Origin of the sequence: Collinsella sp. UBA1693 (genome assembly GCF_002320115.1) — a bacterium.
Taxonomy (GTDB): domain Bacteria; phylum Actinomycetota; class Coriobacteriia; order Coriobacteriales; family Coriobacteriaceae; genus Collinsella; species Collinsella tanakaei.
Window position 1 is genome coordinate 119513 of sequence record NZ_DCJT01000010.1, and the last position, 57671, is coordinate 177183.

Consider the following 57671-nt stretch of genomic DNA (forward strand, 5'->3'; position numbering starts at 1 on the left):
GGAGCTGCGTCCGCCGCCCTTGCGGGCTTCCTGATCGGTATCCCGGTCCTTCGCCTGTCCGGCGACTACCTTGCCATCGTGACCCTCGCGTTTGGCGAGATTATCAAGGAGGTTGTCACCTGCCTTATCGTTGGCGTGGACGAGAACGGCATCCACGTGCTGTTCAACCTAACCGGCAAGCTTACCGTTGACGACCTGGGCCTTACCGAGGCGGGCACCGCTATCATCAAGGGCGCGCAGGGAGCTTCGGGTACCGATGCCATCTCGACCTTCTTCGCTGGCTTCCTGCTGGTCATGGTCGCCCTCGTCATCGTCCTCAACCTGGTCCGCAGCCGCACCGGCCGCGCGATCCTGGCTGTCCGCGATAACCGCATCGCGGCAGAGAGCGTGGGCATCTCCACCGTGCGCTACCGCATGATCGCCTTTGTGGTCTCTGCCGCCCTTGCCGGCGCAGCGGGCGCTCTGTTCGGCAACGCCTTCTCGCAACTGTCCGCTACCAAGTTCGACTTCAACACGTCCATCCTCGTCCTGGTGTTCGTGGTTCTTGGCGGCCTTGGCAACATGCGCGGCTCCATCATCGCCGCAACGCTGCTCACCATTCTGCCCGAGGCGCTGCGCCAGTTCTCCGACTACCGCATGCTGGTCTACGCCATCGTCCTTATCTTGGTGATGATCGTTGGCAACAACCCCACTATCAAGAACTTCTTCGCGCGCTTCAATCCCAAGCGCAAGTCCGATGACGCAGCCGAAAAGGAGGTGGGCGCCGATGCCTAAGTTTGAATTCGAACGCGGCAAGATGGTGCCGGTTCCCAGCCACTCCATTGTTCCCGAGCGCGACGTCGAGCAGGCTCCCGTTTTGGAGGCGCTGCACCTGGGCATCGATTTCGGCGGCCTCAAGGCGGTCGACGATTTCAACCTCACCATCGGCAAGACCGAGATCGCGGGTCTTATCGGCCCTAACGGCGCCGGCAAGACCACGGTCTTCAATCTACTCACCAAGGTGTACGCGCCCACGCGCGGCACCATTCTGCTCAATGGCAACGACACCAGCGGCAAGACCGTCTACCAAGTCAACCGCATGGGCATCGCCCGCACGTTCCAGAACATCCGCCTGTTCAACACCATGACGGTCGAGGACAACGTCAAGGTGGGTCTTCATAACACCAAGGCATACTCCACGCTTTCCGGCATTCTGCGCACGCCGTCTTACTGGCGTCGCGAGGCGGAGGCGCACGACCGCGCCATGGAGCTGCTGCACATCTTTGGTATGGAGGACCTGGCCAACCATCAGGCCGGTAGCCTGCCCTATGGAGCCCAGCGCCGCCTGGAGATTGTCCGCGCCTTGGCGACCAATCCCAGCTTGCTATTGCTGGACGAGCCCGCTGCGGGCATGAACCCCTCCGAGACCGCCGAGCTGATGGAGAACATCGTCAAGATCCGCGACACGTTCAACATCGCCATCATGCTTATCGAGCACGATATGAGCCTGGTCATGAATATCTGCGAGGGCATCTGCGTGCTTAACTTTGGCAAGGTCATCGCCAAGGGCACGCCTGAAGAGATTCAGAGCAACGAAACCGTTATCGAGGCCTACCTCGGCAAGCAGAAGGAGGCGTAGCGGCTATGAGCGAACGCATGCTGACCGTATCCGACATTAACGTCTACTACGGTGCCATCCACGCCATCAAGAACGTTTCCTTCGAGGTGAACGAGGGCGAGGTGGTCGCGTTGATCGGCGCCAACGGCGCCGGCAAGTCCACCACGCTCAAGACCATGTCGGGCCTTCTGCGTTCTCAGACTGGCACGATCGAGTTCCTCGGCCAAAACATCATGCATATGCCGGCCGATAAGCTGGTTGCCGCCGGCCTGGCGCACGTGCCCGAGGGCCGTCGAGTATTTGCGCAGATGAGCGTTGAGGAGAATCTTGAGATGGGTGCCTTTACTCGTCCAAACTCAGAGATAGCGCCCGGCTTGGAGCGCGTCTACGCGCATTTTCCCCGCTTGAAGGAGCGCCGTCGTCAGGTTGCCGGCACGCTTTCCGGCGGCGAGCAGCAGATGCTCGCCATGGGTCGCGCGCTTATGAGCAGCCCCAAGCTGTTGATGCTCGATGAGCCCTCTATGGGTTTGGCACCCATTCTGATCGAGCAGATCTTCGATATCGTCCGCGAGCTGCATGCCGCCGGCACCACCATTTTGCTGGTCGAGCAGAACGCGCAGATGGCGCTTTCCATCGCGAGCCGCGCCTACGTTATGGAGACCGGCAAGATCACGCTTTCCGGCACGGGTGACGAGCTGCTTCATAACGATGAGGTTCGCAAGGCATATCTGGGCGGCTAGCAACCACGGGTACAGCGCTCCGGTCGTCGGGACACGGGGCGATGTATAGAAAGAACGCCTCCGATGGGGATTCCCCACGGAGGCGTTTCTTATGAGCCGAGTATGTCCGAGCGCGCCATTGGGACGCAAAGCGGTCTTGCGCTAGAGTCCTTGGTCAAAGGCGACGAGATCGCGGTAGCGCGCGCTGGTGCGCTTTAGGTCTGCCGGCGCGCCATCGAGGGCGATGCTTCCGTTTTCCAGGAAGACGACGCGGTCCATGTGCTCGATCCCCTTGAGGTGGTGGGTGATCATGATGAGGGTCTTATCCGCGAATACATCAAGAAGGGTTGCGAGCAACTTGGATTCCGTCACCGGGTCCAGGCCCGCGAAGGGCTCGTCGAGCATAACGATGGGGGCGTCCGCTAGCAGGATGCGCGCGAGTGCGATGCGGTGGCGCTCGCCGCCGGAGAATCGCAGGCCGCCCTCGTCCACCATGGTGTCGATGCCCTGGGGGAGCGAGGCGACCAGGCCCGATAGGCCAACCTTATCCAGAGCATCCAGGGCCTCTTCTCGCGTAGCGGACGCGCGGCCAACGCAGAGGTTGTCGTAGAGCGTTGTTCCAAACAGGTAGGGGTCTTGATGCGCAACGCTCATGATTCGCGGCATCTGCTCTCTAAGGGAGCAAGACGGTGCGCTGTCGATCTCAATCGACCCGCGCGTGGGCGAGAGGTCGCCGTGGATAAGGGCTTTAAGCGTGCTTTTGCCGGCGCCGCTTCTGCCTAGAATCGCGACGTGTTGGCCAAAGGGAATGGAGAGGGCGATGGCGTCGAGTGCGTCTGCAGGGGCGTCCGGGTAGCGAAAAGCCGCGTCTTGCAGGGTGATCGCGGGCTCGCTGCCAACTGGGGCGCACGGGGCTGATCCTTGCATGGGGGCCCTGTCTGCCGGAGCTTCGCTTGCGGAGGCGACGCTCGCGAGATGCTCGAGGGCGCCCAGGTGCCCCGTGCCCTCGACGGCGGCGCCGGGTAGCTGCGAGAACTCGTCCGTCAACGGGAAGAAGCCAAGGCAGAACGCGGCGATCCAGTTGGCCGCGTCGCTTACGGCGGCGGGCTGCCCTCCAAAGCGGCCGGCCGCCCATAGGAGGATGGCAAAGGCGACGCAGCCAAAGGACGCCTGCACCAGCAGGTCTCGCCGGCGGTCGAAGCGCCTGGCGGCTTTTTCGCAGGCGGATGAGCGTTGTTGAAGATCCAGGTGGCGGGCAAGGTAATCTTGGCGCCTGCCGGAACAGGTCCAGTCCGCGATGCCCAGCACGTTGTCTGCGAGTTCGGTATACAGATCTCGCTTCGCTTGCTTGCGCTCACGCTCGCGCTCGGCTCCCGCCCACAGCGATACCGCGGGCGCAATGATGGCGGCGACGCCGCAGCCCGCAGCGAAGAACAGGCCCATGTGCAGGTCTATCGCGCCCAGGCAGACGGCGGCCATGAGATAGAGCGCCCCTCCCACGATGAGGGGGAAGACGGACCGCAGATAGAGGTTTTGCAGATGGCCGATGTCTTCTGACAGCGCGCCCATGACGTCGCCCACCCGGCGGCCCGCGCCTGCGGTGCGCTCGAGCGAGAGGTACAGGCGGCGGCGCAAATCAGAGGTCATGCGTAAGACCCAGTCATGGCTGGCGAGCCTCTCGATGTAGGCGATGACGGGTTTGCCAACGCCAAAGACGCGGACCAAGATAAGGGGTACGAAGAGCAGCAGTATGGAGTCGGGATGGGCGGCGGATGCGCTGACGAGGTAGCCGGACGTGACCATGAGCGCGCAAGCGAAGGCGCCGGCGGTGATGCCCAGGATGATTGCTACGCCAAGTTGCAGCCGATGGCGAGCAAGATAGGGGGCGACCCAGGTTTTGAACGCGCGGCGCTCGCCGGCATGGCGTCGATTGGCTTTGCTAGGCATGGTGCGCCTCCGTTTTGCTTCCGTTGATGGCGCCAGCAAGGGCCAGATAGCCTTGAGTGCCTTTGAGTTGGGCGGGGCTGCCGGCTTGTACCAGGCGCCCGGATTCCATCACCAGTACCAAATCCATCTGGTCGACCCAGTGCAGGCGGTGGGTGGCGAAAACAACCAGCCGGTCGCTAAACAGCGGCAGCAGGGTCTCTTTGAGTTCCACCTCGGTTTCGATATCCAGATGCGCGGTGGGTTCGTCCAAAATGAGAACGCGCCGCGAGGGGTCTAGGAACGCGCGGGCAAGCGCCACGCGGTGGGATTCGCCTCCCGAAAGCGGCCTGCCCGCCTCGCCGATGACGGTATGCAGGCCTTGGGGCAGATCGCGCACCAAACCCATGAGGCCCATGGCGCGCGCGGCATCCTCTATCTGCTCTAGCGTGGCGTCCGGTCGATAGAAGGCGATATTTTGCGCCAGCGTGGCGTGGAAGATGTAGGGGGTCTGCGGAATGTAGGCCACCTGGTGGCGCCAGCCCTGGGAGCACAGGTTGGACACCGCTGCGCCGTCTAGGCGGATGCCGCCCGCGCTGGGGGCGATGAATCCCGCGAGAAGCGAGGCCAGGGTCGATTTGCCGGCGCCCGAGAGGCCGACCAGCCCCACGCGCATGCCGCCGCGTAGCACGATGCTGATGTCGCTGAGTGCCCGCTGATTGCCGTCGTATGAGTAGCAGACTCCACTAAGCTCCAGGGTCGAGCGGGGTCCCCAAGAGAAGTCATCGTCCACAGACGCCTGCAAAGGGTCCGCGTTCGCCGCGGTGCCCGTGGAGCGATCGGTTGAATGGACGCGCGCGCCGGAGATGACGCCCGTGATGGCGGCAAGCGCGTTTTTGCCATCCAGCGATGCGTGGAAGTCCGACGCGAAGGCGCGTAGCGGGGCGAAGTAGTCCGGCACCATGATGAGGACAAAAAGGGCAGGCAACAGGGCGACCTCGCCGTCTGACAGGCGAAAGCCCAACAGGATGGCGATGCCCGCCAGGCCAAAGGTGGCGATGAGGTCGAGCACGGCGGAGGAGAGGGTCGCCACGGCGATGGTTTTCATGGTGGCCTCGCGGAAGCGCTCGCTTACCGAATAGATGCGGCCGGCGTGCGCGCGGCTGCGGCCGAAGAGGCGCAGGGTCTCGATGCCTCGCAGCGAGTCGATGAAGTGGTTGGAAAGGCGCATGAACTCCGCGTGGCGCCGCGCCGCGCGCTCCTGCGCGGTTTTGCCCAGCATGACCATATACAGGACCGTGACGGGGTAGCAGGCGAGGGCGATGATGCCCGAGGCCCAGTCGGTGGCGAAGATGGCGATGAGGATGACGACGGGTACGGCCACAACGCCGACCATCTTGGGCAGTATGAGCTCTAGGTACGTTTCCACCTGAGAGATGCCCTCGAGCGCGAGCGCGGAGATGCCTCCGGAGCCCGTCTTCTGCACCAGGGCGGGGCCTTCATCGTAGACGCGTTCGAGCAGGTTGCGGCGCAGCTCGCCCGCCCTCTCGCCCGCGTAGCGCTCCATGCGGGAATCCTGCAGCGTCCGCATGGCCTGGCGAAGCACGTAGCAGGCGAGAAAGGCGGTCGCCGGTACGAGGGAGCGCGCAAGGGCGCCGCCTGCCCAGAGGCGGGAGATGGCGAGCGCCAGCGCCCATGCCTGCGCGACGGCCAGCGCGCCGAGCACCGCGTTGATGGCGGCGAGCTGGGCGAGGGCCGCGCGTATGCCGGGTAGGCTGAAAAGGGAACGGTCGATCATAAACATCCCATCGTGGTGCTCTTGCACCTTTCATCTAAATAAGAGCTGTTCAACTATCGTATAGTTAACTGGTAATTGTCGCATGGGCATCCGTTGCGCGCCACCGGCGCTTGGGGTGCGTTTGCCCACGGGGACCGGCATGAGAAGCTTGAAGGGGGAGTAATGCTCAAGTTCACCAAGATCGAGCGGCCGTCTACGCCGCGCGAGGCGTACGAGCTGCTGCGGTCGAGCAAAACCGCGCGCGTTATGGGGGGCGGGCTGTGGATGCGTCTTCAGCATCGCGCCATCCCGTGCGTCATCGATCTGTCCGCTTGCGGCTTGGATCAGATAGAGGAAAGCGACGATGCTTTTGTGATCGGCGCCATGACGCCGCTCTCCGCGCTTGAGTCGCATGCTGATTTTGTCCGTGCCACCAACGGCGTCTTCACGGCGGCGGTGTGCGATATCGTAGGGCCCCAGTTTCGCAACCTCGCGACCGTGGGCGGTAGCCTGTACGGACGTTTTGGCTTTTCCGACGTGCTCTGCGCTCTGCTCGCCCTGGAATGCGAGGTCAAGTTCACCGGCGCGGGCCGCATGAGCCTTGCTGATTTGTGCGAAGAGGGGTATCCCCGCGACGTGCTGGAGCGCGTCGTGGTCCATCGGCGACCCTATCAGGCCTCGTACAAATGCCTGCGCCGCCAGGCAACCGATTTTCCCGTGGTCAACGTTGCCGCTGCGTATTGGGGCGACGAGTGGCATGTGGCCGTGGGCGCCAGGCCCTGCCGCGCGCGCTTGCTGACCGGCTCCCAGCTGGGCCTTGAGTCAAAGCGCCCCTCGCGCGAGGAGCTTGCCCGCGCCCTGGAGGCGGTTCGCACCCTGCCCTTTGGGTCCAATTACCTTGCGAGCGCCGCGTATCGCCGCCATGTCGCCGGCGTGCTGGCGGTTCGCGCCGTGTGCGAGGCCGCCGGTATGGAGGTCCCCGCTCCTCTTGAGGGGCGTTTTGAGGACGAGGCGAAAGCTCTTGGTGCGGAAGGGGCTGAAGAGTAGATGAAATTCACGTTGAACGGGCGATCCGTGGTGTGCGACGCCGCGCCCGATACCACGCTGTTCGATTTCTTGAGGAGCCACGGCTGCAAGTCCGTGAAGTGCGGCTGCGAGACCACCAACTGCGGCCTGTGCACCGTCTGGGTGGACGAGAAGCCCGTGCTTTCCTGCGCGGTGCCGGTCGCTCGCGTCGAGGGTCGCTGCGTCACCACGTTGGAGGGGCTGCAGGCGGAGTCCGCCGCCCTGGCCCGCTGCATGGCGGAAGAGGGCGCCGAGCAGTGCGGTTTCTGCTCGCCCGGCCTTATCATGAACGCGCTGTCGCTGGCCCGCGCCGCCCATGAGGATCCTTCGCTGGTGGCGACGCGCGAGGACTTGTCGCGAAACCTTTCCGGCAACCTGTGCCGATGCACCGGGTACGAGAGCCAGCTGCGCGCCATCGTCCGCTATCTGCGCGAGGACGGCGTTGCCGTTGGTTTCAAGATGCCCGCCATCGAGGAGGGCGCGCTCTCCGAGACCGAAGGGTTCACGCATATCTCCACCCGCGCCCCCAAGAAGGACTCGGCGGCGCTGCTGTCCGGCAAGCCCGTGTTCACGGCAGACCTGGCTCCGGCCGAGGCGCTGGTGGTCAAGCTGCTGCGCAGCCCTCACGCCTTCGCGAAGATTCGCTCCATCGACGCCGCTCGCGCCCTCAAGGTTCCCGGCGTGGTGGGAGTCTACACGCATGAGGACGTGCCGCAGACGCGCTTCACCCTAGCCGGCCAATCTTATCCGGAGCCCAGCCCGTACGATCGCCGTATTTTGGACGATGTGGTTCGTTACGTGGGCGATGAGGTGGCGATCGTCGCCGCCGAGTCCGAAGACGCGGCCGAGCGTGCCCTCAAGCTCATCAAGGTCGACTACGAGGTCATGGAGCCGGTTTTGGATCCTCGCGAGGCGGTCGCCGCGGCGGATCGCGGCTGCGTTATCCATGCGGAGGACAACTATGAGCTCAACTACGACCTTGGCGGCGACCGCAAGCGCAACGTGGTCGCTCACGGCGTGTCCGAGGTGGGCGACCTGGACGCCGCGTTCGCAGAGGCTGACGAGATCGTCGAGCAGACCTATGTGACCCAGGCGGCGGCGCAGGCGATGATGGAGACGTTCCGCGCGTTTGCCACCATCGATGCATACGGCCGCATCTCCGTCACCAGCTCGACGCAGGTGCCTTTCCATATTCGCCGCCAGGTCGCCCGCGCCCTGGGCATTCCTCAGTCGCAGGTGCAGGTAATCAAACCCCGCACGGGTGGGGGCTTTGGTGCCAAGCAATCGGGTTGCTGCGAGGTGTTCGCCGCATTTGTCGCCCTCAAGACGGGACGGCCCGCCAAGTGCCTGTACACAAGGGAGGAGACCTTCGCCTCGTCCAACTCTCGTCATCAAATGGTGATGCATGTGCGCGTGGGCGCGCGCAAGGACGGCTCCATTACCGCGATCGACCTCTACGCGCTTTCCAACGCGGGCGCGTATGGCGAGCACGCCTCGACTACCATTGGCCTTGTTGGCCATAAGACGCTGCCTATTTACGGGCGTGCGGCGGCTTCGCGCTTTACCTATGACGTGGTCTACACCAATACCATGCGCGGCGGCGCCTATCGTGGCTACGGTGCGACCCAGGGCTGCTTTGCCGTGGAATCCGCTGTAAACGAGCTGGCAGACCGCTTGGGCATCGATCCCATTGACCTGCGCCGACGCAATCTGGTTCAAGCCGGCGAGGTCATGCCGCAGTACTACAACGAGCCCCTTCGTAGCTGCAAGCTGGACGAATGCCTTGTCCGCGCCCGGCAGATGATCGGTTGGGATGAGAAGGGCATGGTGCGCGACTTGGGCGATCGCGTTCGCGGCCTCGGCGTCGCCGTCACCATGCAGGGTTCCGGCATCAGCAACATAGATATTGGATCTGTTGACCTTCGCTTGGAGGAATCCGGGTTTGTGACCATGCATATCGGCGCTACCGACGTAGGCACCGGTTGCGACACCGTTCTCGCCCAGATCGCGGGCGAGGAGCTGGGCATCGATCCCGATCTCATCGTGGTCCGCGGCGTCGACACGGACGTCTCACCCTTCGATACCGGCGCCTATGCGTCGTCGGGCACCTATATCTCCGGCTCGGCTGCGCAGCGCTGCGCGGCCAACTTGAGGGCGGCGATCGAGGCCAAGGCGGCTTCATGGTGGGGATGCGAGCCCTCCGAGGTCGCGTTCGACGGCGAATGGGTCACCGGTCCCGCTTCTCCCGAGGGCGAGGAGCGTCGAATGAGCCGCGCGGTGTTTGCCAACGAGTGCGTTCGCGGTGGAGACGGCGATTGCCTCACGGCCCATGCCGCGGCGAGTTCGCCCGTTTCGCCCCCGCCCTTCATGGCGGGCATCGCCGAGGTCGACGTCGAGAAGGCGACCGGTAAGGTAACCCTTGTCGATTACGTGGGCGTGGTCGACTGCGGCACCGTCGTCAACGCGAACCTGGCGCGCGTTCAGGCTGAAGGCGGCATCGCCCAGGGTATCGGCATGGCTCTGACCGAGGAGGTTTCCTATAGCGTGCGCGGACGCTCGCGCGGCCGCTCGTTCATGACGTACAAGCTGCCCACGCGTCTGGATATCCCGCAGATCCGCATCGCATTCGAGCCCAGCTTCGAGCCCACGGGTCCGTTTGGCGCCAAATCAATTGGCGAGGTTGTCATAAACACGCCGTCGCCTGCCATCGCGAGCGCCGTCGCCCATGCCACGGGGGCCTACGTACGCGAGCTTCCCATCACGCCCGAGCGCATTCTTCGCGCGCAGGGAGATGGCTGCGGCTGCTAGCAAGATTCTGCTGGGGGTTTCTGTCGGCAGCTTTCGGGCAACACTCATTTGCTGGCGGGCTTCTTCTAGCGACCCTTTCAAGCGAGTGGCGGTTCACCCCTTGGGTGGACCGCTTTTTTGGGACGTGAGCGTGTACGGGACGGGCGGGCAGCTCATCGCTCTACGTCATGGTTCGCGCTCCGAGCCGCTCGGGGGTCGTGGTGTCAAAAAGGGACTTAGTGCGGAAGGGAAGGAGTGTCAAAAAACGAGTTAGTGCGGAGGTTTGGTCAAATAGTGCGTTAGTGCGGACTGGAGGCGGCCCGGCGCGACTTCTGTATGCATCAATCATCATCGCCCGAGCCTTCTAGCTTGGGTGATGCGAACGCCATATTCATAAGGTACCCTTGCTATATCTCGTCCTTTCCGCACTAACGCATTATTTGGTCCCGCGCGTTTTCGGCGCCAGTCGACCCCGTGCGGCAAGAGGGGCGCGGTGGAAAAACCGGAACGCGAGGGCTCACGGCGCCTCGATAAGACCTCGAGCATGAAAGCGCGGGCGGTCGCAGCGACTCCAGGCGACTCCGGGCGACGCCTGCGCTATGCTGTTGCGCAGCGATACGCGCGCCGCCGTGCAAACGGGCGTGCGCTCAAGGTGCCGTCAGCAAAATGGAGGATAGATCCGTGTTACGAGAATTCTGCGCTGAAAATCTTACCGATATCGAGGCCGCGCTCAATGCGGGCGCTCGCCGCATAGAGCTGTGCGACAACCTTTCCTGCGGCGGTACAACTCCCTCCGCCGGCGTGATAGAGCAGGCGATCGCCCTTGTCCACGCATGCGAAGGGGCGAGCGTGCGCGTCATCATCCGTCCGCGCGGCGGCGATTTTGCTTACAACAAAAGTGAGTTCAAGGCTATGGAGACCGATATTCGCTACGCAGCCGCCAACGGGGTGGACGGTGTGGTGCTGGGATGCCTCAAGCGCGCCGGCGATGGTTTCGAGCTTGATATCGAGGGTGCCCAGCGCCTGATCTCGGTTGCGCGCAGTGTGGGCGAGATGCGCGGGCGAGAGCTTGGTATTACCTTCCACATGGCTTTTGACGAGCTTGATCCCAAAGCGCAGCTCAAGGCGATCGATACACTCGCGGACATGGGCGTGGACCATATCCTCACCCATGGAGGACGGTCGGGAACGCCCATCGAGGAGAATCTTTCCCACTTGGCAGATCTGGTACAGCATGCTAAAGGGAAGCTGGTCATTTTGCCGGGTGGCGGGGTGACCTACGAGAACGTCAAGCGCATCGCGAAGGAGCTGGGCGTTAAAGAGGCGCACGGCACCAAGATCGTCGACTTAAATCTAGGCTTGAAGAGTTAGATCCTCAAAACCAATAACCCGTTAGACCCGGTGCCCGTCCCTCTCGCGTTGGGTCTACTTCGCAATATGATCGGCAGCTTGCTCGACTCGCCGCGATTCAGGCTGTCGTTCTTTCGCGGTGAGCTTCTCTACCACGTTTCCAAAAGCGGAGGCGAGCACTTGCTGAAAAATGGTGCCGCACATTACCGGAAAGACCGCTTCGCCTGGGAAGAACTGCACGGCGATGACCGTGCCGGAAGAGATGTTGCGCAGCCCGCAGCAGAAGCTCATGGTGATGAGGTTGCGATAGGGCTCTCCGCAGATGCGCGCTGCGATAAGGCCCCAGAAGAACCCGGACGTTGTGAATAGCAGGATGAAGAGCATCGCGGCAACGCGCTCCCATGTCATATGCAGCACATACGGGCTCATGGACGTTGAATTGGTGGTGATGATAAGCAGCAACAGCAGGCGGCACGCGGGGTTGATTGCGGGCGATAGCCTCTTGTGGCCCCAGCCGCGCGTGACGTCGTTGAGCGCGGTTCCCGCAAGCGCCGGCAGGGCGATCATAAAGATCATCTGCGTCATCATTCCCGCAATGTCAATCTGCACGGACGCTCCCAGCAGCAGCTGAAGGGTTAAAGGTATGGTGAAGGGCGAGATAACCGTCGACACCAGTACCGCCGCGAGCCCCAGCGCGCCGTTTCCGGCGAACATTCCCACCCACATGATGCTCACTACGGCAACCGGCATGCAGTATTCAATAATGATGCCGCAGACGATCTGCGTGTTGTGAGCAAAGAACAGGTGGGCCAGGGCGGATGCGGCGACGGGCATGGCGACGCTGGTTATGCCGAGGATGGCGAGCAGCTGGACGGGGCGGCGAAATACCTCGATTATTTGGTGGAAGGTGTTGCTTAGCGCGCCCTGAAACGTCATGAACGCAAAGAGCACGGGGACGATTCCCTTAAAAGGGGAGAAGACATCCGGTAGAAGGACGCCCGTTGCCAGGCACACGAGGACAAGGTAGGGCATTCTCTTCGCTATGCCGTTTCCAAGGGCGGTCCAGCGTTCTATCATTGCGTTCATCCTTTCTATTCAACGTTCCAGTATAGGTGCATACCCCAAGGACAAGCCGCCCTTGGGGGTGAGCTTCAAGTTGAAACATTATGCTTCTGAAATGGCGTCGGCGCTTGGGGCGCGATTTTGCACCGGCGTCTCTGCAGCCCCTAGCTGCCCTTTGGTGCCTCATCGGGCGGCTAAGATATCTCGGGGCGCCCTGGGTCCGCGCTATCGCAGGTCCGCGGTCGGCACCGTTAGCCGAGCGCGTGGCGCTTCGATGTCCAAACGATGCATATAATGGATGGCGAACAACAGCTCGGCTCGCCGCAGCGGGCCTTCCGTAAGGATTTGATCGCCATGTTTGGTGTCCATATTGCGTGCCGCCGCCTAGCCGACGGCCATCTTCCTCTTGCAAGCTCCCGCGCCGACGCGCCCGTCCTTGGATACGGGGTGCGCCATGAGCTCTCTTAAGACCACGCCTCGCTGGGAGGTTGCAAAAAGCGACCCCGCTATGGAGAAGCAGCTTGCAGACGGCCTGCAGGTCGCCCCGCTCGTCGCCCGCATCATGGCCGCTCGCGGTATTTCGTCCGTGGACGAGGGCAGGCTGTTCCTTACCCCCTCGCTTGAGCGGGATTGGTGCGACCCGTTGATCATTCCGGGTATGCGCGAGGTCGCGGATCGCGTCCAGCGCGCGATCGAGGAGCGCGAGTCCATAGCGGTTTTTGGTGACTTCGACGTCGACGGCATCACCTCGACCTGCCTTCTCACCGAGGCTCTGCGCGAGCTTGGCGCAAACGTCCACCCGTTCATCCCCCATAGGTTCGAAGAGGGTTACGGCATCAGCCAAAACGCGCTCGATCGCGTGGTGGCGGAGTGCACGCCTTCGCTGGTGGTGACGGTCGACAACGGCATCGCCGCTCGGGACGAGGTCGCCTACCTGGTGCAACGCGGTATCGATTTGGTGGTGACCGACCATCACGAGCCGGCGGACATGGTCCCGCAGGATGTTCCCCTCACCGATCCCAAACTTGCCGCGGAAGGTCCTTCGCGTGAGCTCGCCGGCGCCGGCGTGGCGCTCAAGCTTGTGCAGATTCTAGGCGAGCGCCTGGGCAAGCCAGGGCTTTGGCGCGCCTACACCGAGGTCGCGGCGCTCGGCACCGTATCGGATATGATGCCCCTCACACCGGAAAACCGCGCCCTGGTCGCTGACGGCATCGCGCATATGCGCGCGACCACGCGACCGGGCTATGTGGCCCTGGCGGCCCTTACTAAGACGGACCTCTCGAGCATTACGGCAGATTCGCTCTCGTTCTCGCTGATCCCGCGCCTTAACGCCGCGGGCCGCATGTCAGATCCCAGCCTGGCGCTCAATCTACTGCTCGCGCAAGACCCCGTGGAGGCGGGCAGGCTCGCCGCCCAGCTTGAAGAGACCAACCAGCAGCGTCGCGATATCGAGGCCGCTCTTACCGAGGAAGCGCTCGCCATGGTCGAGTCGACCTATGAGGGCGGCCGCGTCATCGTGGTGGGCGGCGAGGGTTGGCACGAGGGCGTTAAGGGCATTGTCGCCAGCCGGCTGGTGAATCGCTATCACGTTCCTTCGCTTTTGTTCTCCATCGAGGACGGCGTCGCGCGAGGCTCGGGCCGCTCCGTGGGCTCCGTCAATTTGTTCGAGGCGGTCGAGAAATGCAGCGACCTCCTCATGCGGTTCGGCGGGCACGCCGGAGCGGTGGGCGTGACGTGCGCGGCGGAGAACCTGCCGGCTCTGCGCGAGCGCCTGGACGCCGTGCTCTCGGACCTTCCGGACGATGCTTTCGTCGACACCGGCGAGGTCGCCGCCATGGTGAGCCTGGCGGAGCTGAATATAGAGACGGTCGAGCAGCTTTCCCTTCTCGAGCCGTTTGGCCAGGGAAATAAGGTTCCGCTGCTGGGCATCTCCGGCGTCACCATGTGCGACCGCGCCGCCGTGGGCAAGACGGGCGACCATATGCGCTTCACGGCGACGGACGGGTCCTCCAGCGTGCCCGCTATCATGTTCCGCGTCTCTCACATCGATGAGCTGGTCAACTGCGATTCGGTGGTCGATTTGGTGGTAGAGGCTGTCGCCGAGCACTGGCAGGGCCGCGTCAAGCCCAAGCTCATGGTCAAAGACATCCTTTGCCGCACTTGTCAGCGGCCGCCCCGGGGTCCTTCCAATAAAACGCCTGCTGCGGGCGGTGCGGGTTCTTTGGACGAGGAGCCCCTGCCGTCATCGGTCTCCTCGGGTGCGGACTCCATGGCTCGAACGGCGCTCGAGCCCCAGCGCGACCGCCGGGCGCGCCTTGCCGGGCTTTCCTATGAGGAGCTCACCCGCTCCCTCATCCACGCGTGCATCGGGTCCGCTCGCCCGCACCGCGCCCAGATACAGGCGCTCGATGCCCTTGCCGCCGGCGAAAACACCCTTATCGTCATGGGAACCGGTCGCGGCAAATCCATGGTCTTTCACGTTCACGCCGCGCGCGAGGCCGTGCTGCGCGGCCGCGCCAGCGTGTTTGTATATCCTCTGCGCGCGCTCGTGGCGGACCAATCGTTCCACCTGCGTTCGTTTTTCGCCAAACTGGGAATAGGGGTCGCCGTCCTCACCGGAGCCACGGACCAGGCGGAGCGCGACCGCGTGTTTAGCGGCATCGACCGCGGATCCATCGATATCGTCCTCACCACGCCCGAATTCCTCGCCATCCACGCGGAGCGCTTTGCGGCGACGGGGCGCGTGGGGTTTGCGGTGGTTGACGAGGCCCATCACGTGGAGGAGGGCCTGGGCGGTACCAGAAGCGCTTATCTGGAGTTTCCTCGCGTGCTGCGAGAGCTCGGGTCCCCTTGCGTGCTCGCCGCTACCGCGACCGCGACCGAGCGCACCGCCCGTCAGGTCGGCGAGCTGCTGGGCATAGAAAACGTGGTCGTGGACGATGCCGTGCGAGATAACTTGCGCCTTGATGATGAGCGCGACCTTTCATCGCGCGAAAACCGCCTGGTCTCCATTGTCGCCGAGGGGGAGAAATGCCTGGTCTACGTTAATTCGCGCGACCAGTCCATCTCGCTTGCGCGCACGCTGCGTCGCCGTATTCCAGAGCTGGGGCAGTCGATCGCTTTTTACAACGCGGGGCTTACCCCTGCCCAACGCGCGCGGGTGGAGGAGGCGTTTCGCGCCGGCGAGGTGACCTGCGTGGTTTCCACCTCGGCATTTGGCGAGGGAGTGAACCTGCCCGACGTGCGCCACGTGGTCTTGTACCATATGCCGTTCTGCGCAACAGAATTCAACCAGATGAGCGGACGCGCCGGTCGCGACGGGTCCCTGGCGCAGATACACCTGCTGTACTCGTCCAGGGACGCGCGCATCAACGAGCGATTGCTCGATGCTGCGGCGCCCCAGCGCGACGAGCTGGTGACGCTGTATCGCGCCCTGCAGACCATGGCTCGCCGCCAGCAGGGGCAGACGGGCGACAGGCGCATCAGCGCAAGCGATATCGATATCTCGCAGATGTGCCTGGCAATCGATGCTCGAACCCCCGTAGAGGAACGCATGGTGCCCTGCGCGCTGGCGATTTTTGAAGAGCTTGGTTTCCTAACGATTTCGGGCTTCGACAGCGCCCGATCAATCGAGATGGTGCAAAGCCCGGGTAAGGTGGACCTTTCCCAGTCCATACGCTATCTGGAGGGCATTCGGGCGCGCGTGGAGTTCTCGGCTTTTCGCGGGTGGGCGCTCTCGGCGTCCGCACATGATATGCTTGCCAACGTTAACCGACCGATCACACCCCGGGTTCGATAGGGGGACGAACAATGGATACTTCGTCGCAGCGACACGCCCAGCATAAGGAGAGCGCCCCGATAGCCAAGGTGCGCAGCAGCATCCAGGGCGTCCCGTTGGTTCCCACTGAAAAGATGGTGCATTACGCCACGGCGGATGACCTGCCCTCGGAGATCTCCGCGGACAATTGGAGCAAGCTCTCGTCGCTCTGCAGGAGGTATATGGGCGACGAGGACGCCGCCAAGGCGGAGCGCGCCTACTGCTTTGCGGCGGAGAAACATTCCGATCAAAAGCGCCGCAGCGGCGAGCTGTATATCAACCATCCCGTAGAGGTCGCCATCATCCTGGCGGAGCTCAAGATGGATTGCGATGTGGTGTGCGCTGCGCTGCTGCATGACACGGTTGAGGACACGCAGACGTCGCTTGCCGACGTGACCGATTTGTTCGGTGCCACCGTGGCCGAGTTGGTCGACGGCGTGACCAAGCTCACCAACATCGAAGTCGACAGCATGGACGAGAAGCAGGCACTCAACCTGCGAAAGATGTTCCTTGCCATGAGCCGCGACATCCGCGTAGTCATCGTCAAACTGGCAGACCGCCTGCACAACATGCGCACGCTGGCAGCGCTACGCGAAGACCGCCGCCTGTTCAAGGCGCGCGAGACCATGGACGTCTACGCTCCGCTGGCAGACCGCTTGGGCATCTCGTCCATAAAGTGGGAGCTCGAAGACCTTTCGTTCTTCTATTTGGAGCCCGAGGCGTATCAGCGCATCGCCCGCATGGTGTCCGAGAGCCGCGAGGTTCGCGAGCGTTATCTGGCCGAGACCATCAAGACGCTGACTGACGAACTCAAGCGCGTGGGCCTGAAAGACTTCCAGATCAAGGGACGCTCCAAGCATTATTGGTCCATCTATCAGAAGATGAAGCGCAAGGGCAAGGAGTTCTCCGAGATCTACGATCTGGTGGCGCTTCGCGTCATCACCCAGACCGTGGGCGATTGCTATTCCGCTCTGGGCGCGGTCCACTCCCTGTGGCACCCCATGCCGGGCCGCTTCAAGGACTATATCGCCATGCCCAAGCTCAACAACTACCAGTCGCTGCACACTACGGTCATCGGTCCCACGGCGCGCCCGCTCGAGATCCAGATCCGCACCTTTGAGATGCATGAGCAGGCAGAGTACGGCATCGCGGCGCACTGGCTCTACAAGCGCAGCGGCGGCTCGAGCGCTACCAAGACGTCCGATGCCCAGCGCCTGGATGACCAGATCAACTGGCTCAAGCGCTCGCTTGATTGGGCGGTGTCCGACGAGATCGACGATCCCAAGGAGTTTCTGCATTCGCTCAAGGTCGACCTCTTCGACCAGGAGATCTTTGTCTTCACCCCCAAGGGCGAGGTGATGAGCCTGCGCGCCGGTGCTACGCCGCTGGACTTTGCCTACGCCGTGCACACGGAGGTGGGCAACCATTGCGTGGGCGCAAAGGTCAACGGCGCGGTTGCCCCGCTTACCCATGAGCTCAACATGGGCGATCGCATCGAGATCCTTACCAACAAGGCGTCCAAGCCCTCTCGCGACTGGCTCAACATCGTTAAGACCCCGTCTGCTAAGTCCAAGATCCGTCGGTATTTTGCGGCGGCGACCAAGGACGAGGACGCGACGGCTGGCCGCGACATCCTTGCCAAGGACCTTCGCAAACGCGGCTACGGCATCTCCACGCAGCGATCTACCAAGGCGCTGGGCGCCGTGGCTGAGCAGATGAACTACAAGCATCTGGAGGACCTGTTTGCCGCCATCGGCGCCGGTAAGGTCGCCCCGCGCATGGTAGGCAATCGCGTGCAGGCCATTCTCGATCCCAAGCCCGTGGAAGAGAGTGCCAAGAAAAAGCGTGAGGAGGCGGTGGTAGAGGCCGCCAAACGCACCCATGGCTCCCGCGGCCCCGCGACGCGTCCGCAGCGCCGCGCCAGCTCCGGCGTGAGCGTGGTGGGTTCAAGCGGGGACGACCTGTTGGTGCGTCTGGCTCACTGTTGCAACCCGGTGTCGGGCGATGACATCGTGGGCTTCATCACGCGCGGCCGTGGCGTCTCCGTGCATCGCGCCACCTGCCCCAACGTCAAGGGCTTGATGGAGCATCCGGAGCGTATGATCGAGGTCGAGTGGGACGGGGCTGCGGATGCCCTATTCCAGGTGGAGATCGTGGTCGAGTGCCTCGACCGCATGGGCCTGCTCAAAGATGTCACCATCGCTATTGGCGATGCGGGTGGAAACATCCTCTCCGCCGCCACGGCGACCAGCCGCGAGGGTATAGCCACGTTGCGCTTCTTGGTTGAGATTTCCGATGCGAGCGGCCTGGATCCCCTGCTTGCCGCTATCAGTCGCGTGGATAGCGTGTATGATGCCCGCCGCATCATGCCTGGCGAGGGCGGCAAGAAGATGAAGCGCCGCGGCTAGGGGCCTGTCTTCTCGTGCGTCTATCGTGACGGGTTGCGCAACATAGGCAAAGGCGCTAGCAGAAGGCGGCGCCGTGGATGCGATTTGCTCCACGGCGCCGCCTTTCTCATGTATGTTTCTTTTGCCCGCGGGGAACGCGAGGTGCAGCTTATTTGCCTTCGACCATGGTGAGCGAGATCTTGCCGCGGTCCTTATCGATGCCGCAGATCCAAACGGTGACGGTATCGCCCACGCTGACGATGTCGCTGGGGTGCTTCACAAAGCGGTTGGCCATCTTGGAGATGTGGACCAGGCCGTCCTGCTTGACGCCAATGTCCACAAAGGCGCCGAAGTCGACCACGTTGCGCACCGTGCCGGTGAGCTCCATGCCCACTTTAAGGTCATCGAAGTTGGTGACCGAGCGACTGAAAACAACTTCGGGCGCGTCGTCTCGGGGGTCGCGGCCGGGCTTCTCCAGCTCGGAGACAATGTCGCGCAGGGTGGGAACTCCACAGTCCAGCTCGCGGGCTACCTCGCCTATGTTGCCCACGCGGCGAGCCATGTCCGCAACCCCGCCGCGGGCGAGGGCAGAGGGCTCAACACCGGTTCGTTCGAGCAGGGCGGTCGCCACCGCATAGCTCTCGGGGTGAACGCTGGTGGCGTCCAACGGGTTGGTGCCGCCGGAGATGCGCAGGAAGCCGGCGCAGTTGAGAAACGCCTTGGGCCCAAGCTTGGGAACCTTCTTGAGCTGGCGGCGATCTGTGAAGGCGCCCATCTCCTCGCGGTAGGCGACAATGTTCTTCGCGATGGTGGGGGTGATGCCCGAAACATAGCCCAGCAAGCTGGCGCTGGCGGTGTTGAGGTCGACGCCGACCTGGTTGACGACGCGTTCTACCACGCCTCCCAGCGCGCGGCCGAGCTCGACTTGGTTGAGGTCGTGCTGGTATTGGCCCACGCCGATGGATTGGGGCGGGATCTTGACCAGCTCGGCGAGCGGGTCTTGCAGGCGGCGTCCCAGGCTCATCGCGCCGCGGGTGGTGACGTCTAGATCGGGATATTCCTCGCTGGCAAGTTTGGAGGCGGAGTAGACCGACGCTCCGGCCTCGTTGACTATGGTGTAGCGCAGGTCGAGGTCGGACTCGTTAATGAAGGCGGAGACCACCTCCTCGGTCTCGCGGCTCGCCGTGCCGTTACCGATCACGATGGTGTTGATGTTGTAGCGGCGCGCGAGCTCGCCCAGTTTGCGCTTGGTTCCCGCCACATCGCTGCGCGGCGGGGTGGGGTAGACGGTGGCGTAGTCCAGCAGCTTGCCAAACTCGTCCAAAACCGCCACCTTGCAGCCCGTGCGGTAACCGGGGTCCAGGGCGATGATGCGGGCGCCGCGAACCGGGCGTTGCGACAGCAGCGCCTCCGTGTTCTTGGCGAAGACCGCGATGGCGTCCGTCTCGGCGCGCTCCGTGAGGGCGGCGCGGACCTCACGCTCAAGCGAGGGTGCCATCAAGCGCTTGTAGCCGTCGGTGATGGCGGCGTCCAAGGCCTGGGCAAAGATGCCGCCGCGGCGCGCGATGCGGCTTCCCAGCAAATCGATCGCCTGCTGCTGGTCAACGCGCACGCGTACGCGCAGCTTGCCCTCCGTCTCGCCGCGGTTGATGGCGAGGATGCGGTGGTTGGGAATCTTGCTTACGGGTTCGGAAAAGTCGTAGTAGGCCTCGTACACGGTCTTTTCGTCCGCATCCACGGCCTCAACGCCAATGGCTCCGGTGTTGTTGGTGAACGCGCGCAGGGCGTCGGTGTTCTCCGCGTCGTCGGCGATTACCTCGGCGACTATATCCTGCGCGCCCGCGAGCGCCGCCTCTGCGGTGGCGTAGCCGCCTTCTGCGTTGACGTACTCCGCGGCGATGGCAAGCGGGTCGCCAGAGGTGGTCGCCTGCAGCATGATCATATTTGCCAGGGGTTCCAGGCCCGCGGCGCGTGCCTTGGAGGCTCTGGTGGCGCGCTTCTTCTTAAAGGGCTTGTAGAGATCCTCGACGCGCTGCATCATGGTGGCGCCCTCGATGGCGTCGCGCAGCTCCTCGGTCAGCTTGCCCTGCTCGTCGATGCTGGCGAGCACCTCTGCCTTGCGCGCCTCAAGGGTGCGCAGGTAGGTGAGGCGGGCATCGAGTTCGCGCAGCTGGGCATCGTCCAGGCCTCCCGTTGCCTCCTTGCGGTAGCGGGCGATAAAGGGAATGGTATTGCCTTCATCGATCAGTTTGATAACGGCTTCGACCTGCGAGGGCTTTACGCCGAGCTCCTTGGCGAGAACGTCTTCTATCTTGAGCATGTGCCTCCGATCTGTACGGGTTTCACCCGGCTCTCATGGGCTGGATGCGCCTTCGGTATTGTACTTGTGGGCGCGGACATAACAAGCCCGGCTCTTGAGAGCGCATCGCAGGGTATAACTATGCGAGCAAGATAAGGGCGGCGCGCCTAATCGGTCTCGGCGCCGGCGCTTTGGTTGTTGTGTAGACGAGTGAAAGGAAAATCCCATGAGCAACGCGGGCCCTGCCTTCCTTCCGATGTTGGATACCGTGCCCAATGGCGCGATTCATATCGAGTGCATCATCAACGGTCCTGTTGAGACCAATACCTACATTGTGTGTTCTAAGGACGAGGCGGTGGTGATCGACCCCGCATGGGAGGGGGAGAAGCTGGCGCGTGAATTCGTCCAAAACCATCCGAGCGTGAAGGTAAGGGCTTTGGTCTGCACGCATGGTCATGGTGACCACGTAGGCGGCGTTGCCGGCATGCGCCGCGTGCTGGGCGATGTCCCGTTTCTTATATCTAAGGACGATGCGGCCTTTATGCCCGGCGCCATCAAGGGCATGCGCCAGATGTGGGGCATCGACACCGAAGATCCCGGCGAGCCCACCAGGCTGTTGTCGGAGGGCGACGTGGTGGAATTTGGGGGTGCGCACTTGCAGGTGGTGGAGACGCCGGGGCATACGCCGGGCGGTATTGTGCTATTCGCCGCGACGGAAACGGGCAACGTGGCGTTTGTGGGCGACACGCTTTTCCCGGGCGGCCATGGCCGCGTGGATTTGGAGGGCGGCGACGGCGCCCAGATAATACGATCGCTGGGTAAGTTGGCAGCGGCGTTGCCTGCGGACACGCTTTGCCTGATAGGACATGGTGGAACCACCACCATTGGCGAGGAGTGCAAGAGCAATATGTTCATGCGCCGCGGCCTCGCTCAGATAGAGGGGGAGCCTTTGGACAAGATGCGATAGGGGGGGGTGCGCATCGCTCGATAGGACCGCTTGCGCTCGCTCGGTCTTACAGGTTGGTAAATGTAGGTTGGTAAACAATAGTAAAACTTACGCATTCAAGTGGTATTCTATGAGCGTAATTATGAGCAATCCTGATATTGGGAGGTCTTGTATGCTCGTTAACGCAGCAGAGATGCTCAAGAAGGCCGAGGCCGGTCACTACGCGCTGGGCGCCTTCAACACCAACAACCTCGAGTGGACGCTCGCCGTTCTCCAGGCCGCCGAGGAGGCGAAGTCCCCGCTGATTCTTCAGTGCACCGCTGGTGCTGCTAAGTGGATGGGCGGCTTCAAGGTCTGCGCCGACATGGTGAAGGCCGCCGTCGAGGCAACCGGTGTGACCGTTCCCGTCGCCCTGCACCTTGATCACGGTTCGTACGAGGACTGCTTCAAGTGCATCGAGGCTGGTTTCACCTCTATTATGTACGATGGTTCTCATGAGGAGACCTTCCAGATCAACCTCGACCGCACCAAGGAGCTCGTGGAGCTCGCCCATTCCAAGGGCATCTCCATCGAGGCCGAGGTCGGCGGTATCGGCGGCGTCGAGGACGGCGTTGCCTCCAACGGCGAGCTCGCTGATCCCGCTGAGTGCAAGCAGATTGCCGACCTTGGCGTCGACTTCCTGGCTTGCGGCATCGGCAACATCCACGGCGTGTACCCCGCCGACTGGGCAGGCCTTTCCTTTGAGCGCCTGAGCGAGATCAAGGCCGAGGTCGGCGATCTCCCGCTCGTCCTGCACGGTGGTACCGGCATTCCCGAGGACCAGATCAAGAAGGCCATCTCCCTGGGCGTTTCCAAGATCAACGTCAACACCGACCTGCAGCTCGTCTTCGCCAAGGGCGTTCGCGACTACATCGAGGCCGGCAAGGACCTCCAGGGCAAGGGCTTCGACCCCCGCAAGCTCCTCAAGGGCGGCCGCGACAACATCGTCGCTCGCGCCAAGGAGCTCATGGAGGAGTTCGGTTCCGTCAACAAGGCTTAATCGCCTGGTTGCAGGCCTGCTTTAAAGCATGATGCTAAGCCGTCGCTCTCTTTTGGAGCGGCGGCTTTTCGTTTAACCCGGGGCTGCCGCCGCCTCGCCGAGCCCTCGCAGAATCATGGCGATCGGTCTGCTACGGTATTTGGAATTGTCTGGCTCTCAAGGGTCGAGGCGCTTGTATCGAATAAGATTATTTACGGGAGGGGCCATGGCTATCAAGACGGTGTTACCCGATGTCGGCGAGCTGCGTCGCGAAGGGCCGGTCGGCAGCTTTGATGTGGTTGAGAATGGCGATTACCGGTTTCTCGATATCGGACTTCCGCAGGAGATCGAGCGGCTGAAGCAGCGCGGGGCCCTCGAAGCGGCTCGTGCGGCCTGCTCGGACATGCTCGGTGCTGATCTCGAACCCGAGCTTGCGGCGTGCTTGCGCGCAGAACGCCATCGAATGGGACGGCTTGCCCGCCAGTTCTGTATCAGTCGCGCTCGTGCCATCGAGCTTATTAGGGCGGAGTGGCCCGATTTTGACGAGCGGCGGCTCGATGATCTTGTTGAGCGCAAGCGCATTGATTATAGGTTCATCGATGGTGAGGTTCGCTTCCTGGCGAACTTTCTCGATTCGCTTCGCGTTTATCCCGGTGAGGTGCCGGGCCTTTTGCCTGACCCTCCCACAAATACCGAGGCTCGCGACGCGATGCTTATGGAGATGAGGGAGACGGGAGGCTCCAGTAGATCGATTACCGTTCGAGCGAAGATATCGGTCCCGGGAAGGCGGACTGGAGAGGTCGTGCGCGCCTGGCTGCCCATACCCGCCCGCGCTCCCCAACAGTCCCATATCGAGATTCTCTCCATGACGGAGGGCGGAATAGCCGCTCGCGAGGATGCGCCCGCCCGAACGGTGTACTGGGAGTCTTCGTCCAAAGAGTCATTTGAGGTTGTGTATCGTTATCGCATCGATGCTCCATATGTGGATACGACGGCACCGGCGGCTGGCGGTCATGTGGTGGATGCCCCTCGCCCGCGTGCGTGCGATTTGGCGGAGATCAGGCCGCATGCTCGCTTCACGCCATATCTTAAGGCGCTTACGAACGGGCTTGTTCAAGGGGTCGACCGTCCGATAGACCGTGCAAGGAGGATATACGACTATCTTACCGGTCATGTTGATTACCGCTATCAGCCTGACTACGCTCAGCTTGATGCCATCGCCGATAACTGTGCCAAATCGTTACGGGGAGACTGCGGCGTAATGGCGCTTACTTTTATTACCATGTGCCGAATCGCGGGGATTCCCGCACGGTGGCAGAGCGGGTTGTACGTTGCCTGTGATTATATAGGCCCGCATGATTGGGCGATGTTTTACACGGAAGAGTACGGTTGGTTGTGGGCGGATGTTTCGTTTGGGTCGTCTTCTCGACGGTCTGGGGACGAAAGAAGGCGGCTGCACCACTCTGGCAATCTTGATCCGTGGAGAATGGTTTCAAACTCTGAGTTCCAAGCCGAGTTCGAGCCGCCGTCCGACGGCGTTCGCTGGGATCCGTTTGATAACCAGATGGGGGAGGCGACGGTCGATGGCAGGGGATGCGATGAAGTGGAGATGCTTCGTGAAGTAGAACTTATTGAGATGATCGAGGCATAGCGGCCGAGCCTGTGATACTATAAGCAAGTTCACCGCGCCCGAGTGGCGGAACGGCAGACGCAGGGGACTCAAAATCCTCCGCTGGCGACAGCGTGTGAGTTCGAATCTCACCTCGGGCACCATGTGATATTAGGAAGGGGAGCTTGTCTCCCCTTTAGCATGTAAGAGGATAACTTCGTGTTGATAGCGTGAAGTTATTATTTTGTGTGCTACTATCGCTATTACACTGTGTTTGCAGTAGCCAAGCGGGATGATAAGTCCCCACCTTTCGGCGCCACTGAGTAGCTGTCTGGTCCTACAATTATGAACTTCGAAGGTACAGCTATGTATCACTCGATTCTTGTGTAGCCCGGATGCTCTATGGCACCGGGTTATTTTTGTTCTATTCAAGAAGGAGGTAAGGACATAGCTAAGTCTGATGACACCCGCATCAATGACGAGATCACCGGAACCACCTGCCGTCTGATCGGCGTAGATGGATCTCAGCTCGGTCTCTTCGGCATCCGCGATGCGCAGCGCGTCGCCGATGAACAGGGGCTTGACCTGGTGGAGATTGCGCCCAACGCGAATCCCCCGGTGTGTAGGGTCATGGATTACGGCAAGTTCAAGTACCAGCAGGCCATGAAGGCCAAGCAGGCTCGTAAGAACCAGTCCAAGGTCGAGGTCAAGGAAATGAAGTTCCGACCCAAGATCGATGTGGGCGATTACGAGACCAAGAAGGGTCACGTCCTTCGTTTCCTGAAGAAGGGCGCACGCGTTAAGGTCACCATCATGTTCCGCGGCCGTGAAATGGCCCATCCGGAGCAGGGACTCAATGTACTCGAGCGTCTTTCCGAGGACCTGAAACAGTACGCTACGGTCGAATCGGCGCCCAAGCTTGAAGGCCGTAACATGCTCATGCTCCTCGCACCCATTAAGGGCGCCTTTGATAACGAGGCCAGCGAGGCCGAGGCTAACCAATAGCCACACTTATTGTGTAGTAGTAACCGAGAAGGAGAATTTCATGCCTAAGATGAAGTCCCACAGCGGCACCAAGAAGCGTTTCCGCCGCACCGGCACGGGCAAGATCATGCGCTGCAAGGCTTTCAAGAGCCACATCCTGACCAAGAAGTCCACCAAGCGTAAGCGTAACTTCCGCCAGGAGGGCGAGCTTGCTGCCGCCGACAAGAAGGTCGTTACCGCACGCCTGGCTGGCAACTAAGCCTTATTTCATCCCGTTACCTCGAACTCACCAATTAGGAGTTGATTAGATATGGCACGTGTCAAGCGCGCTGTGAACGCCAAGAAGAAGCGCCGTACAGTCCTCAACCGCGCTAAGGGTTATTACGGTCAGGCGTCCCGTTCTTATAAGTACGCCAAGGAGCAGGTGCAGCACTCCCTCCAGTACCAGTACCGCGATCGTCGCAACAAGAAGCGTGAGATCCGCAGCCTCTGGATCACCCGTATTAACGCTGCTGCCCGCATGAACGACATCTCCTACTCTCAGTTCATGCATGGCCTGAAGCTTGCTGGCATCGATCTCGACCGCAAGGTCCTCGCTCAGATGGCTTACGAGGACATCGAGTCCTTCAACGAGCTGGCTTCCATCGCCAAGAAGGCTCTCGAGGCTTAATCCACTCCACGGATTTTCAGGGGACGGACTTCGGTTCGTCCCTTTCTTATTAAAAAGCAAGGTCGTGCCCCATGCTCTTTGAGGTATTGAATGGCTTCTGTTTATCATTTGATGAGCTCTTGCTGTTTGCAAATATCTCTTGCATTGGAATAAGGTCTGCATGTATAAACGTTTAAGCAAAGTTGAAGTGGGCGGAGCGCCGCCCACCGGTCAGCGGCCATGGCGGGCGGGGCACGCCCGGACCCATTCCGAACCCGGAAGCTAAGCCGCCGAGCGCCGATGGTACTGCGGGGGAAGCCCGTGGGAGAGCAGGGCGCCGCTGACCGGTGGACGGCACTTTCACGTCGGTGCGGAGCGGGGCCCTCGGGGCCCCGCTTTTTTTGCTTGTCTATTCAGTATGTCTCTGCTGAGCGTCTGCTATCGGCTCCATGTCGCCTCATCATTCCTCTTAAGCCGTTACAATATTGCGGATATGTGTTATGGCTGGGAGGTGTGTTTATGGCTCGCGCTGGTATTGGCGTTGATATTGTTGAGATTGCTCGTATGGAGTCCATTCTTAAGAGGACCCCCTCTTTTGCTACTCGTGTTTTTACTGATGAAGAGCGGGCGTACTGCGAGTCTTCGAATCGCCCAGCTGCTCATTATGCCTGCCGATTTGCTGCTCGAGAAGCTGTCTTAAAGGCTCTTGGCACAGGATTTAGCTCTGGAATTGGCAGACGAGACGTCTCTGTTTCTCGTGACGCTTCTGGAAAGCCCGTTGCTGTTCTTAATGGTCGAGCTCTTGAGATTGCTCAGGATCTTGGAATTGTTGAAGTCGCCATCTCACTCTCATTCACCAATGATGTAGCCGTTGCAAATGCTATGACAATTACCGAAGATGCTCGACCTAAGCAAAAGCCCGATAGGGAGTCGGAAAAGGCCCGTATTGCACGCTCGTTTAGAGAGGCTAAAAGCGTTCTAGAGGAACTTGAGCGTGTTCAGGATGCTGAGCTTGTATCTATATCTGGAGAATCTCAAATCACGGAATAGGAGAATTGAGATGAAGCCGGTTTTGAGTACTGAAGAGGTTCGTCGACTCGAGGACCTTATCGAAAAAGAGGGCACTTCAAAAGCGGAGCTCATGGAGCTTGCCGGAGAGTTTGTTGCGAGCCTTGCCGAGGCTCGTTCCCCTAAGAGCGTTCTGGTTCTTTGCGGATTTGGCAATAACGGTGGTGATGGGTGGGTCGCCGCCGACATTCTTAGTCAAAAGGGTTCCGACGTCCATGTTGTAACCCCCGTCGATCCCGATGAAATTCCAAGTGCGCTGGCTCGTCATGTTGCTCGTCGAACTGCTGGACGTGACGTCGCTGTTCATGTCGGGCCTTCGCGTGATGAACTTGTTGAGCTTATTGAGCAATCTGACCTTGTTATTGACGCCATTCTTGGTACGGGATTCCATGGAGAGCTTCGCCCCCCGTTCAATATTTGGATTTCCGCTCTCAATGAGATTGGCGCCTCGGTGATTTCGGTCGACGTGCCTTCTGGTCTTGATTCTGAGAGCGGAGAGCGCGCTGAAGCGTGCGTGCGCGCTGATTTGACTGCGACCATGCTCGCGCCCAAAATTGGTCTTTATAGTGGCGATGGTCCAGAGTTTGCGGGCGAGCTTGTCTGCGGAGAGCTGTACGACAACCTTGACGAGGTTATTGGCGAGGTAGACCATGCGGCAGAGTTTGTCGACCCCGTTGACCTGGCTGATTTTATTGAGCCTCTGCCCGGCAACATCGACAAGTACTCTCGCGGATCGGTGCTAGTTGTCGCGGGTTCCGCGATGTACCCTGGAGCTGCTATGATGGCTGCCAAGTCTGCAGCCCGCGCGGGCGCCGGATACGTTACCGTTGCAGCTCCGGATTCCTGTGCCAACCTCATTCGTCTGGCGCTGCCCTCTATTCCGGTTGTCGCCATTCCCTCTGATTCCCGTGGTTCATTTGGGGCGGCTGCTCGTTCCGTCATCTGTGAAATCGCTCCAAAATACGATGTTGTTCTGTGCGGTCCTGGTATGACGACGGCATCGGGTTGCATGCAAGTGGTCAGCGGCCTTTTGGAGAGCGATGTGCCCCTAATTCTCGACGCCGATGCGTTGAACTGCCTGGGTCGTGGCTCTATTGACGGCATCGATAAAACTCCTGAACTGCTTCGCCGCAACGGTGCGCTGATTTTGACGCCGCATCATCGCGAGCTTTCTCGTCTCGTTGCGGGAGACCCTGTTCATGACCTCCGCAGCGCAATTGAGGCTTCTCAGCGCATTTTATGGGCTTGCGGTTCGGATAACATGCTTGTTATTGCCAAGGGGCCCACAACTGCTGTGGTTGGTGTAGATAAGGTGCTGATCCCCACGGCTGGGCCCACATCGCTTGCTACCGCCGGTTCTGGAGATGTGCTAAGCGGCATTATTGCCGGCATAGTTGCAACGGCGCATGCTCGGTCTGATGCATGGCCGGAGTTTGGCGCCTACGCCGTGACCGTTCACTCTTATACGGGGTTTGCGGCGGCGGCTGAGATGGGCGAGCGCAGCGTGATAGCAACCGACCTCATCGATGTCATTGGTCAGGCTTTGCAATTGGTAGAGGACGAGGCGATGCATGCCCTTACGGGGCTGGGTGCTGCAGCTTCCAAAGGAGAATAGCGATGCCTAGTAGCAAAGAGCCCGCAACTCGTTGGGCATGGGTAGAGATTGACCAGGGGGCGCTTCGCCGCAATACGCGAGCATTTAAGAACCTTCTTGGATATGGCAAGCGTTTATGCTGTGTGGTCAAGGCCGATGCGTACGGTCACGGCGCCGTGCAGTGCGCTAAGATCATGCATGCTACCGGTGCGGACATGTTCGCGGTCGCCACGGTTTCCGAGGGTGTTCAGCTGCGCGAGGGCGGAATCAAGTCTCCCATTCTGGTTCTTAACGAGCCGCCAATCGACGCCTGCGATACCTTGCTTGAATATCAAATCATGCCGTCGGTCTACTCGTCCGAATTCGCCCTCGCCTATGGCGAGCGCGCTGTGGAGATGGGGTGCGTGGGCAAGTACCACATGGCTATCGAAACCGGCATGAATAGGATTGGCGTGCACTTTACCGACGTGCTCGAGTTTAGGCGCGAGATCGACTTCCATCGCGGTATCGAGTGCGATGGCGTGTTTACACACTTTGCCACAGCAGACGATCCCGATGGCTGGGATTATCGACTGCAGTGCACGCGCTTTAGCGAAGCCGTCGCTGCAATGAAGGATGCGGGTTTTGAGTGCGGCATTGTACATTGCAGCAATACCCCGGCTTCCATGCTGGATCATTCGATGCAGTTCGACATGATCAGAGCGGGAATTGGCTTGTACGGACTGCAGCCCTGCGAAAAGAGCGCCCCGATCATGCCGCTTGAACCCGTTATGAGCGTCCGCGCCCGTGTGACGCGCACTATTCATCCGGCGATGGGCGAGGGAGTGGGATACGGTTTTACATTCCGCGTTCCGCGCACCCGTGTTCAGGTGTGCACTATTCCCGTTGGATATGCAGACGGCTTGTCCCGTACACTGTCCAACAAGATGGATGTTCTCTATCGTGGACAACGGATTCGCCAGGTGGGCAATATCTGCATGGACCAATGTATGGTCGCAATCCAGCAGACGCCGGCACGGCAAATGCCCGAGGCGGAGGTGGGCGACCTGATTACCATCGTTGGCAAAGACGGCGATGCGGTAATTTCCATGGACGAGATGGCTCGCTTGCGCGGCACCATCAACTATGAGGTTGCCTGCGGGTTTGGCATGCGGCTCGAGAAGGTTTATATCTAGGAGGCCCCATGGGCGTAATGCATATTCCCGGGCATGACAATCAGGCCCCCCGCGAGGTGTCTTTGGACGAGATTCGCGCGGTGCTGGGCGATTGTCGCCTGTGTCCTCTGTGCGAGACGCGTAACAACATTGTCTTTGGAGTGGGGAACCCTCAAGCGCGCGTCATGTTTGTGGGAGAGGCTCCGGGTAAGAACGAAGACCTGCAGGGTGAGCCCTTTGTGGGCAGGGCGGGGGAGAATCTTAACGGTATCCTCTCTCTAGCTGGTCTTGCGCGAGAGGATATCTATATCGCCAACGTTCTTAAGTGCCGTCCGCCGGCAAATCGCAATCCCAAGCCCGACGAAGTGCTGGCCTGTTCCCCGTTTCTGCGCGAGCAGATTCGCAGCATCTGGCCGGACATCATCGTTACGCTAGGTAATCCTGCAACGCATTTTGTGCTGAAGACGGAGATAGGCATTACCAAGCTTCGCGGCAGGTTCCATCAGATGGGTCATTTTGTGGTAATGCCCACGCTCCATCCTGCGGCGGCCCTGCGCAACCCGGCTTGGCAGGAGTTGCTGGAGGCGGACTTTAGAATGCTGGGCGATTATCTCGCTCGTCACCCACAGGATGAGCAGCGGGATGCCGTGGTTCATTCAGACGCGTTGCCCAGGCTTAAGGAGTAGCGGCTATGTCATTAACGCGAGAGGCCGGGTGCCGCTATCAGAGCGAGTCGGTCGAGGATACCGAGCGCTTTGGAGAACTGGTCGCGGCTTTTCTGAACGAGGGCGATGTTCTCATTCTCACCGGCGGGCTTGGTGTGGGCAAGACTCATTTCACCAAGGGCGTATCACGCGGCCTGGGTGACGCCCATCCCGTGACCAGTCCAACGTTTGCACTGATGGCGGTGCATGACGGCGGCAGGATTCCGCTTTTTCACTTTGACCTGTATCGTTTGGAGCATGCCTACGAACTTGAGGATACGGGCATCTTTGACGTGCTTGGCTACGAAGGCGCGTGTCTGCTCGAGTGGGGCGAACAGTTCCAAGATGAGCTGTGTGATGAATACCTGTCCGTGGTGATCGAACGTCAAGGGGAGCACCGGCGTTCTATTCGCCTTGAGCCGTTTGGGAAGCGGGCAGAGGAGCTTGCGGCGCAAATTGACGCCGCGATGAAAGGCGTTGCCTAGGGTTGCGGCGCCATAGGAACAGGAAACGGTTTGAAACCATGTTAGTAGTTGCACTTGATACCTCGACGGATATGCTTGCCTGCGCGTGCGCAGAGTGGACGGCGACCCTGGACGGCGGCGGCGTTGAACTTCTGTCTCACCAGGACCACATGTGCCGCCGTCACGCCAATGTGGAGTTGGTGAATGCGGTCGACGCAGCTCTTCAAGATGCCGGTGCGTCTATGGATAAAGTGGGTGCTGTGTTGGTGGGGCGTGGTCCGGGGTCGTTTACCGGCGTGCGCATTGGCATCTCTACGGCAAAGGGACTTGCCCGTGGCGCGGGCGTGCCCCTGTACGGGGTGTCCACGCTTGATGCTTCTGCATGGACCGCGTGGCGCGCTGGCGTTCGCGGTTTACTTGGCGTGGCAGCGGACGCCATGCGCGGCGAGGTGTACCCCGCGCTCTATAGCGTTGATGAGGACGGGCCGCACCGCCTGTTTGAGCGCGAGCGCGTTGTCAAGGCCGCCGTCGCCGTTGAAGAGTGGTCTTCGCGTCCGGACTGCGACGAGCTGCAGATCACGGGAGACGGCTTGGTGCGCTATGCCAAGCTGTTTGAAGAGGCCGGCCTGATGGAGCGCGTTCTCGATCGCGAGCTTTGGTGGCCCTCTGGAGAGGGTTTGCTGCTTGCCGCCGCCAGCTCCAGGGTTATGCTGCATGATCAGAGCGGCGACCCTGCGCAGGTTTTGCCCGTATATACCCGCTTGTCCGATGCAGAGGAGAACGAGCGCAAGCGTCTTGGTCTAGCCCAGAGCGCGAAGAGCGAGGTCACGGGCGTTGCGGACGAGCTTGCCGGAAGACACCTGCAGTTCCGTCCCATGGGGCCCGCGGACGCAGAAGCCGCCGCCGAGCTCGAAGCGACGTGTTTTGCCGACGCGAGCCACACGCCCTGGTCTCCGCAACAATTTATGTCCGAGCTGGCGTCGGATGCCGCGGCGCCCCGTTCCTGGTGGGTTGCGCATGACAATGGCGAGTTGGTGGGTATCGCGGGGGGCATGGCGATCGATACCGACGTAGAGATCCTAGATGTCGCGGTGGCGCCGGATCGCCGCCGTCAGGGCATCGCGCGCAAGCTGCTCTCCCATGTGAGCTATGATGCCCAGATGCTTGGCTGCACTACCGCATCACTTGAGGTCGAAGCGAATAACGGCACGGCGATCGCACTGTACGAGTCGTTGGGCTTTTCCCGCAGCGGAGTGCGTCGCGGCTACTATGGGACTGGCGCGGATGCGTGCATCATGACCGCGACGTTGCCGCTGGTATTGCCGGTGGACGCTACGTCTCCGGAGCCGACTGCTGCCGCTTCTCGTCCGTGGCCCCTGCCTGAGCCGCGGCGAAGCGACGCCGAGCGCAGACTTTTGGAAGAGAGCTCTTTGGTTATGGCTATCGAGAGCTCGTGCGATGAGACCGCGGTTGCCATTATCGATGCGGCGGGCAGGATGCTCGCCAACCAGGTGTCAACGCAGATTGACTTCCATGCGCGCTTTGGCGGCGTTGTGCCGGAGATCGCCTCGCGCAAGCACGTCGAGGTGATCGTGGGCGTGGTCGATGCCGCGCTCGAGGAAGCTGCTGCTTCTTTGGGACTGGCAGATCCTGTTGCCCCCAGCGAGCTCGCCGCCGTTGGTGTTACGCAGGGTCCCGGTTTGGTTGGTGCGCTGGTTGTGGGCGTTGCCTTTGCAAAGGGCTTCGCATTCGCCGCGGGCAAGCCGCTTATCGCCGTCAACCATCTGGAAGGCCATCTGTACGCCAACCTGCTGACAACACCCGACCTGGAGCCGCCGTTTATCTTTACGCTGGTTTCTGGCGGCCATACCATGTTGGTGCATGTCCGCGCGTGGGGCGATTACGAGGTACTGGGCGAGACGCTGGACGATGCCGTGGGCGAGGCCTTCGACAAGGTCGCCAAGGCGTTGGGGCTGGGGTATCCGGGCGGTCCCATCATTTCGCGTTTGGCCGAGGACGGCGATCCCAAGGCGATTGATTTCCCCCGCGCCATGATGCATAGCCATGATTACCGGTTCTCGTTGTCGGGCCTTAAGACCGCGGTGGTTACCTATATCGAGCAGGAGGCCGCAGCGGGCCGTACCATCCATCTTCCCGACCTCGCGGCGTCCTTTGAAGCGGCCGTGTTCGACGTTCAGTTCAAGAAGGCTTGGGATGCGCTCAAGCAGACGGGTGCCAAGGAATACTGCCTTGGCGGAGGCGTGGCGGCCAATCCGCATCTGCGCGAGCTCCTTGTCCGCAAATTGAGCCGCAGGGGCGTCCGCGTGACGCTTCCCCCGCAGCATGCGTGCACGGACAACGCCGCCATGATCGCCGAGGTCGCTCGACGTAAATACCGCGAAGGCGATTATGCCGGTTTTGATATAGATGCCGATCCAAACATGACGCTGTAGAGTCGCTGCGATAGGCTACTTGTAGGAACCGCTTCTCACACTTGAAACGAGACGTTTACACGCCCGCAATGAAAGGGAGCGTTATTTGACTGCATCTAGATAAAGTGACAAACTGGCTTATCGTTCCACGAGGGAGTGGTAGCGCATCCAGTGCGCACGTTTACGTAAGAAAGTTGTTAGAGCCATGCAGCAAGCCCAGCTAATTATTATCAGCATTATTAGCTAACGCGGGCACGCATGCTTTGGCTTGCCCGCGCGATAGCGGGCGGCTATGAGTGGTGCAAGGGCCGTCGAGATGAATCGACGGCCCTTGTTTTTTATGGCTTGGACGAGTTTCTTGGGGGAAGGAGCTTCTATGAATGGAGTTACAGTAATCGTAGTCGCTGCGGTTGTTTTGGCCGCTGGCTACCTGGTGTATGGCCGCTGGCTCGCCAAGAGCTGGGGCGTGGACAACGCGCAGCTGACGCCGGCGCGTCGCATGATGGACGGAAAGAACTTCTCTCCGGCCTCCTGCTTCACCGCGTTCTCGCATCAGTTCTCGTCGATCTGCGGTGCGGGTCCCGTTACGGGCACTATCGTCGCCATGATGTTTGGCTGGCTGCCCGTTATGCTGTGGGTGCTGGTGGGCGGCATCTTCTTTGGCGCCGTGCATGACTTTGGCGCCCTGTACGCCTCGATGAAGAACAACGGCAAGTCGCTTGCCCAGCTGATCGATAAGTACATCGGTCGCACGGGTCGTCGTTTGTTCTTGCTGTTCAGCTGGCTGTTCTGCATCATTGTTATCGCCGCGTTCACCGATATGGTCGCCGGTACGTTCAAGACCGTCGTCGATGCCACCAGCGGCGCGGTCGATTACGCCAAGTCCTATGCGGGCGGCACCGCTGGTACCATCTCTATGCTGTTTACCTTTGTGGCCATCGCTTTTGGTTGGGGCTGCCGCAAGTGGAACCTCACCGGCGCTAAGGAGTTCGCCCTCGCCGTTGTTCTGATGGTCGCTATGTTTGCCGTGGGCATGCAGTTCCCCGTCTACTTGGACAAGATGGGCTGGTTTGCCGTCATCATGGTGTACCTGGTCTTCGCTGCTGCCATGCCCATCCAGACGCTTAAGCAGCCGCGCGACTACCTCACCAGCATCATGATGCTGGTTATGATCGCTTGCGCGGTGGTTGGCATTGTGGTTTTGGGCGCTGCCGGCAAGGCAACCATGACCGCCCCCACGATCGTTGACGGTGACACCCTTGCCGCCCTGTCCGCATCTGGCAAGAACGTCTTCCCGCTCCTGTTCGTCTCCGTCGCTTGCGGCGCTCTTTCCGGCTTCCATAGCTTGGTTTCTTCCGGCACTTCGTCCAAGCAGGTTGAGAAGGAGTCCGATGCACTGCCTGTTGGCTACGGCGCCATGGTTCTGGAGTCCTTTGTTGGCATCCTCGCCGTCGTTATCGCCGGCATCATGTTCAGCGATCTCAACACCGCCGGCACCGGCGCTCTTAACAACGGGGTCGCCGCAACGCCCTTCCAGATCTTCTCTCAGGGCATCGCTCGCGGCATGACGTCCTTTGGCGTGGATGCTACCGTTGCAACCGTCTTTATGACCATGTGCGTTTCCGCCCTCGCCCTTACGTCCCTGGACGCCGTGGCTCGCATCGCCCGTCTCTCCTTCCAGGAGTTCTTCGCTACCACTAACGATGCCCTCGCTGCCGAGGACTCCTCGTCCGCGACCGGCTTCATGAAGGTTGTCACCAATCCCTGGCTTGCCACCGCGGTGACTCTGGTCCCGGGCCTTGCTCTCGCTTTTGGTGGCTATGCAAACATCTGGCCCCTGTTTGGTGCTTCCAACCAGTTGCTGGGCGGCATGACCATGATCACCATCGCGGTCTTCTGCAAGGCTACGGGTCGCAAGGGCTTCATGCTCTACGTTCCCGTTGCGTTCCTGCTTGCCTGCACCTTCACCTCGTTGGTCCAGAGCGCGCTTGGTTGCGTGACTGCGCTTCAGGCGGGCGGCATGGCCGTCATGGCCACTTCTGGTTTGCAGTTGGTCTTTGCCATCCTTCTTATGGCTCTGGGCATCATGGTTGCCTACAACTGCCTCAAGGAGCTCTTTACCAAGGAAGCCGGTAGCATGCCGGACGAAGAGCCTGAGTGGTCTGCTATGGGTACCGCTGCCTACAAGGCCGGCGAGTTCAACGACCAGGAGTCCGTTGACGGCGCCACTGCCAATGCCTAAGGCTTGCTAGAGCATCTTAGATTTCTCCAACACATAGTTGTGAGTCGGCGGGGCCGGCATCGCGACCAGGGAGATTCTCCCGGTAACGCGATGCCGGCCCCGTTCTTATTTTGCAGTGCGTGTTTCGCAGCGTGCGCTTGCCGTTGCGCTAGCGAAGGTACTCGACCACGTCTGCAAAGGGACGGCGAAGTTTGGGATGTGGACGATGGCTGGGGTCGTGGACGCCAAACTGCACAAGGACGGACACGCCCCACTCGGCGGTATCGATGATGCCGCGGCCTGCCAGCACTCGTTCGAGCTCGGGGAAGGTGCAGCCCTCGATGGGGGTTGCATCGATGCCCATCACGGCTGCGGCAGAGAGCATGTTGGCAAGGGCGATATAGGTCTGCTTGGACGCCCAGTCAAAGAGCGCGCGCTTGGGATCGAGGGTCTGCGGAGACGTTTCAAGGACGCGCAGGTCGCGCTTCTGGAAGGTCTGGAACATCTCCAAGCGGGCCTTCTCGTCCTGAGGGGAGAGGCCCTGCACGTTATGGCAGATGTCATGCGCCCATTCGCTTTGCGCGGTAAGGTTCTTGCGGGCAAGCAGAATTACCGTGCGGTCGGCGTTTTTCTTAGCGCCCCAGGAGCAGTCGAGTAGCTGCTGGAGCAGTTCTTGATTCTCGACCACCAAGATTTTCCAGGGTTCCATGCCAAAGGAGCTGGGGGAGAGTCGCGCCGCCTCGAGAATGGTGTTGAAGTCGCTGTCGCTTATGTGGCCCTCTGGGGCATAGCGTTTGCAGGTAAAACGATCCTGTAGCGCCTTGATGAACATATCGCCGCCGTGGTTTGCCATGGTGCCTCCAATGGGTGCGGGTGGATAAAAGCAAGTTGCTTGGCTTGTACCCACGCAAGAGCGCCGGCGGGGCGATTGCGCGTTGTATTGCGCTTTTTTAGCATAGTGTTGTTCACGTTTGTCCGAAAAAGAAAACAGGTCAAAGCAAGAACATGCTTTGACCTGCTATTTCTTAGTGGCTGGGGCAGAGGGATTCGAACCCCCGTAACCGGCACCAAAAACCGGGGTCCTGCCGCTGGACGATGCCCCAAGACAATGGAATAGTGTAGCGTACTTTAGGCGCTAAGTGCGTCGCAAACGCCATCAAGCAGACGGATTGCAAGAGTTTGTGCGTCACTTGAGGTAAATGTGCCGTAGCGGGTGAGCCCGGTGAGCTCAAAACGCACGCGTGCGGGCTTTTGCGTCGACGCGGCGATCGCGGTGCGGATGCGCTGGGACAGGTTGGTGCATTCAGCCAGCGTGATAGTGGCCACGGGGGCTGCGGACTCGGGCGGCGGTTCGCTCGCAAGGACAAAGATCACGTCCATGTCCTGAGGCTCTTCGGAGTCGTACAGAACCACGCCGCTGTTCTCGGTGGTGGCGGACGCGATATTCCAAATGCGCGAGGCGATGTTGCGGGCGATGGCGTCCTCGCCGCCCACGGCAACGTTGACGTGCTCAAGAACGCTTGCTGCGCGGGCAAAGCCGGAGCGAGCCTCGGAGTCGATGTTCACCACGGAAGGCTTGTCCTTCCACACGTGGTGCAGGCGCTTGATGTAGTTAAAAGTGTCCTGAAACGCCATGCCGTCTGCAAAGAGGCCCACGTTTTCTTGAAACTGCTGCAGCGCCGCCTCGGTATGCGGACCAAAATAGCCGTCATCGATGCCGCAGGCAAAGCCAAGCACGTTGAGCGCTTGCTGCAACGCGCGTACATCTGCTCCGTGGAAATTAGGGAGGCGCAGGTAGAGTGTGCGGTCGCCCAGTTTGTACGACGCATCGACTAAGGCGCTCCAGCAAACGGAGTCGACCTCGTCCCCCGTGGCAAGACCGGATACAACGCGAAAATCTGACACGGCCTTTGCGGTGGAGGCGCCGTAGTCGCTACCCTCGAGCTCATGCTCGTCGATGGCGTAGCCAAGCGATGCCAGGCGCGTCTGCACGTCTTCGACGGCAGGGCCCTGCATGCCTTGCTTGATCGAGTCCATCGAAACCCCTTCCTATGGTGACCTTGCCCTTGTATGAAATCATCCATATAAAAGGGCGAGGCAGAATGCTCAGTGTTTGCGAATCGGTCCGCCTGTGCATGGTGAACCAACCTACAGTGTATCAATTATGATGCGGGCATATGTGTTCTTGCCGTTCAAATCTTTCGCAAGCCTTAAGGTGGCTTTAAGGCGGGAGCGTACCGACGTGTAGGAAAATAGTCGACAATTGCGTTGCATGATATGGTTGGGGCGCATTGCGCGCATCCGGCTTTTCATATGAGGGGGAACCGTGGAACGAGTAGCTGCAGCTTCAACGCGCAAAATGTTGATTGTGGACGATGAGCAGGACATCGCGGCGATGCTGGCCGATTATTTTTCGATGGAGGGCTATGAGACCGTTGTGGCAAACGACGGTTCTGCGGCTCTTGCACGCGCTGAATCCGGCGCGGATATTGTGCTCCTTGATGTCAACATGCCCGGCATGGATGGGTTTGAGGTGTGCCGTCGTCTGCGCGAGCACCTGGCCTGCCCCATCATCTTTCTTACCGCGCGCGTGGAGGATGTGGACCAGCTGGACGGGTTTGCCGCCGGCGCGGACGATTACGTGCTCAAGCCGTTTTCGCTAGAGGTCCTGGGGCGCCGCGTGGCAGCTCATCTGGCACGTGAAAACCGCGTTCGCGAGCAGGGCTCTTCGGTGAAGTTTTTTGAGCGCCTAACCATAGATTACGGAATGCGCACGGTCGAGGTGCGCGGCGATTGCGGTGAGGCGGTGCCGGTCGAGCTGACGCGAACGGAGTTTGACATCATTGCGCTGTTGAGCAAAAGCCCTGGAAGGGTGTTTGACCGCGACCTTATTTACCAGCGCGTTTGGGGTTGGGACGCAACGGGAGACTCGTCCATTGTCCGCGAGCACATGCGTCGCGTTCGCAAGAAGTTGGCGGGCGCCGGCGCGGGCGATGACTGCTTAGAGACCGTATGGGGCGTGGGTTACCGCTGGGTGGCCAAATGAGGCGTTTGCTGCCAAAAACGAGCCACCGGGGCGCGGACGGACATCGATCGAAGGAGGTTGGCTCGCCTTGCCCTAGTAGGCTGAAGCGCCTTCGCGCGTGGTGGGCCTCTCGCCCCCTCGCGGTGACGTTTGCCGTGTACCTGGCGTGTTATCTGGTTGTTGCGACCGCGCTTACCATGGTGGTTATAAGCGCGTTTGACCGCAGCGACTTTATTCAGTATTACGAAGTTGAATTTGAGGACCAGGGTGGGCGCGTGACGCACGCGGCGGTTGATTCAGGTCCCTATATTTATGACGAGGAGCTAAATCAGCTGGTTCCCGCCACGGAAATAGACGTGCCGGGCGATAACCCCTATGCCGTGTTTGTGAGCGTGGACGAGCAAAGCGTGCCGGCGTATACGCAGGATGGCTCCAGCGATAGGTACCGTGAGGTGTATGCGACGCTTGAGATGCTTGAATCTGGCCAGATCGAGCTCTATGACTGGGGTCTTAATTACAACGACCAGTATCCGCAGGAAGACGTGCTGAGCGACTACGATGACATCACCGCGCAGGTGCTGCCAGAATACGATCGGATCAACCGCGCGGGCCGCGTGGACTCCGTCGCGATGTTTGAGACGGCGACGGGCATAGACTTTGCCCAGGCGTTTGGCGCAGGCAAGACGTCCAACGTTGCCTACTACGCCGACGCCATAAGGGTTGCAGAGCCGGGCTATACCATTTTGAACCTATTGATAGGCGCGTCGCCATTTGTGATTTACGGCGGCCTGGCCATCATCATGTTCCGCCGCTTCTACCGCGTGCACATCGCCGAGCCCCTGGATGATCTTTCCGGCGCCGCTCGCCGCATTGCCGCCCAAGACCTCGATTTTTGCATTCAGCCGGTGCAGGGCAAGGAGCTGGGCGCTCTTTCGGTCACGCTGGAAGACATGCGAGCATCGCTGCTGGCGGCTCAGCGTGAGCTATGGCGCACTGCGGAGGAGCGCCGCAGGCTCAACGCGGCGTTTGCACATGATCTGCGTACGCCCGTGACGGTGCTAAAGGGCACGGTCGAGATGGCGCGCCTGCGCGAGGCAAAGGGCGAGCACATGGACGAGGAGCGGCTTGAGACGCTTGCGGGGCAGGTTGGGCGACTGGAGTCCTATGCCAACGCTATGAGCGGATTATCCAAGCTTGAAGACAGGGACGTGGTTCGGACTTCGATGGGAGCCGAAGAGCTTGCCGACGAGCTATTTGAGCATGCCGCCGACATCGTGTCCGCCCGCGGCGAAGGGCTGGAGCTTGCGTGCAAGCGCGGTCTGCTTGAGGGGGATGCCTGCGTGGACGTGGCGCTTGTCGAGGAGGTCATGGGCAACGTTCTCAACAACGCGTGCGGGCATGCGGCGGGAAGCATAACCGTGGCGGTGTCTTGCGGCGCTGCGGCTGGAGGCGCCGCGGCCGGCGACGGTGGCGATGGCAGCGCGGACGATAGGATGCTTGTTGTGGCTATTGAGGACGATGGGCCCGGCTTTACACCCGAGGCGCTGCACCGCGGGTGCGACCCCTTTTATAGCGATCGCAAGTCGGCGGAGCACTTTGGCCTGGGCCTCAACGTGTCACAGATCCTCGTCCAGCTACACGGAGGCAAGATTGAGCTGGGCAACGCGCCGGATGGCGGGGCTCGCGTGACCGCAACGTTTGACGTCGGCGCGTTTTCATAAGAGCGCGAGGACGTTCGGACGCGGTTTCCTACGGGATTCGAAAAAACTATTCGACCGTTGACAAAGAGTTGACAGGCGGATGCGAACCTAATGATAAGGAAGATGTTAGGGGAGGTCGCCATGATGCCTGTGAATGGTTTGGAGCCGGAGCCCGTGCTGGGCAGCGTGTCGTTTGCCGAGGGGGCTGAGACGGCCTCGTGCGCAGGTACGGGCGTGCGAGGCGCGGGCGATGCCGGGCGCCGGGGCGGTTTTCGCCTGCGCCGTTGGCATGTGGTATGCGCACTGGTGATTGTTGCCGCCTTGGTGTTGGGCCTGTGCTGGCGTTATTTGCCAGACGTATACGCATGGCTTTCTAATCCCGATGCCGTGCATGCGTACGTGGAACAGCATGCGGCTCTCAGCCGCCTTGCCATCATAGGCGTCAATACGCTTCAGATAGTGCTGGCGTTTTTGCCCGGCGAGCCCATTGAGCTGGCAAGCGGCTACGCCTTTGGTTTTTGGGAAGGCACCGCGGCCTGCCTGGTGGCAAGCGCGGCGGGGTCCTCGCTGGTCTATTGGGCCGTGCGCCGCTGGGGCTGGAAGGTTATGGGGCTGTTCTTTACCCGCGAGCAGTTTGAGCGGTTTAGCTGGCTTAAAGATGCGCGCAAGCTCGAGTTCATCATGTTGGTAATCTTCCTTATCCCGGGTACGCCCAAGGATTTTCTCACGTATTTCGCCGGCCTTACGCGTATGCGTTTTGGCGCCGTTTTGGCGATTGCCACAGTAGGCAGGATTCCTTCTATTGTGACATCGACCGTTGCCGCCTCTGCGTTTGGCGCGGGCGAGTACGGCGTCATGGTTGTCTCGATGGTGATTGCCGTTTTGCTTGCGGGCCTGGGCGCCATTGCGTATAGGTCGCTTGAGGCGAAGGCCCGCCGCTAGAGGCGTGCAGGCAAACGCTTACTTCGTCGTGCCCTGGTCTTTACGCCCGGCTTGCCATGGGCGCGTAGGATAGGGCCACGGCAAGAATGCCACGGTGCGACGAGTGCTGTGAGCTGCGTTAAGGGGATGAGAAGATGAACAAGCTGCGCGCGTGGGGCGACGTAATGATGGATGAGGACGGTGTCGAATTTGACGTGCTGCCCTTGCTGGAAGATAAAGGTGCCCTTGCTTCTGCAGCAATTTGCAGCGTGATCTTGGTGGCGCTGCTGGTCTCGCAGCTTTTGTAGCGCAAAAGCGAGGGCGGAAAAGTCGGTAAGAACCAGGGCGTAAGCCTAAAAGCGGTCCGGATTGCGCGTGCGCAGTTCGGACCGCTTTGTGATTTGGGCGGTTTGGATGGATGCGTTGGCAGTGGTGCCAACGCCTGAGGCGACCCTGTTAGCTCAGGCGTTCGACAAAGAAATCCGCCATGCTCATGAAGAGCTCCTTGCAATGGTTGTCCAGTTCAATATTGGCGAGGAGTTCCTTTGCCTGCGCCGTGAGTTTGAACGAATAGTCGCGCGCAAAGTCGATGGATCCCGCCTCCTCGAAGATTTCGACGCCGCGCGAGAGAACCTTGGGGTCTGTGGCGCCGGATTGCAAGATCTGCACCAGCTCGTCGCGGTGGCTGCTGTGGGCGAGGGCGTGGACGGCGACCAAGGTGCGCTTGCCCTCGGTGATGTCCGAGCGGAAGTCCTTGTTTCTCGCTTCTTTTTTGCCCACCAAGTTGAGCAGGTCGTCCTGAATCTGGAAGGCGAGCCCTGTGTTAAGGCCAAAAGCGCGCAGCGCCTCTACCTGTTCGTTTGAGCCGCGGCCAATGATGGCTCCGCATGCCAGGGGCGTGGCGCCGCTGTAGTGGGCGGTTTTGAGCGTGGCCATGCGCAGGTAGTCATCGACGGTGAGGTCAAAGCGCTGGTCGCGCACCCAGCCAAGATCGAGCGCCTGGCCTTCGATGGTGCGCGTGGTCATGTCGACAAGCTCGTGCAGCAAACGGATCTTCATGTGGTCGTCAAGCGAGTCATCGTCCAAAACGCTGCCCGTCACCAATGAGAGGGCGAGGTCGCCGCAGTTGATGGCAATGCCCTCGCCCTCGGTGAGGTACATGCATGGCTCGCCGCGTCGTAGCTGACCGTTGTCGGCGATATCGTCATGGATAAGGGCGGCGGACTGAAAATGCTCGATCGCGGCCGCCGTGCTGATGGCGGCGTGGAAGTCTCCGCCCACCGCCTGGCAGGCAAGCATGCAGATAAGGGGGCGGTGACGCTTGCCCGCATTTGCCGAGAAGCGTCCCAGCGGTGCGTAAAGATAGGCTTCGATGTCGGCGTTATCGGTTTTGTCGGTAAAGAACGACATCAAATGCCGGTTGATTTCTTCAAAGTGTCGGTTGAGGAAACCGGTGAACGGGCTAGGCACGCTAAATCAGGGTCCTTTGCATAAATAGCTTGCTTAAACGGGCAGGTGGACGGACTGGCGAGAATCGCTGTTGGCTCTACTGCGCGGTGGCGAAGCCGTCGGGGTTTTTGGACTGCCAGTTCCACGAGTCGCGGCACATGTCATCGATACCGTACTGAGCCTTCCAGCCCATTTCGCGCTCTGCCTTGGAAGCATCGCCGTAGACGGCGGCAACGTCTCCACCGCGGCGCGGGCAGATCTTGTAGGGCAGCTCGCGGCCGCATGCAGCGGAGAACGCACGGACAACTTCGAGTACGGACGTGCCCTGGCCGGTGCCCAGGTTAAAGATCTCAACGCCCTCGCGGCCGTTCATCCAGTCAAGAGCGGCGACATGGCCGGTTGCAAGGTCTACAACGTGGATGTAGTCGCGCACGCCGGTGCCATCGGGGGTGTCGTAGTCGTCGCCAAAAACCTGGACGGCCTCGAGCTTGCCTACGGCGACTTGCGCAACATAGGGGACAAGGTTGTTGGGGATGCCCTTGGGATCTTCGCCGATAAGGCCGCTCTTATGGGCGCCGATGGGGTTGAAGTAGCGAAGCAGCACAACGTTCCACTCGGGGTCGGCGGTGTGCAGGTCGGTGAGCATCTCCTCGATCATCCACTTGGTCCAGCCATAGGGATTGGTGGCGGGCTTCTTGGGATCGGTTTCGCGCACGGGCAGGCGGTCGGGGTCGCCGTAGACGGTTGCGGAGCTGGAGAAGATGATCGACTTGCAGCCATGCTGGCGCATCACGTCAACAAGTACCAGCGTGTTCTCGATGTTGTTGTGGTAGTACTCAATGGGCTTGTGAACGGACTCGCCCACGGCCTTGAAGCCGGCGAAATGGATCACGCGGTCGATGTGGTGCGCGTCAAAGATGCGGTTCATGGCGTCGCGATCAAGAACGTTCGCCTCGTAGAAGGTGAGGCGCTTCGCGGCCTCGTCGCCAGCGATCTGCTTGATGCGGTCGACGGCGATGGGGCTGGAATTAGAGAGGTCGTCCACGATGACAACCTGATAGTCCTTGGCAAGGAGCTCGACCACGGTGTGCGAGCCGATAAAGCCGGCGCCGCCGGTGACGAGTACGCAGGTATCCTGAGGTGCAAGTTCTTGAGACATAGGTCCTCCTCTGTGTTTGCACGAACTCTCAAAAGTATAGCGCACTGCCTGGGGCGGCCGTTCATCCGTTGGGTGTTGATGAATCTCGTCCAAGGTAATCCGAAGAGGGTGCTCCTGAGGTATCCTTATGCGACAGGCAGTGTTCGACATATCATTACACATTAAACGGAGTCCATATGTCACAGCCCACCATGCAAGCGCCCCGTAACAAGGCGGGCGAGATTTGCGCACTTGAAAGCGACCGGCTTGCCATAAGCCGGCGCAATGCCATAAAAGCGCTGTTTGGCGCGGCGGCAGCGGCAACGCTGTTCGCCAGCCCCATGCGCGCCTTCGCTACGCCCTCCGCAACCAAAGAGACCACCGATGCCCTGGCTGCCGCCCAAAAGAAATTTGAAGAGGCGCAGCAGCAACTCGATGACCTTTCCGATCAATTTCAGACGTTATCTGAGGAGCTGGACGATACTATCGGCCAGATCGAGGACGTCAACGGCCAGATCGATGACACGCAGGAGCTGATCGAGGAGAAGCAAGAGGAGCTTGAAGAAAAGCAGGGCGAGCTGGCCCACCGTGTGTCGAGCAGCTATAAGGCTGGCGATAATCGCATGCTGGCGCTGCTGCTTTCGTCCGAATCCTTTAGCGATCTGCTGTCCAAGACCTACTACATCAACAAGGTGAACGAAAGCGATCAGCGCGCCATTGAAGAAGTGGCGCAGATCCAAGAGGACCTAAAAGAAACCAAGGCGGAGTTGGAAAGCCAGAAGGTTGAGCTTGAGGGCCTTAAAGAACAGCAGACCGCGCAGCTGCAGAGCATGAAAGATAAGAAGGATGAGGTCCAGGCGCTGCTTGATGGCCTTGACCAAGATGTAAAGGACCTTATCGCCAAGCGCGATGCCGAGATTCTCGCCGCTGCGAAAGCGGAGGAGGAGGCGCGCCGCGCTGCCGAGGAGGCCGCTAAACAGCAGGCATCTGGCGGTACCACGAGCATTCCGGGCGACGGCCAGGGATCGTCCAGCGCGGGCAACCTGCAGCAGCTTGTTGTGGCGTGGTGCAAGAAGACGCCGTCCCCCGGCGCGGGTCTTTGCGCCTGGTGGGTTTCCGACGTGTTTGAGCGCGCGGGCCTGGGCAACGTTCCCGGTAACGCGGACGATATGTATAGCAACTTCTGCACCAGTTCTAAAAAGTCGAACCTGCAGGTTGGCATGATTATCGCGGTCTCGTCCCACAGCCATACATGGGCGGGCAGGATCTACGGCCACGTGGGCATTTATGTGGGCGATAATACCGTAATGGATAACGTTGGCTATATTCGCAGTATCAATGTGGACGAGTGGATCAGCTATTACGGCGATATCGTGACCCCGCGTTGGGGCTGGGCGAACGGCAACAACCTCGCCGGATAGCAAGGGTTTCAAACGGGTGGCGCCCCGCCGTCCCCCTGGATGTGCGCTTCGCGGAGCATCTAGGGGGACGGCGGGGCGCCTTTGTGTTTGATGGCTTGCCGGCGTGGTGCGTGGTGAACTTGCGGCGTACTGTCGGTGTTGGCGCGTGTTGTACTGGGCGCCTGCACCGGGTCTGGATGCTGTGCTGCTAGATGCCGAGTAGGTTGATGACACACAGGCCTGCCAGGTAAACCAGGCACGCCGCGGCGAAAGGACCGTCCGCGTGCGGGGAGAAGCGCATCTCATGGTAGTGGGTGCGGGAGGCGTCGCCGGTGTAGCAGCGGGCATCTAGCGCGCGGCCAAGGTTGTCCGCGTGGCGCAGCGCGCTTGCAAACAGCGGTACCACCAGCGGCACGCATGCGCGTGCGTAGGCCAGGGCGCCTTTGTTCTCAAGGTCTGCCCCGCGTGCGGTTTGCGCGGCAACAATGTTGTCCGCCTCTTGCGCGAGCGTGGGAACAAAGCGCAGCGCGATGGACAACACCAGCGCTCCCTGGCTTACGGGAACGCCCAGGCGCTCTAAGGGCGCGAGTAGTTTTGCCGCGCCATCGGTAAGCGCCGTGGGCGTGGTGGTGAGCATAAGCAGCGACCCTGCGATAAGCAGCAAAAAGAAGCGAACCGTATAGAGAATCGCCGCCTCGACGCCGCCGCTAAAGATGCGGATGGGGCCAAAACCAACAAGCTCTTGGCCGGTTTGCACAAAAAACAGGTTGATAAACGATGTGATAAAGAGGAAAAGCGCGATGGGCTTGATTTGGGATAGCAGCCGGCCTGCCGGCACGTTTGCCAGCGCGACGCATGAGCCCACGGCAACTCCCGCTATGGCGAGTCCGGCCAAGGAGTGCACAAAGAAGCAGCTCGCCATAAAGGCGACGGTCGCCACAAGCTTTGCCCGCGGGTCGAGGCGGTGGATGGCGGAGTTGGCAGAATAGTATTGGCCAATGCTAGCGCGCAGCGCCATGGGGCAGCACCTCCGTAAGAGACGCAACAAGTTCATCGATGGTGAGCGGGATGTTTTCGGCGGCGTTAGCGGACGAGGCGGCAAAGGAGAGCCCCATGCTGGCAAGACGCTCTGCGAACGCTTGCGCGCTTGGGATGCCTATGCTCTCCAGGGCGTCTGCGCGGGTGGTGAAAACCTCGCGCGGCGTGCCGTCGGCGACGACGCGCCCGTGATCAAGGATGACGACGTGGTCTGCAAGCTCGGCGACATCGTCCATAGAATGCGTGACAACCAGCAGTGCGGTGCCCTGTTTTTTAAGGTCTTGCAGCAGGGCGCGAACGTGCTCGCGGCCGCGGGGGTCAAGCCCCGCCATGGGCTCGTCAAGCACCAAGACGGGCTGGCGCATGGAAAGGACCCCGGCCAAGGCGACGCAGCGTTGCTGGCCGCCGGAGAGCGCGAAGGGCGATCGACAGAGCAGTGCCTCTGTAGGCTCAAGACCGGTTTTAGCGAGAGCGCTCGCTACGCGTTCACGAACCTCGTCCTCGTCCAAACCCAAATTATGCGGGCCAAACGCAACGTCCTCATAGACGGTTTGCGCAAAAAGCTGGCGTTCGGGCAGCTGCGACACGTAGCCGATCTCTTTTCTAAGGCGCGGACGAAGTCGAAGGTCTGCGGTGTCGATGCCGTTTACCTTGACGGTGCCGGTAAGGGGGACTTTGAGTGCGCATGCGAGCTCGATGCTGGTTGATTTGCCCGATCCGGTATGGCCTACCAGGGCGGTTAGGGAGCCCGGTGTCAAAGAGAGGCTCGCGTTATCCAAGGCGAGCGGGCCCGAGGGACGCTTCTTGGCGGGGTGGCAGAACCCGCGCCGGTGCTTTTTGCGGGCAGATGCTGCCTGCGCGTAGTCATAGGAGACGTCGCGGAAAGTGATGGCGGGGATGGCGTCTTTGCGGGGCTGGGGCGCGTTATCGATGCCGGCTTCGTTGCTCGACGGCGTGTGGTGGACGGGGCCTTGCGGTGCCATGGACGCAAGGGAACGGGCAAGTTCGTCTTGGTCTGCGGTGAGGGGCGCGTTGATGCCGCTGTCGCGAAGATGCTGGGACAGGCGCATGGCGAAGGGGAGCTCCAAGCCAAGCTGGTTGATACGTTCATGGTGGGCGAAGACCCGCTGCGGCGTCCCGTCCAGCGCGACGAGGCCGTGGTCCAGCACTATGACGCGGTCTGCGAGCAGGGCATCGTCCATATAATGCGTGACGTGAACCACGGTGATGCCGCGGCGCTTGAGCGAGCCCACAATGCGCTGGATCGACTGTCTGCCGTGGGTGTCGAGCATGGCCGCCGGCTCATCGAGCAGCAAGATCTGCGGATCCATGGCGAGCGCACCGGCGATGGCGACGCGCTGCTTTTGCCCGCCGGAAAGATCCGCGGGGTCTGCTTGCGCCAGGTGGCCCATGCCCACGGCTGCCAGGGCGGCATCGACGCGCTGGACAATCTGCTCACGCGGAGCGCCCAGGTTTTCCGGGCCAAAGGCGACGTCGTCTGCGACGACGCTGGTGGTCATTTGGTCTTCTGGATGCTGGAACACCATGGCTGCCCGCGTGCGGATCGCCATGGCGTTAGCGGGATCCAGCGTGCTTTTGCCCAAAACGCGAACGTCTCCCGATGTGGGCAGAATCAGCGCGTTGAGCAGCTGGATGAGGGAGGACTTCCCCGACCCGTTGCTGCCTAGAATGCAGACATGCTCGCCTTGAGCGATAGAGAGCGTGATACCGCGAAGCGCTTCTACGGGCTGCGCGGTAGGGGAGGGGTAGCTGAGGCGTACGTTGTCTAGCTGGATGATGGGCGAGCTGTGCATAGGATGCTTTCTAATGGTGAGCAAAAGCTGCAACGGACAAGCGCGGGCACGTTGCGGTGTGGTCGCGCCCGCGCTTGCGCAAGGCTGGGCTTGCGTGGAGTTTATGCCTTGCTGGAGTGCAGGACGTTCATGCAGGGGGCCAGCAGCACTTGGCCGGCAACCACGTTGATGACCATCTTAAGGGTGTTGAAGGGTAGCAGGATGGGCAGGATCATGCCCGCTACCTGCTCCATGGTGACGGCGGTGTACAACGGCGTCACCACCAGGTTGAGCGCGCAGGCGGCGACGATGGACAGCGCAGCGCCGAAAACCATGCCCGCGATGGAGCCCGCGCGGGTGTTGCCGGACTTGGCGTAGATAATCGCTGTGGGGATGATGAGGCAGCACGTGGAGAGCATACCCATGGGTGCGCCAAAGGGGTCGAGGAAGACGCGCGGCAACCAGGACAGGATGGCGACGGCGGCGCCCAGCTTGGGGCCAAACGCCAGCGCGGCAAGCAAGCAGACGATGCCCGAGGGGTCGTACATAAGCCAGGGGGCCGCAGGGAAGATGGGGATTTGGATAAAGGAGAGCGCGAACGAAGCTGCGGTAAACAGCGCGGCAAGGACGATTCGCTTGGTATCGATAGAGTTGTTCATAATGGGAGACCTCGTTTCTCTCATCCGGACTATACCGTCGGCTCCGGATTCGCACCGGATCAACCGCTTGCGCGGCTCGCGGGCTTGTGGACGCGCGTTTCGCATCCATTTACCGCCGGTGGGGAATCTCGCCCCGCCCTGAAACATATGCGAGGCCACTATACTCGCTTGATGGAGTCATATGCAAGGGGCTGTGCGCTGGGTATAGTTAGGCTGCATAATTCAAGCGACATCAAGGCGGTGCTCATGCACGATTACGAAAGTTTCAACCCCGACCTTATTTGCGCCCTTGCCGGCGTGGTGGGCGAGGACAACGTGCTTATGGTGGAACCCATGAAGCTGCACACCACCTTTAAGATTGGCGGACCGGCCGATTTGCTGGTGAAGCCCCAGGATCCCCAGCAGCTGGTGCGCGTGCTGGACACCTGCACATTTGCCGAGACCCCCGTTACCGTGGTTGGCAATGGGTCGGACTTGCTGGTAAGCGACCGCGGCATTCGCGGCGTGGTGGTGCTGCTGCGCGAGAACATGGCGGACGTGCGCATTGAGGGCACGCGCGTTATTGCCCAGGCGGGCGCGCTGCTGCGAGACGTGGCGCTTGCCGCCGCGGATGCGGGGCTTTCTGGCCTGGAGCCCCTGTGGGGGATTCCCGCTACGGTGGGCGGCGCGTGCTTTATGAACGCCGGCGCCTACGGCGGCCAGACCTCCGACGTTTTGGAGTCTGTTGACGTCTACGTGCCCAGCAAGCGCGGGCAGCGCGGGTCGGTCTGCACGTTGGACGTGGACCAGCTCAACATGGGGTACCGCAAGAGCCGCGTGAATACGGACGGGCTCATCGTCCTGAGCGCCACCTTTAAGCTGACACCGGACAGCCCGGATGCCATTCGCTTTGCCATGGATGATTTCCAGGCGCGCCGCGAGGAGAAGCAGCCCTTGGACATGCCGTCCGCCGGCTCCACCTTCAAGCGGCCCGAGGGATATTTTGCCGGCAAGCTAATTATGGACGCAGGCCTTCGCGGGGCGAGCGTGGGCGGCGCGCAGGTGTCCGAGAAGCACTGCGGCTTTGTGGTGAATACCGGTCGCGCCACGGCGGCAGACGTGTGCGCCTTGATCGCCCATATTCAAGACGAGGTGAAGGCGCAGTTTGGCGTTGACCTTGAGCCTGAGGTAAGGCGCGTGGGCGAGTTTGACTAGCCGGCGCGGCCGCGGGGCTTGCGAGACGGGGCTTGCGAGATGGGGCCTAGGACTCGAAGCTGGTGAGCTCTTGCCAGCGCGAGCTCTCCGCATGGCTGCCATCGAGCTTGATGAAGTAGGCGGCGGTGTCTTGGTGGGTGTCTGCCAGGGCGCCGCCGTTTTTGCTACCCGCAACAAACAGCGTGGTAGAGAGCGCGTCTGCGGTGGTGGATGAGGGGCAGGCGACGGTCACGCTGGCGGTATCGGTTTGGACGGGCATGCCGGTACGGGGGTCTAGGATGTGCCAGTACGTGGTGCCGTCCAGCTCAAACGTGCGCTCGTAGAGACCGCTGGTCACCAACGAGCCGCCGGAGACATGGGCCGTGCCCACCACGGTGCTTCCGCCGGGGTCGTTGGGATCGCGGATGCCGGTGTTCCAGGTCGAAGCATCCGGCTTGGTGCCAAAGAAGGCGATGTTGCCGCCCAGCGAGATGACCGCGGCGGTGGCTTTGGTTTTGTTCGCCAACAGTTCGCACAGGCGATCTGCGATGTAGCCCTTGGCGATGCCGCCCAGGTCGAGTTTTGCCTGGGGGTCGGTAAGCCGAACCGTCGAGGATTCCTCGTCCACTTCCACCCCGTGCCAGTCGACGTGCTGAAGCGCGTCCGCGATGGTCGCGTCATCGGGGCGGACGCCCTTTTCAAAGTCCCATAGCGTCGAGACGGCGCCGATGGTTATGTCGAACAACCCGTCTGCCTGGGCACAGTAATCGATCGCGAGGGCGATGAGCTGCGCGGTGTCGGGATCGACGGCGGTCGCAGCTCCTTGGGCGGTGTTGATGCGCGCTATGTCGCTTGACGGGCTGTAGAGGTCGAAGAGCTCGTCATAGTGCGCGCACGCTGCCGATAGCTGGGACAAGGCGGCGTCATCCCCCCACACGGTGAACGTGCAGTATGTATCGAATGCGAAGGTGGATCCGGTGGCGGGCTTTGACGAGTCCCCCTGTGAGGCAGATGTTTGGTTGGTGTTTTTGGAACATCCCGCAAGGCCGGCGGCAACAAGAGCCGCTGTTGATGCCGTGGTGCAGATGGCTTGCCTGCGTGTGAGCACGGGGGCGGTGGGCGCGTTGAAACACGTCCTGGTGCCGGAGGTTTTATTGCCGGGGCGGTCGGCGGGCTTGCTATCTATGAGGCGAAGCGGCTTAAACACGGGTCGCCTCCTGCGGAATGGCGGAGAGCACCGCTTGGACCAGTATGCCGATTGCCAGACCGTAAATGATTCCGGCGACTGCCAGGACAGGCGCGTTGACAAAGGCGACGGTGGGGGAGAGCGTAAGCGCGACCATGATGAGCTGGCCCGCGTTGTGTGCGATTCCGCCCAGCACCGATATCGATATGGTGGAGAACAAACCGCTCTTGTGCGCCGCCACCATAATTGCCCAGGACAGCACGCCGCCAGCGATGCTAAAGACAAACATTTGCGGGTTGGCGAAGAGCATGGTCGAGCACGCCACCTTGATAAGCATAAGTATGAAGGCCGGTTTGGCCCCCATGCGCTCGAGCGCGAAGAGGACGATCGCGTTGCCCAGGCCCAGTTTGACACCGGTGATGGTGACGGGAAGCGGAACCAGGACCTCAAGATAGCCGGCGACCAGCGCAAGGGCTGCCAAGACGCCGTAAAGCGCCGCGCGTCTGGCGGGCGATGCGGGGGCGTTGCTATGTGGGTGTTCGTTCGTAATCATGCTGAGTAGTATAGCTGGTTTTACGGGCTCCTCTTATAGCGACGGTTCGATTGTGCCTGGTGGCGACTAGGGCGGCGGCTGCGGCGGATCGGGCGTGCCTAATAATCGCTTAGTGCGGAAGGCGAGCTGGGACAAAAATCGACTTAGTGCGGAGGTTTGGACAAATAGTGGCTTAGTGCGGTCTCTGGCGTGTCAAATAATGCGTTAGTGCGGAGAGGAAGGGCGATAGGCAGGGTACCTTATGAATAGGGTATTCGCATCGCCAAAGCTAGAAGGCTTGGACGATATGGGCGGATGCATACGGAAGTTGCGTCGGGCGACCTTCGAACCGCACTAACGTACTATTTGACCAAACCTCCGCACTAACGCGTTTTTTGACACTCTTCCCTTTCCGCACTAAGTCGGTTTTTGGCACCACCGCTCCAGCCCAAAACGGGTGGCGGAAAAGATGAAAGAAAATGTTGCTTGTCGTTTATAAATGATTAATACTGTGCGAAAATGAGCAGTAATGATGAGACGCATGGGCGCCCAGCGTGATCGCATCGAATACGTCAGGCTGAACCGCGTCGATGGGCGCTGCTGTGCCCAAGAGAAGGGAGGCCGGTCATGGCTATCAAGATCGAATCCGTATTGGATGAGGCATTTCGCCCTTACGGTCGTGTGTGGAGCGACGTTCCCCGGGCGTACCTGGTCGAGCTGGCTGACACGCTGGAGCACTCGACCCCCATGCCAGAGGGCCGCAGCTACTCCGCGAGCGACCCCGCCCTCGAGAACATGGCGTGCGCGCCCGCGCTTTCCGCCCTGTTCTTTGGCGGCCGCCCCGTCCAGCTTGGCTGGTGCAACGGCCACAACACCAAGCTCAACTGCCTCGAGTACCACCGTGCCAGCGAATTCAACTTTGGCTCGCGCGACTTCATCTTGCTGCTTGCCCGCGAGGAGCAGATTATCGACGGCGAGCTCGATACATCGCTGGTCTGCGCGTTCCGCGTCCCCGCGAACACGCTGATCGAGGTGTACGGCTCCACGCTTCACTACGCTCCTTGCCAGGCGAGCGTGGACGAGGGCTACAAGGTGCTGGTCGCCTTGCCGCAGGGCACAAACGGCCCCAAGCCCGCGCTGCCCCAGGGAGCCCAAGGCGGCGATGCTGCCATGCTGTGGGCCGCTGACAAGTGGCTTATCGTTCATGAGGAATCCGGCAAGGGCGAGCTTGGTGCGTGGGTCGGTTTGGTGGGCGAGAACATCGACATCGCGGACATCTTGGCGAGAGACGCCGGCGCTGGCGATGTCGCGGCCAGCTAGGCATAGCGACCCTCTCTCCCATTGCGCGCGCATCCGCACGCGGCGCAATGTCACGCGCGTGTTACGGATGCATGGAGCGAAAATACGATAACTTTACTGTGATAAAGTTAATGGACTGGTGCTTTGCCAGTCCATTTTTTATGCATCTACGTCGGCGCGAACACATGCGCGCCATTTGCTGAAAGGGGGTACCGATGACGGCGACGCCTTGGGGATTCAGAGACATTCTTCCGCAGGAGGCGCAGCTTCGCGAGGACATCGCGCTTACGGTGAAAGGCTGCTTGCGCGAGCATCATTATCTTCCGGTCGAGACGCCCCTGCTTGAGGACAAGCGCTCCCTGGAGCAGGCGGGCCGTATGGCGGACACCCCGTTCAAGCTTTTTGATGACGACGGCGGGCTGCTGGTGGTGCGCCCGGACAACACCCTGCCCATCGTTCGGCTGGTCTCGGCCCGCATGGCCTCCGGCGACTTGCCTCTGCGCCTGCGCTATGAGGCGCCGGTGGTTCGCGAGCAGCCGCGCCTTACCGGCGGATCGCGCCAGTTTACCCAGCTGGGCTATGAGCTTATCGGCGAGGGCGGCAGTAAAGCGGACGAGGAAATCGTGGGCCTCGCGCTCTCATCGCTCAAAGCACTTGGTTTGGACGATTGGCGCATCGTGTGCGGCAGCGTTCGTCCTTTCAAAGAGGTGCTCGCCCTTGCAAACGACGCCGCGCTTTCCCGCGACGCGCTCAAGCTGGTGCATGCCAACAACTTTATCGACCTGGATGACCGCGTTGCCGCAAGCGGCGTCTCGCCGTGCGTGGCGCGCGCCATGTGCGAGATCCCTCGCATCCACGGTGGCCTGGACGCGCTCGATCGCGTGGATGAGTTGCTGGCAGATGCCGGTGCGGACGAGTGCGCGACCACGGAGCTGCGTGCGCTCTACAAGGGCTTGCTGTCGCAAGCGGAGGACGGGGACGTCCTAGCAGGGCGCATCGCCTTCGACTTCTCGCTCATGAACTCCTTCGATTACTACACGGGCCTGGTGTTCAAGGCCTATGCCGGCGGCCTGCCGGACCCGGTTGGCTCCGGAGGTCGCTACGACTCCGTGCTCGACGGGGCATTTGGAGTCGCCACCCGCGTGCCCGCTGCAGGCTTCGCCTTCTCGCTGGAGCGCCTTGAGGGTGCAACCGGTTCCGCCCGCGCGGCAGACGGCGACTACGCGGTGGCGCGCGAAGCCGCCTCGCCCCTGCGAATCGCGGTTCCCAAGGGGTCGCTCAAGGACGGCACCGTAGAAGCGCTTGAGGCCGTGGGTCTGGACGTTTCCAATTTCCGCGACCCTGGCCGGCATCTCATCGTTTCCTCGCGCGACACGCGTCCCGGCGGCACCATCGGCGACGTCGAGCTGGTCATCGTCCGCCCAACCGATGCCCCCGCCTTCGTGGCGTGCGGCGGTGCGGACTGCGGCATCTGTGGACGAGATTCCCTTATCGAGGCCGATCTCAATCTTCTGCAGCTGGTCGATCTCAACTACGGCGCCTGCCGTTTCATCGAGGCGGAGCCCGCGGATCGCGCCGGCTTGGCCGAGCGGGCCTATGCGCGTCGTGGATCTTTGCGCGTGGCGACCAAGTACCCGCGCATCGCCGCCGCGTGGTATGAGAGCCGCGGGGTCAACGCGGAGATCGTGTCGCTGCACGGCAACATCGAGCTTGGGCCAATCGTTGGTATGACGGACCGCATTGTCGACATCACAGCGACGGGCACCACGCTGCGGGAGAACAATCTGGTGATTACGGGTGAGCTTATGGAGTGCACGGCGCGCTTCTTTGTGAACCCCGGGCGCGCGCGCCTGGATGCCCGCGTGCTCGAGTTGGCAGATCGCCTGGCTGCGTGGCGTCGCTCGCAGGCGTAGTCGCGCCGTTCGCGCCGCGTCGCCAAGTACCGCAGGTGCTTGCGCCAAAACAAGGCAACGAATCGTCCGCGTGCGGCATCGGTCGCCGCGGACGTTAGCAAAGGGGAATAGATATGAAGACCGTACAGCTGGGCGCCGGCGAGCGCCTCACCGTCCTCAACCTCAATCGCGAGGGCGCCGTGCCGCTCAAGATCACGCGCGCCGCGCAGGACATCATCGAGGGCGTGCGTGCGTCGGGCGACGAGGCCCTTCGCCGCTACTGCAAGGATTTCGACGGGGTTGAGGTGGATGAGTTCCGCCTGCCGCAGGAGCGCATCGACGCTGCGCTGGACAATATCGACCCGGCGTTTCTAGCCGCGCTTGAAAAGGCCGCAGAGCAGATTCGCGATTTCCACCAGCGCGAGGTCCAGCAGTCCTGGTTCACCACGCGCGCGGACGGCACCATGCTGGGCGTCAAGGTTACGCCGGTGCGCGCCGCGGGTATCTACGTGCCGGGCGGTCGCGCGCAGTACCCCTCGACCGTCCTCATGAACGCCATCCCGGCAAAGGTCGCGGGCGTCGAGCGCGTGGTCATGGTGACCCCGCCCCAGCGCGACGGCGGCATCTCGCCCTACACGCTGGCAGCGGCCAAGGTGGCGGGCGTGGACGAGGTCTATACCGTGGGCGGCGCGCAGGCCATCGCCGCGCTGGCATATGGCACGCAGTCCATTCCGCGCGTCGAGAAGATCACCGGCCCCGGCAACGCGTACGTGGCGGCTGCCAAGCGCCTGGTTTCGGGCGAAGTGGGCATCGACATGATCGCCGGCCCCTCCGAGGTGTGCGTGTTGGCGGACGCCTCTGCCAACCCCGCCGTGGTTGCGGCGGACCTTATGGCGCAGGCGGAGCACGATACACTGGCGGCTTGCTACTTGGTGACCTGCGATGCGCAGTTTGCCACCGAGGTAGAGCGTGCCGTAGAGGTGCTGGTCGCCCAGAGCCCACGTGAGGACATCACCCGTACGTCTTTGGATAACGAGGGCGTCATCGTGGTCGCCGCAGATATGGACGCCGCCGTCGACGCCGTCAACACCATCGCCCCGGAGCATCTTGAGCTGCACTGCGAAAACGCCATGGGCCTGCTGGGGTCCATCCGCAACGCGGGTGCCATCTTTGTGGGTGCATGGAGCTCCGAGCCGCTGGGCGACTACGTTGCCGGCCCCAACCACACGCTGCCCACCGGCGGCACCGCTATGTTCTCCAGCCCGCTTTCCGTGGACGATTTCGTGAAGCGCTCCAGCGTGATCTGCTATACCCCGCAGGGCCTTATGAACGACGCTCCCGCCACCCAGGCGATGGCGCGCCGCGAGGGACTGTGGGCTCACGCGTTGTCTGCGGGCCTGCGCCGTCGCGTGCTGCAGCAGGGCGAGGGCAGCGTGAGCACGGACGCGTTGCAAGGCGAGGACCTCACCGCGGTCGCCTGGCCGGATGACGAGGCTGCCGTGGTGATGCGGGGCGCCGCCTTGGACGCTGCTGCCCGCATGGATAAGGAGGCGTAGGTTCGCTATGGCAGAGCTTTCCGACCGCATGCGCGAACGCGTGCAGCCCCACTTGAGGGGTATCGAGCCCTATGACCCCAACTTCACGCCCACCAAAATCAACCTTTCGGTCAACGAGAACACCTACCCGCTGCCCTCCGGCGTGCGCGAGCGGGTGGACGCCGCGCTTGCCGCGACGCCGCTCAACCGCTATCCGGACCCCATGTCAAACAGCCTGCGCGATGAGCTGGCGCGTCGACACGGTGTGGCGCGCGAAAACATCTGCGTGGGCAACGGCGGCGACGAGCTGCTCTTCAACCTGCTCTTTGCGTTCGGAGGCTGCGGGCGCACCATGCTCACCTGCACCCCGGCGTTTTCCGAGTACCAGTTCTTTGCAGACCTCACCCAAACGTCTGTGCTGGATATTCCTCGCGATCCCGTGACGTTTGAGGTGGACGCCGCGCGCGTGCTCGCCGCCGCTCCGTCTTGCGACGTTGTGGTGCTGACCTCGCCCAACAACCCAACGGGCAATCTCATCGACCCCGCCCTCACCCGCGAGGTGTGTCGCGTGTGCCCTGGCGTGGTGTTGCTGGACGAGGCCTACATGGAGTTCGCCGATGCCTCCGCATCTGCCCTGGGGTTGTTGGATGAGTGCTCCAACCTTGTAGTCCTCCGCACGTTGTCCAAGGCATTCGGAGCCGCAGGCGTCCGTTGCGGGTACGTGGTCGCCGCGTCCGACATCATCGATGCGTTCGCTGCGATCCGCCAGATCTATTCCGTCAACGTGCTTACGCAGGCGGCGGCGTTGGAGATGGTTAAACAGCGCGAGCGGTTTTCGTCCACCGTTGCCACCATCTGCTTGGAGCGCGATCGCATGTACGCGGCGCTATCTGAAGATCCCCGCGTGACCGTATGGTCCAGCGCCGCCAACTTCTTGCTGGTCCGCATGGCAAACGCCTCCATGGTTCGCCGGCGCCTGCGCGATGAGTTCTCGATTCTTGTCCGAGATTTCAGCGCCGTCGCCGGACTCGAGGGGTGCCTGCGCATCACGGTGGGTACACCACAGGAGAACGACGCCGTGCTCGCGGCGCTTGATTCGCTGTTGCGAGAGGAGTAGCCATGACCATTTACAAGAAGCCCGTCGCCAATCTGGAGAAGCCGCGTGAGGCCTACGTGCACCGCACCACTGGTGAGACGGATATTTCCATCAAGCTCAACCTGGACGGAACCGGTGCCTGCGACATCGCTACCGGCGTGCCGTTCTTTGATCACATGCTCAACGCGTTTGCCCGCCATGGCCAGTTT

General features: G+C 61.3%; 45 protein-coding genes, 2 tRNA genes, 1 rRNA gene and 1 riboswitch (2 of these 49 running past the window's edge). Of the genes, 34 read left to right on the plus strand and 14 right to left on the minus strand.

The window, feature by feature from the left end:
- The 3 genes in view from B3H65_RS04905 to B3H65_RS04915 are tightly spaced (at most 5 nt apart) and all read left to right on the plus strand, a layout consistent with a single transcriptional unit that may run on beyond the window.
- Nucleotides 1-774, plus strand: the 3' portion of a protein-coding gene (locus B3H65_RS04905) for a branched-chain amino acid ABC transporter permease (RefSeq protein WP_286684367.1). The gene continues 318 nt to the left of window position 1, outside the view; 774 of the gene's 1092 nt are visible here — the last part of the coding sequence; its start codon lies off the left edge, out of view; its stop codon occupies nucleotides 772-774.
- Nucleotides 767-1618, plus strand: coding sequence for an ABC transporter ATP-binding protein (locus B3H65_RS04910; protein ID WP_117678640.1), 852 nt, complete (start codon nucleotides 767-769; stop codon nucleotides 1616-1618). The genes B3H65_RS04905 and B3H65_RS04910 overlap by 8 nt, the downstream gene beginning before the upstream one ends.
- Before the next feature lie 5 nt (nucleotides 1619-1623).
- Nucleotides 1624-2337, plus strand: a complete 714-nt coding sequence (locus tag B3H65_RS04915; RefSeq protein WP_220395521.1) for an ABC transporter ATP-binding protein — start codon at nucleotides 1624-1626, stop codon at nucleotides 2335-2337.
- Nucleotides 2338-2478: 141 nt separating this feature from the next.
- On the opposite strand, the gene cydC is transcribed toward B3H65_RS04915, so the two are convergent.
- A complete protein-coding gene (cydC, locus tag B3H65_RS04920; RefSeq protein WP_286684368.1) occupies nucleotides 2479-4263 on the minus strand; it encodes a thiol reductant ABC exporter subunit CydC in 1785 nt (594 codons plus the stop codon).
- Nucleotides 4256-6037 carry a thiol reductant ABC exporter subunit CydD gene (gene cydD, locus B3H65_RS04925; RefSeq protein ID WP_286684369.1) on the minus strand — a complete coding sequence of 594 codons (1782 nt, stop codon included), beginning with the start codon at nucleotides 6035-6037 and terminating at the stop codon, nucleotides 4256-4258. The genes cydC and cydD overlap by 8 nt, the downstream gene beginning before the upstream one ends.
- Before the next feature lie 162 nt (nucleotides 6038-6199).
- Between cydD and B3H65_RS04930 the strand changes: the two genes are divergently transcribed.
- The 3 genes from B3H65_RS04930 to B3H65_RS04940 all read left to right on the plus strand — a co-directional run bounded on the left by B3H65_RS04930 (nucleotide 6200) and on the right by B3H65_RS04940 (nucleotide 11239).
- The gene (locus B3H65_RS04930; protein WP_286684370.1) at nucleotides 6200-7063 is read left to right on the plus strand and encodes an FAD binding domain-containing protein; all 864 of its coding nucleotides are present in this window, start codon (nucleotides 6200-6202) and stop codon (nucleotides 7061-7063) included.
- On the plus strand, nucleotides 7064-9889 hold the full coding sequence (locus B3H65_RS04935; protein ID WP_286684371.1) for a molybdopterin-dependent oxidoreductase: 2826 nt from the start codon (nucleotides 7064-7066) through the stop codon (nucleotides 9887-9889).
- 645 nt (nucleotides 9890-10534) lie between these two features.
- The gene (locus B3H65_RS04940; RefSeq protein WP_286684372.1) at nucleotides 10535-11239 is read left to right on the plus strand and encodes a copper homeostasis protein CutC; all 705 of its coding nucleotides are present in this window, start codon (nucleotides 10535-10537) and stop codon (nucleotides 11237-11239) included.
- Nucleotides 11240-11293: 54 nt separating this feature from the next.
- Here B3H65_RS04940 and B3H65_RS04945 read toward each other — a convergent pair whose 3' ends face one another.
- A complete protein-coding gene (locus tag B3H65_RS04945; RefSeq protein WP_286684373.1) occupies nucleotides 11294-12295 on the minus strand; it encodes a bile acid:sodium symporter family protein in 1002 nt (333 codons plus the stop codon).
- Between the two features lie 439 nt (nucleotides 12296-12734).
- On the opposite strand from B3H65_RS04945, the gene recJ reads away from it, so the two are divergent.
- Together recJ and B3H65_RS04955 are read left to right on the plus strand one after the other, a co-directional pair.
- The gene (gene recJ / locus B3H65_RS04950; protein ID WP_286684374.1) at nucleotides 12735-16079 is read left to right on the plus strand and encodes a single-stranded-DNA-specific exonuclease RecJ; all 3345 of its coding nucleotides are present in this window, start codon (nucleotides 12735-12737) and stop codon (nucleotides 16077-16079) included.
- A 113-nt stretch (nucleotides 16080-16192) separates the two neighbouring features.
- Nucleotides 16193-18505: a RelA/SpoT family protein gene (locus B3H65_RS04955; RefSeq protein WP_286684748.1), complete on the plus strand. Its 2313-nt coding sequence runs from the start codon at nucleotides 16193-16195 to the stop codon at nucleotides 18503-18505.
- 148 nt (nucleotides 18506-18653) lie between these two features.
- On the opposite strand, the gene B3H65_RS04960 is transcribed toward B3H65_RS04955, so the two are convergent.
- Nucleotides 18654-20804, minus strand: a complete 2151-nt coding sequence (locus B3H65_RS04960) for a Tex family protein (RefSeq protein ID WP_286684375.1) — start codon at nucleotides 20802-20804, stop codon at nucleotides 18654-18656.
- Nucleotides 20805-21009: 205 nt separating this feature from the next.
- On the opposite strand from B3H65_RS04960, the gene B3H65_RS04965 reads away from it, so the two are divergent.
- From B3H65_RS04965 to B3H65_RS05035, 15 genes are all read left to right on the plus strand, one after another.
- Nucleotides 21010-21750 carry an MBL fold metallo-hydrolase gene (locus B3H65_RS04965; RefSeq protein ID WP_270481264.1) on the plus strand — a complete coding sequence of 247 codons (741 nt, stop codon included), beginning with the start codon at nucleotides 21010-21012 and terminating at the stop codon, nucleotides 21748-21750.
- 151 nt (nucleotides 21751-21901) lie between these two features.
- A complete protein-coding gene (gene fba / locus B3H65_RS04970; RefSeq protein WP_117678634.1) occupies nucleotides 21902-22768 on the plus strand; it encodes a class II fructose-1,6-bisphosphate aldolase in 867 nt (288 codons plus the stop codon).
- A 205-nt stretch (nucleotides 22769-22973) separates the two neighbouring features.
- Complete coding sequence (locus tag B3H65_RS04975; RefSeq protein ID WP_286684376.1) at nucleotides 22974-24398, plus strand: transglutaminase-like domain-containing protein; 1425 nt, start codon at nucleotides 22974-22976, stop codon at nucleotides 24396-24398.
- 36 nt (nucleotides 24399-24434) lie between these two features.
- A tRNA-Leu gene (locus tag B3H65_RS04980) sits at nucleotides 24435-24520 on the plus strand.
- Nucleotides 24521-24758: 238 nt separating this feature from the next.
- A complete protein-coding gene (infC, locus tag B3H65_RS04985; protein ID WP_270481267.1) occupies nucleotides 24759-25361 on the plus strand; it encodes a translation initiation factor IF-3 in 603 nt (200 codons plus the stop codon).
- Between the two features lie 40 nt (nucleotides 25362-25401).
- Nucleotides 25402-25599: a 50S ribosomal protein L35 gene (gene rpmI, locus B3H65_RS04990; RefSeq protein ID WP_117678630.1), complete on the plus strand. Its 198-nt coding sequence runs from the start codon at nucleotides 25402-25404 to the stop codon at nucleotides 25597-25599.
- Between the two features lie 51 nt (nucleotides 25600-25650).
- Nucleotides 25651-26010, plus strand: coding sequence for a 50S ribosomal protein L20 (gene rplT / locus B3H65_RS04995; RefSeq protein WP_286684377.1), 360 nt, complete (start codon nucleotides 25651-25653; stop codon nucleotides 26008-26010).
- Between the two features lie 209 nt (nucleotides 26011-26219).
- Nucleotides 26220-26335, plus strand: a 5S ribosomal RNA gene (gene rrf, locus B3H65_RS05000).
- 173 nt (nucleotides 26336-26508) lie between these two features.
- Nucleotides 26509-27039 carry a holo-ACP synthase gene (gene acpS / locus B3H65_RS05005; protein WP_083821754.1) on the plus strand — a complete coding sequence of 177 codons (531 nt, stop codon included), beginning with the start codon at nucleotides 26509-26511 and terminating at the stop codon, nucleotides 27037-27039.
- Nucleotides 27040-27049: 10 nt separating this feature from the next.
- A complete protein-coding gene (locus tag B3H65_RS05010) occupies nucleotides 27050-28672 on the plus strand; it encodes an NAD(P)H-hydrate dehydratase (protein ID WP_286684378.1) in 1623 nt (540 codons plus the stop codon).
- A 2-nt stretch (nucleotides 28673-28674) separates the two neighbouring features.
- Entirely contained in the window at nucleotides 28675-29826 is a 1152-nt protein-coding gene (gene alr, locus B3H65_RS05015) for an alanine racemase (protein ID WP_286684379.1), read from the plus strand.
- Between the two features lie 8 nt (nucleotides 29827-29834).
- Nucleotides 29835-30491, plus strand: a complete 657-nt coding sequence (locus tag B3H65_RS05020) for a uracil-DNA glycosylase (RefSeq protein ID WP_286684380.1) — start codon at nucleotides 29835-29837, stop codon at nucleotides 30489-30491.
- A gap of 5 nt (nucleotides 30492-30496) precedes the next feature.
- Nucleotides 30497-30994, plus strand: a complete 498-nt coding sequence (tsaE, locus tag B3H65_RS05025; protein WP_286684381.1) for a tRNA (adenosine(37)-N6)-threonylcarbamoyltransferase complex ATPase subunit type 1 TsaE — start codon at nucleotides 30497-30499, stop codon at nucleotides 30992-30994.
- Between the two features lie 38 nt (nucleotides 30995-31032).
- Entirely contained in the window at nucleotides 31033-33426 is a 2394-nt protein-coding gene (gene tsaD, locus B3H65_RS05030; RefSeq protein ID WP_286684382.1) for a tRNA (adenosine(37)-N6)-threonylcarbamoyltransferase complex transferase subunit TsaD, read from the plus strand.
- A 355-nt stretch (nucleotides 33427-33781) separates the two neighbouring features.
- The gene (locus B3H65_RS05035) at nucleotides 33782-35647 is read left to right on the plus strand and encodes a carbon starvation protein A (RefSeq protein ID WP_286684383.1); all 1866 of its coding nucleotides are present in this window, start codon (nucleotides 33782-33784) and stop codon (nucleotides 35645-35647) included.
- 148 nt (nucleotides 35648-35795) lie between these two features.
- On the opposite strand, the gene B3H65_RS05040 is transcribed toward B3H65_RS05035, so the two are convergent.
- The 3 genes from B3H65_RS05040 to B3H65_RS05050 form a co-directional block, all read right to left on the minus strand.
- The gene (locus B3H65_RS05040; RefSeq protein WP_286684384.1) at nucleotides 35796-36479 is read right to left on the minus strand and encodes an NAD(P)H-dependent oxidoreductase; all 684 of its coding nucleotides are present in this window, start codon (nucleotides 36477-36479) and stop codon (nucleotides 35796-35798) included.
- Between the two features lie 176 nt (nucleotides 36480-36655).
- A tRNA-Gln gene (locus B3H65_RS05045) sits at nucleotides 36656-36729 on the minus strand.
- Nucleotides 36730-36754: 25 nt separating this feature from the next.
- Complete coding sequence (locus B3H65_RS05050) at nucleotides 36755-37663, minus strand: peptidoglycan-binding domain-containing protein (protein WP_286684385.1); 909 nt, start codon at nucleotides 37661-37663, stop codon at nucleotides 36755-36757.
- A 322-nt stretch (nucleotides 37664-37985) separates the two neighbouring features.
- Here B3H65_RS05050 and B3H65_RS05055 point away from each other — a divergent pair, with 322 nt between their 5' ends.
- From B3H65_RS05055 to B3H65_RS05070, 4 genes are all read left to right on the plus strand, one after another.
- The gene (locus tag B3H65_RS05055; protein WP_349675989.1) at nucleotides 37986-38672 is read left to right on the plus strand and encodes a response regulator transcription factor; all 687 of its coding nucleotides are present in this window, start codon (nucleotides 37986-37988) and stop codon (nucleotides 38670-38672) included.
- 134 nt (nucleotides 38673-38806) lie between these two features.
- On the plus strand, nucleotides 38807-40372 hold the full coding sequence (locus B3H65_RS05060; protein WP_286684387.1) for a sensor histidine kinase: 1566 nt from the start codon (nucleotides 38807-38809) through the stop codon (nucleotides 40370-40372).
- Nucleotides 40373-40492: 120 nt separating this feature from the next.
- On the plus strand, nucleotides 40493-41293 hold the full coding sequence (locus B3H65_RS05065) for a TVP38/TMEM64 family protein (RefSeq protein ID WP_286684388.1): 801 nt from the start codon (nucleotides 40493-40495) through the stop codon (nucleotides 41291-41293).
- A gap of 134 nt (nucleotides 41294-41427) precedes the next feature.
- Entirely contained in the window at nucleotides 41428-41580 is a 153-nt protein-coding gene (locus tag B3H65_RS05070; protein ID WP_278563428.1) for a hypothetical protein, read from the plus strand.
- A gap of 148 nt (nucleotides 41581-41728) precedes the next feature.
- Here the strand turns inward: B3H65_RS05070 and B3H65_RS05075 are convergent, their stop codons facing one another.
- Together B3H65_RS05075 and galE are read right to left on the minus strand one after the other, a co-directional pair.
- Entirely contained in the window at nucleotides 41729-42682 is a 954-nt protein-coding gene (locus tag B3H65_RS05075) for a polyprenyl synthetase family protein (RefSeq protein ID WP_286684389.1), read from the minus strand.
- 136 nt (nucleotides 42683-42818) lie between these two features.
- The gene (galE, locus tag B3H65_RS05080; RefSeq protein ID WP_117679116.1) at nucleotides 42819-43880 is read right to left on the minus strand and encodes a UDP-glucose 4-epimerase GalE; all 1062 of its coding nucleotides are present in this window, start codon (nucleotides 43878-43880) and stop codon (nucleotides 42819-42821) included.
- A gap of 176 nt (nucleotides 43881-44056) precedes the next feature.
- Between galE and B3H65_RS05085 the strand changes: the two genes are divergently transcribed.
- Nucleotides 44057-45280 (plus strand): coiled-coil domain-containing protein, encoded by a 1224-nt coding sequence (locus B3H65_RS05085; protein WP_286684390.1) that lies wholly within the window; start codon nucleotides 44057-44059, stop codon nucleotides 45278-45280.
- Between the two features lie 187 nt (nucleotides 45281-45467).
- On the opposite strand, the gene B3H65_RS05090 is transcribed toward B3H65_RS05085, so the two are convergent.
- The 3 genes from B3H65_RS05090 to B3H65_RS05100 all read right to left on the minus strand — a co-directional run bounded on the left by B3H65_RS05090 (nucleotide 45468) and on the right by B3H65_RS05100 (nucleotide 48749).
- Nucleotides 45468-46277, minus strand: a complete 810-nt coding sequence (locus tag B3H65_RS05090; RefSeq protein WP_281694716.1) for an energy-coupling factor transporter transmembrane component T family protein — start codon at nucleotides 46275-46277, stop codon at nucleotides 45468-45470.
- A complete protein-coding gene (locus B3H65_RS05095) occupies nucleotides 46261-48111 on the minus strand; it encodes an ABC transporter ATP-binding protein (protein ID WP_286684391.1) in 1851 nt (616 codons plus the stop codon). The genes B3H65_RS05090 and B3H65_RS05095 overlap by 17 nt, the downstream gene beginning before the upstream one ends.
- Before the next feature lie 101 nt (nucleotides 48112-48212).
- Nucleotides 48213-48749: an ECF transporter S component gene (locus B3H65_RS05100; RefSeq protein ID WP_009141047.1), complete on the minus strand. Its 537-nt coding sequence runs from the start codon at nucleotides 48747-48749 to the stop codon at nucleotides 48213-48215.
- Between the two features lie 8 nt (nucleotides 48750-48757).
- Nucleotides 48758-48899: riboswitch (FMN riboswitch) on the minus strand.
- 96 nt (nucleotides 48900-48995) lie between these two features.
- Here B3H65_RS05100 and murB point away from each other — a divergent pair.
- The gene (murB, locus tag B3H65_RS05105) at nucleotides 48996-49943 is read left to right on the plus strand and encodes a UDP-N-acetylmuramate dehydrogenase (RefSeq protein ID WP_117679120.1); all 948 of its coding nucleotides are present in this window, start codon (nucleotides 48996-48998) and stop codon (nucleotides 49941-49943) included.
- Between the two features lie 46 nt (nucleotides 49944-49989).
- Here murB and B3H65_RS05110 read toward each other — a convergent pair whose 3' ends face one another.
- A complete protein-coding gene (locus B3H65_RS05110; RefSeq protein ID WP_286684392.1) occupies nucleotides 49990-51129 on the minus strand; it encodes an FAD:protein FMN transferase in 1140 nt (379 codons plus the stop codon).
- Complete coding sequence (locus tag B3H65_RS05115) at nucleotides 51122-51661, minus strand: Gx transporter family protein (protein WP_286684393.1); 540 nt, start codon at nucleotides 51659-51661, stop codon at nucleotides 51122-51124. The genes B3H65_RS05110 and B3H65_RS05115 overlap by 8 nt, the downstream gene beginning before the upstream one ends.
- A 606-nt stretch (nucleotides 51662-52267) precedes the next feature.
- On the opposite strand from B3H65_RS05115, the gene B3H65_RS05120 reads away from it, so the two are divergent.
- The 5 genes from B3H65_RS05120 to hisB form a co-directional block, all read left to right on the plus strand.
- Nucleotides 52268-52960 carry a DUF4867 family protein gene (locus B3H65_RS05120; protein ID WP_286684394.1) on the plus strand — a complete coding sequence of 231 codons (693 nt, stop codon included), beginning with the start codon at nucleotides 52268-52270 and terminating at the stop codon, nucleotides 52958-52960.
- A gap of 194 nt (nucleotides 52961-53154) precedes the next feature.
- The gene (gene hisG, locus B3H65_RS05125; RefSeq protein WP_286684395.1) at nucleotides 53155-54852 is read left to right on the plus strand and encodes an ATP phosphoribosyltransferase; all 1698 of its coding nucleotides are present in this window, start codon (nucleotides 53155-53157) and stop codon (nucleotides 54850-54852) included.
- Nucleotides 54853-54965: 113 nt separating this feature from the next.
- A complete protein-coding gene (hisD, locus tag B3H65_RS05130; RefSeq protein ID WP_286684396.1) occupies nucleotides 54966-56387 on the plus strand; it encodes a histidinol dehydrogenase in 1422 nt (473 codons plus the stop codon).
- 7 nt (nucleotides 56388-56394) lie between these two features.
- Nucleotides 56395-57483, plus strand: coding sequence for a histidinol-phosphate transaminase (hisC, locus tag B3H65_RS05135; RefSeq protein ID WP_286684397.1), 1089 nt, complete (start codon nucleotides 56395-56397; stop codon nucleotides 57481-57483).
- Between the two features lie 2 nt (nucleotides 57484-57485).
- Nucleotides 57486-57671, plus strand: partial view of an imidazoleglycerol-phosphate dehydratase HisB gene (gene hisB / locus B3H65_RS05140; RefSeq protein WP_009141039.1) — the start only. It continues 438 nt past the right edge of the window; 186 of the gene's 624 nt are visible here — the first part of the coding sequence; the start codon lies at nucleotides 57486-57488; its stop codon lies beyond the right edge, outside the window.

Excerpts from the sequence above, each read along its gene's own strand:
- alr (WP_286684379.1), top strand. The coding sequence starts at position 28,675 with ATGCCTAGTAGCAAAGAGCCCGCAACTCGTTGGGCATGGGTAGAGATT.
- B3H65_RS05065 (WP_286684388.1), top strand. The coding sequence starts at position 40,493 with ATGATGCCTGTGAATGGTTTGGAGCCGGAGCCCGTGCTGGGCAGCGTG.
- B3H65_RS05120 (WP_286684394.1), top strand. The coding sequence starts at position 52,268 with ATGGCTATCAAGATCGAATCCGTATTGGATGAGGCATTTCGCCCTTAC.
- infC (WP_270481267.1), top strand. The coding sequence starts at position 24,759 with ATGGCACCGGGTTATTTTTGTTCTATTCAAGAAGGAGGTAAGGACATA.
- B3H65_RS05050 (WP_286684385.1), bottom strand. The coding sequence starts at position 37,663 with ATGGACTCGATCAAGCAAGGCATGCAGGGCCCTGCCGTCGAAGACGTG.
- B3H65_RS05040 (WP_286684384.1), bottom strand. The coding sequence starts at position 36,479 with ATGGCAAACCACGGCGGCGATATGTTCATCAAGGCGCTACAGGATCGT.
- tsaD (WP_286684382.1), top strand. The coding sequence starts at position 31,033 with ATGTTAGTAGTTGCACTTGATACCTCGACGGATATGCTTGCCTGCGCG.
- rplT (WP_286684377.1), top strand. The coding sequence starts at position 25,651 with ATGGCACGTGTCAAGCGCGCTGTGAACGCCAAGAAGAAGCGCCGTACA.
- galE (WP_117679116.1), bottom strand. The coding sequence starts at position 43,880 with ATGTCTCAAGAACTTGCACCTCAGGATACCTGCGTACTCGTCACCGGC.
- B3H65_RS04975 (WP_286684376.1), top strand. The coding sequence starts at position 22,974 with ATGGCTATCAAGACGGTGTTACCCGATGTCGGCGAGCTGCGTCGCGAA.
- B3H65_RS05115 (WP_286684393.1), bottom strand. The coding sequence starts at position 51,661 with ATGATTACGAACGAACACCCACATAGCAACGCCCCCGCATCGCCCGCC.
- B3H65_RS05100 (WP_009141047.1), bottom strand. The coding sequence starts at position 48,749 with ATGAACAACTCTATCGATACCAAGCGAATCGTCCTTGCCGCGCTGTTT.
- B3H65_RS05035 (WP_286684383.1), top strand. The coding sequence starts at position 33,782 with ATGAATGGAGTTACAGTAATCGTAGTCGCTGCGGTTGTTTTGGCCGCT.
- murB (WP_117679120.1), top strand. The coding sequence starts at position 48,996 with ATGCACGATTACGAAAGTTTCAACCCCGACCTTATTTGCGCCCTTGCC.
- B3H65_RS05010 (WP_286684378.1), top strand. The coding sequence starts at position 27,050 with ATGAAGCCGGTTTTGAGTACTGAAGAGGTTCGTCGACTCGAGGACCTT.
- B3H65_RS05085 (WP_286684390.1), top strand. The coding sequence starts at position 44,057 with ATGTCACAGCCCACCATGCAAGCGCCCCGTAACAAGGCGGGCGAGATT.
- B3H65_RS05070 (WP_278563428.1), top strand. The coding sequence starts at position 41,428 with ATGAACAAGCTGCGCGCGTGGGGCGACGTAATGATGGATGAGGACGGT.
- recJ (WP_286684374.1), top strand. The coding sequence starts at position 12,735 with ATGAGCTCTCTTAAGACCACGCCTCGCTGGGAGGTTGCAAAAAGCGAC.
- cydD (WP_286684369.1), bottom strand. The coding sequence starts at position 6,037 with ATGATCGACCGTTCCCTTTTCAGCCTACCCGGCATACGCGCGGCCCTC.
- hisG (WP_286684395.1), top strand. The coding sequence starts at position 53,155 with ATGACGGCGACGCCTTGGGGATTCAGAGACATTCTTCCGCAGGAGGCG.
- B3H65_RS04935 (WP_286684371.1), top strand. The coding sequence starts at position 7,064 with ATGAAATTCACGTTGAACGGGCGATCCGTGGTGTGCGACGCCGCGCCC.
- B3H65_RS05020 (WP_286684380.1), top strand. The coding sequence starts at position 29,835 with ATGGGCGTAATGCATATTCCCGGGCATGACAATCAGGCCCCCCGCGAG.
- B3H65_RS04955 (WP_286684748.1), top strand. The coding sequence starts at position 16,193 with ATGGTGCATTACGCCACGGCGGATGACCTGCCCTCGGAGATCTCCGCG.
- B3H65_RS04960 (WP_286684375.1), bottom strand. The coding sequence starts at position 20,804 with ATGCTCAAGATAGAAGACGTTCTCGCCAAGGAGCTCGGCGTAAAGCCC.
- B3H65_RS04930 (WP_286684370.1), top strand. The coding sequence starts at position 6,200 with ATGCTCAAGTTCACCAAGATCGAGCGGCCGTCTACGCCGCGCGAGGCG.
- B3H65_RS04940 (WP_286684372.1), top strand. The coding sequence starts at position 10,535 with ATGGAGGATAGATCCGTGTTACGAGAATTCTGCGCTGAAAATCTTACC.
- B3H65_RS05090 (WP_281694716.1), bottom strand. The coding sequence starts at position 46,277 with ATGGCGCTGCGCGCTAGCATTGGCCAATACTATTCTGCCAACTCCGCC.
- hisC (WP_286684397.1), top strand. The coding sequence starts at position 56,395 with ATGGCAGAGCTTTCCGACCGCATGCGCGAACGCGTGCAGCCCCACTTG.
- B3H65_RS04915 (WP_220395521.1), top strand. The coding sequence starts at position 1,624 with ATGAGCGAACGCATGCTGACCGTATCCGACATTAACGTCTACTACGGT.
- cydC (WP_286684368.1), bottom strand. The coding sequence starts at position 4,263 with ATGCCTAGCAAAGCCAATCGACGCCATGCCGGCGAGCGCCGCGCGTTC.
- B3H65_RS04910 (WP_117678640.1), top strand. The coding sequence starts at position 767 with ATGCCTAAGTTTGAATTCGAACGCGGCAAGATGGTGCCGGTTCCCAGC.
- acpS (WP_083821754.1), top strand. The coding sequence starts at position 26,509 with ATGGCTCGCGCTGGTATTGGCGTTGATATTGTTGAGATTGCTCGTATG.
- hisD (WP_286684396.1), top strand. The coding sequence starts at position 54,966 with ATGAAGACCGTACAGCTGGGCGCCGGCGAGCGCCTCACCGTCCTCAAC.
- B3H65_RS05075 (WP_286684389.1), bottom strand. The coding sequence starts at position 42,682 with ATGTCGTTCTTTACCGACAAAACCGATAACGCCGACATCGAAGCCTAT.
- rpmI (WP_117678630.1), top strand. The coding sequence starts at position 25,402 with ATGCCTAAGATGAAGTCCCACAGCGGCACCAAGAAGCGTTTCCGCCGC.
- B3H65_RS05095 (WP_286684391.1), bottom strand. The coding sequence starts at position 48,111 with ATGCACAGCTCGCCCATCATCCAGCTAGACAACGTACGCCTCAGCTAC.
- B3H65_RS04945 (WP_286684373.1), bottom strand. The coding sequence starts at position 12,295 with ATGATAGAACGCTGGACCGCCCTTGGAAACGGCATAGCGAAGAGAATG.
- B3H65_RS04965 (WP_270481264.1), top strand. The coding sequence starts at position 21,010 with ATGAGCAACGCGGGCCCTGCCTTCCTTCCGATGTTGGATACCGTGCCC.
- tsaE (WP_286684381.1), top strand. The coding sequence starts at position 30,497 with ATGTCATTAACGCGAGAGGCCGGGTGCCGCTATCAGAGCGAGTCGGTC.
- fba (WP_117678634.1), top strand. The coding sequence starts at position 21,902 with ATGCTCGTTAACGCAGCAGAGATGCTCAAGAAGGCCGAGGCCGGTCAC.
- B3H65_RS05055 (WP_349675989.1), top strand. The coding sequence starts at position 37,986 with ATGTTGATTGTGGACGATGAGCAGGACATCGCGGCGATGCTGGCCGAT.